This is a genomic window from Streptomyces sp. NPDC048142 (genome assembly GCF_043202835.1).
Taxonomy (GTDB): Bacteria; Actinomycetota; Actinomycetes; order Streptomycetales; family Streptomycetaceae; genus Streptomyces.
Map to the genome: position 1 here is coordinate 167,304 of NZ_JBIDBC010000009.1, position 52,418 is coordinate 219,721.

Consider the following 52,418-nt stretch of genomic DNA (forward strand, 5'->3'; position numbering starts at 1 on the left):
AAGATCTCTGACGTCGCCCCCCTCAATCCTTGGCGTGTGATGTCGAAGTCAGTCACGGCCGTATTCCTTTTCCCTCTCACGCTGGCCTTGGCGCTCTCGATGGCGGGAAACGCGCTGGAGAAATTGGGGGTTTCCCTGTAAGGGAACCAGAGGCGTGCTTTGCCTGCCGCTGAAGGCACAGGGCCGGTCGGCGACCCTGAATTCACGGGTCTGGGCGACGAGGGCGGGTTCAGTCGTCTGATCTCGGCGTGGAACGCATCGGGGGGATCCGGTGAAGGCCGCAAGCGAGGCGTGATACTGAACCATATTCCTTCAGGCTGGGTGCGGCCTCGTCATCTGCCGCGGAACCCCGCTGCCAGTTTTTTTGTCCCGCATTTCACGCCGGGAAGACCTTGTCTCGGGCGAGAGGGATGTGCCTTCCAGGAAGGTGGTGACGGGATTCCTGAAAGCCGTCACGCCGGCGAACTTGACGCCCGACTCGTCGATGGTGAGAAGACTGGGGTCCCAGTCATTCGTCGATGGCAGCGTCGAGATCTTCTTGTGTGAGGCAGTCCTCTTCTTTCCCAGGTTCGACCGGGTGACCCACGCAGAACACCTTCCTTTCGGAAGATCTGTTTGACATCATGAGGAGCCATGAAGGCATTCATTGACGTGCTGCTGGCGGTAGTGATCATCGGAGGGGTGGTCGCACTGTTCGTTGCTTCGCTGATGCATCTGGGCCGCTTGGTCTGGTTGAAATGGCGGGGTGCGACAACCCTGGGCACTTGCATCGACATCAGTATGAGGAGAAATGGGAATTATGCGTACATTCGATATCAGGTCGGCGACGGGGCTGAGTATCTGACGAAGGTGCGCGCCTATTCGCTGGCGCGGAACCGCATGGGTTCCTGCCGGGAGGTTCTGTACATCTCCGGCTTCCCGAAGATCTCGGCAGTCGCACCCATCACTTTCGGGAACGTCTGCGGAGCGCTGGTGATCTGTGCGCAGACGACAGCGCTCACGGTTTTCGTGCTGTCCCTCTTCCTGTGACGGCGCGGGTGGTTCAGCTGAAGAACCGCATCAGCTCCGCCCGGTCCGGGCCTTCCGGAACTTCGCGTTCCGTCACCGACGGTGTGTCCTCCGAGAGCGGGGAATCCCCCGGCCTCGGCACCGGCACCGGTGCCTCCGGTGGTTCGGCGTCCTCGTCGGTGTTGACCGAGGCGAACGTCCAGTTGTCGGCGGCGAGGTGGTCCACCGCCGCGACCGGCAGGCAGTCGGTCACGCTCCACTCCGCGCCGTCCCCGTCGAGTTCGCGGGAGACGGCGCTGTCGTGCGGCATGTGCTTGACCAGCAATCGATAGGAGTCCGCGGTGTTGAATTCTTCGTCTGTGCCCTTCGGGCTTCTTCAGATATCTGACGTCGCCCTCTCAATCCCTGGCGTGTGCTGTCGAAGTCGGTCACGGCCGTAGTCCTTTTTCCTCTCACGCTGGCCTTGGCGCTCCCCATGGCGGGAAGCACGCTGGAGAAAATGGGGGTGGCGCTGTGAGAAGTGCCGGTGGCGTGCCTTGCTTCTCGGATCGGCGTCGCCTGGTGTCGGCCTCGGACTCACCGGCCTGGGCGACGATGGCGTGGACACCGCTGCTACGCGGCGCCACGCCGTCGGCCGCCAGCCACGGGACCCCGGCAGGCCGATGCAGTAGGTGCGCCCGCCCCGATGCGGGGCCCCGGGGACCGCCGTCGAGGGAACCACCGGTGCGCCGCAGGGGCCGCACAAGAAATGGGGTGGGCTTCTGCTTTCTCGCAGTTCCCGACGACACCGGAAGACATGTCCACGGGCCCGGGCGCGCAAAGCGCTTCGGCTGGGTCTGTGTTCGCCGTTCGCGCCCTCAGCTCAGCGCGCGGACGAGGCCGTTGACCCGCGCCTCCAACTGCCGGATCTGTTCCCCGGCCTCCCGGAGCCTGCGCGGGTCTTGGCCGCTCACCTGTGAGGCGCCCACGGCCGCGACATTCGCCCGTTGGTTCCGGCGACCGGTATCAGCGCCGTCGAGCCGCCGATGAGCGGAGTTCGCCCGGGCGAGCGCTTGGTCGGAAATCTGTCGCGCCCGGCCGAGGTCACCACGCAGGGCGCCTACCTGCCGGCCCATGGCGGTGCTGGTGCGCTCGACCTTGGTCACAGCGCTTTCGGCGAGACGCCGGGTCTGGCCCACTGTGTTCCGCAGTGTCTCGGACGTGCGGTCGAGTGTCCGAAGGGCCGTCGTGTGTTCCCCGATGCGGACGTCATGTCGTCGGGTCTCATCCTTGAGCTTGTTGATGTCAAGCTGCTGCCTCTCGGAGTCCGGTGCGAAGGACCTCACGAACGGCCCCAGAAAGCGCCGCCCGTCGACAGCCTTGAGGCCCCGCTGCCAGAGGGCGCCGGCAGCGCTGTCGACGATCGAAGCGAGCGGACTCCGCACCAGCTCAGCGCCCAGAAGACTGAGCCCGGCGGTGGTGAGGGCCAAGGCCTCCACGTCTACCTTGACGCCCTGGATGCTCCAGTAGAGCGCCTGGTGGGAGGAAGTGAGGTCCTTCCAGTTCTTGAAGGGGTGGATGGACTCCGGCAGGTTGGAGAATTCGAGGGTGGCCGTGGCGGACTTGAGCGCCGCGATCTCCTCCGTGTGCTGGTTGACGAGTGCCGTCATACTGGTGGCGGACAGAGGGCTCTCCGACGCCCCGGACGGTTCCGGTGCAATAGCCATGACGTCCCCTTTCTTGTGAGCGATGAGTTCTGGAGGGATAAAGCGTGATAGGCCACTCCTATTACGAATCGCACCCGTTGCCGTATCTCTTGATCGTGGTGCTCTGCTTGCCGATTGCCCTCGTGGCGCTCTGGATGGCGTTCCGTTGGGTTGTGCTCTCCCTGCGGGGTGTGGCCGTCGTCGGGGACGAGCCGGGGCAGCGTTTCGGTGCGACCTTCACCGTGGACGGGAAGACGTACCCGTGCCATGCGGACCTCGGACCGGAGGACCCGCGAGGGGACGGCGGCGGGGCGGGGCTGATCGTCTACGACCCCCGCAAGCCCCGGAGGAACGACGCTCGGTACAGCCTCCGGCCCTCACGGCTCAGCGGCTGCGCCTTCTTGGTCGTGCTGCTCGTCACCGCGATCGTGTGGGCCGGTATCCGGCTCATCGGCTTCTACTGAGAAGGGGCCCGGTCCGCCCGCTTCCGGTGGCGTCTGCAGTGCCGGGGACGCCCGGGCGTCCCGCTGCGCGGAAGGCGGGACGAACGAGGAGATCGCCGCCGAACTCGGTGTATCGCATGGAACGGTGAATCGCTGGCGGTCGAGGTTCATCCGGTTGCGGCTGGACGGGCTGACCGATGAGCCGCGTCCCGGCAGGCCGCGGTACTGCCGATGATGCCGGGCATGCCCGAGCGGCGCACCCACGACTACTACCGGCACGGCATCACCAGCCTGTTCGCCGCCTTCAACATCGCCGACGGCACCGTCATATCTCAACTCCACCGCCGCCACCGGGCCATCGAGTTCAAGAAGTTCCTGGTCACGATCGACAAGGCCGTGCCCGCCGGCCTCGACGTCCACCTGGTCTGTGACAACTACGCCACCCACAACACCGCCGAGATCAAGACGTGGCTGGGCAAGCACCCCCGCTTCCACGTCCACTTCACCCCCACCGGCTCCTCCTGGATGAACCAGGCCGAGCGGTGGTTCGGCCTGCTGACCGACAGACTCATCCGCCGCGCAGTCCACACCTCCGTGAAGGCCCTGGAGCAGGACATCACCGCGTGGATCGACACCTGGAACGAGAATCCCAGGCCCTTCACCTGGACCAAGACCGCCGAGGAGATCCTCAGCTCCCTCACCGACCACCTCACCAAAATCAACCCGCCGACCACCGAAACCTGAAACAGGCTTGGTCTCGTCATTTCCGGCGCATCACACTAGGTACTCGACTGCCCCGGTGGATATAGGCGACCCGGTGGAAGTGATTTACCGTCCCAGTGAGCCTTTTCATCCTGAATAGTTGCAGGTCAGCAGAGTGTGGACGGCTTGAACGATGGTGCCGATGCGGCGGGTGGAGTATCTGGCTCGCCGGAGCGGCCGCCAGGACTTCAGCTGCGCGAAGGCGCGTTCCCCGGGGGCTCTCAGCCGGGCATGGTCGCGGTTGAACTGCTGGTAGTGGTCGGGCTGTTCGCGGTGGTTCTTGTACGGGGGTGCGGACCGTGGCGCCGGCACCCTGGTAGGCACGGTCGGCGAGGACGAGGATCTGCCGGGTCAGGCAGGCCTGGACAATGCCGTGGGCCCGGGCCGCGGTCAAATCATGGGTACGACCTGGCGTCGCGCGGGAGAACCACAGCGGTGTGCCGTCGGGGCGGGCAATGACCTGCACGTTCATGCCGTGCTTCTTGTGCTTCTGCGAGTAGTACGGTTCGTCCGCGGCAGTGCGGTCGGTAGCGATCAGGGTGCCGTCCACGATCACGTGGTCGCCCTCGCCCAGCCCGGTCAGAGCCTCGTGCAGACCCGGAGCCCAGGCCGCTAGGACGTCCAGGGTCTCGTCGACGTAGCGCCAGGCCGTCGCGGTCGAGACGCCGAACCCGGCCGCGAGCTGGGCGAACGTCTCATTCTTCCTCAGGTGGGCCGGCGCGAGGAGGGACTGCTTGAAGCAACCGAGCCGTCTCCACGGCGAGTTCAGTTCACGCCTTCGGGCGTAGATCAGCCAGGAGACATGCTCGACCAGCTCATACGAGACGTCGAGCATGGAAGGATACGGAACCAACAGAGCCCCCGGGCTGTCGGCAGTGTCGAGTGGAGTCAACACCGCCAACGACCGGGGGCTCTGCCACGTCACCACCCCAGCTGACCAGGCCTTATAGCCCCTCGGAGATGGGATGAAAAAGGCTCAGTGATCCGGGGCGCTCGATGCTTGCGTTCGAGGTGCAGAGCCGTGTGGGGTTCGACGTGGCTCTGTCCTCGGTCATGGGCGTGTTGTGGGTGGGGGCGCTCGTGGGGCTTCTCCTCACCTTCTGACCTGGTCCGCGCGGCCCCCCATCAGGAGAAGAAGCGGGCCAGATCGCTCGGGCTGGGCGCCTCCGGCGGCTCCGGGGGCTCGTCGGGGGCGGCCTCGTCCCCCGGCCTCGGCACCGGCACGGGCGGCTCCGGGGGGTCGGAGTCCTCGTCGGTGTTGACCGAGGCGAACATCCAGTTGGCGGCCGCGAGATGGTCTACGGCCGCAGCGAGCAGATAGTCGGTGACGCTCCATTCGGCGCTCTCGCCGTGAAGTTGCTGGGTGGTGGCGCTGTCGCGTGGCATGTGCTTGACCAGCACCGCGAGCCGGCGGGAGGAGAGCCGGCCGCGGTGCCAGTCGAGCAGGTCCACGCCGTAGTGCCGCAGCAGGTCGGCTTCCAGGGCCTCGGCGTGTTCTTCGGCGAACGCGTCGAGGCTCAGCCTTCCCCCAGGCCGAGCCCGGTCTCCTTGCCGTACGCCTCCAGAATCGCGGCGATGTCCTGCATCGTGATGTCGTGGCGCTCGAAGCGCGCGAACTGCTCCTCGCCCAGCAGGAGCTTCAGCAGGCCGTCGACGTCGTTGTCGTCGAGGCCGCGGAGCGCCTTGGCGGTGGTGCGGCCCAGCTCGGTGGGCAGTTCGAAGGTGTCGTCGTCCAGGTCGAAGGACCAGGAGCGGCCGAGCGCTTCCAGGCGCTGGGCGCGTGCTGCGTTGACGTCGAACGAAGCCATGGGTGGTGGGTCTCCTTACGCGGAACAGGAACAGGACAGAGCAGGGCTGGGCGGCGTGGGCCCCGGAGGTGCCGGGCGGGACCGGAGCGATCCGGTCCCGCCCGGCGGGCATCAGACGCCGGCCGGCACCGTGTAGGCGGCGTCCTTCATGACGAAGGTGGCGAGCGCCTGGCCGTCGCCCGGGGAGAGCGCGGTGAAGGTGACGCCGAGCATCGCGGCGGCCTTGCGGGCGAGCTTGATGTCGTCGGTGGCGGTCACCTGGCCGCGCGGGATGACGAAGCGGTAGGTGACCGCCGTGCCGTCGGTGAACTCCAGGCCGAGCGCGCGCTCGTCGAAGGTCGGGCCGTCCGGGACGTCGAACTGGACGATGTCCGGCTTGGTGGCGTCCCGGCGGATGTCCGCCGCCGCGCCGCCCAGGAAGAAGGGCAGCGTGTCCTCGTTGAACTGCAGCATGGAGAACTTCAGCGTCAGGTCACGGTCCGCGTAGACGAACCGGGCCGGGCTGATCGACTGCCACGTCTCGACCGGGTCCAGCTTGTCCTTCTTGGAGAAGGTCACCCCGTCCGTCGCGGTGTAGCCGAGGTCCGTCCACTCGGTGCCCCAGTCCGCCGACGGGTCCTCGGAGAAGGTGGCCGGGAGGGGGGCGTTGACGTCCGCGATGAGGATGCGGCCGGTTCCGGCCACGCGGATCTCGGACGAGTTGTTGCCTGCCATGGATGGCTCCTTGGGTGGTTTTCCGTGGGTGGTGCCTGCCGCGGATACGGCGAAGGCCCCGCCGGTGACGGGGCCTTGTCTGTGGGGGCGCCCGGAGGCGCCGGGGCCGTTGCCGGCGGTGGAGGGCTGTTGCGGCGATGCCGCCGGTCAGCCGATGCGCAGGGAGACGATCAGGACGCAGAGGTAGCGGTTGGCCGCCGGATACAGGTACTCGGGCAGCCAGCGCGGGCCGTCGGCCTCGACCACATCAGTGATCACGAGGTTGGTGCCGTACGTCCGGCCGGCCGCCGACAGCAGCTCGGCGCGGGCGGCATTGGCCAGCCGGTGCGCCGTCGCCTTGTCCGGTCCGTATGCCTCCAGCTCGATGAGCGGCCGGTCGAGGTGGAGGTCGTCGACCCACGCGCCGCCGCGCCGGGACACGATCACCGCCTGCTGGGTGCCGTCGAAGCCCGCCGGCGGAGTCTCGGCCACGACCGCGTCCGCGAGATCCGGACGGTTGGAGAGGAGCTCCACGACGATGGCCTCCACGTCGGGGAAGGTGCTCGGAGGTGAAGTCATGACAGGGCGATCACTCCTGTTCGCGAGGTGGGGGAAGGGACGGGAACGCGGACGGCGGAGCCGCGCCCGGAGGGTGGGCGCAGCTCCGCCGCTGCACTTATTGTGACTCAGATCGTGCGAGCACGCAACTACTTGGCGCGGAGGCGCAATCTTTCGGGTGTGCGTCGGCAGTGGGCTCCGGGTCGCCGGGCGTGCGGGTGGGCCTGTTCTCATCTCCCGCACGGTCGCCCCGGGTGCGTTAGTCTGCGGGTATCGAACAGGCATTCGAGTACGGGTGGTTCCACAGGCCGAAGCACCCTGACGAGGCGTGTGGATCGAGGAAACGAGGGCGCGGGTGGACGGGGGTGAGCCGGTGATCACCGCTCAGGAGCGGCTGGCCGACGTCGTGGCCGCCGCGGTCGAAGTGGCCGCGGAGTCGGGGGAGGCGGGTACGTACACCGCGGAGGTCGCCCGCACGCTCACCGCTGTCGTCGGCAAGGTCGGCGCGAGAGTCGCCGTCGAGGCGGAGACGCGAGGGTTCCGCAGCGGCTGGGGCGAGGCGATCGCGCTGGCGTCCGGGGGCGCGGAGAGCGGGGCCCGGGTGTCGCGCAGGCCGGCGGCGTCCGAGGCGCCCGAGGAGTAACCGGCGGGAAGGAAAGGAAGGAGGGGCGGACCGAACGGTCCGCCCCTCCTTCCTTTCCTTCCCGCCCCTCAAGGCGCTCCGGGAGCCTTCCGCCGGGCCGCCCGTTCCGCCGCGAAGACGTCTTCCAGCCGGAACACGTGCGCCCGGCCCCGCCGGCCCGCGGGGCTGAGGTGGCCCAGCTGCACCCACTTGCGGATCGTCGCGGGTTTCACGCCCGCCTCGTGCGCGGCGAGTTCGCCGGTCAGCAGCGTCGCGGCCGTCACCGCCTCCCCTCCCGCCGCGCGGTGTCCTCGGCCGAGGCGGTGAGCTCGGCGAGGTCGCCGCCGGACTCGGCCGCGAGCCGCATCCACGCACCCTCGCTCCACGCGTGCCGGTGCGCCGGGTCCGTGCGGCAGTCGCAGGCCCGGTCCGTGCAGCGGCAGGCCGGGTTGACGCAGAGCACGGCCCGGCGGGCGGGGAAGGCCCGCAGCGAGACCGAGTCGCACCACGGGCAGCGCCCGCTCACCCGCACCACCGGTTCGGCGCCGCCCAGCGCCCGGGTGCAGCGACGGGCCATCCGGCGGGCCTCGTCCCGGACGTGTTCGAGGAGTACGTCGTCGCCGGCGGCCCGGTCGAGCAGTCCCGCGACGCGCAGCAGCCGCCCGGCGACCTGCTCCCGGCGGGGGCGGGGAAGCCGGAGCCGGTCGTGCACGGCCTCGTCGAGCTCGACCACGCCATCGGTGATGTCGCGTACGGCGTCGGAGATGTGCAGCCGTACGGGGGAGGTGCGCGAGCCGGACGGGGTGAGCCCGTGCGCCTGCTCGATGCGCAGGGCCTCCTCGCGCTCGGCGCGGGTCGGGCCGGCCGGGGCGGAGGAGGAGGGGGACGGGACCGCCGGCGGAGCCGAGGGGGAGCGGTAGGAGGGGGCGAGCTCGACGAGCAGCTCCGGGAACTGACGCAGCAGCAGCTCGATCCAGAGCATGGCGTCCGCGGCTGTGGTGCGCCCGGCGGAGGCGTCCGCGACGGTGGCGCCATCAGCGGAGGCGTCCGTGACCGTGGCGTTCATGGCGGAAGCATCCGCGACCGTGGCGCCCGCGACCGCGGCGTTCCCGGCGGAGGCGCCGGCGGCGGAAAGCCCCGTAGTGGAAGCCCCCCCGGCAGATGTCCCCGTGGCACGAGCCCCCGTGGCCGTCCGGCTCTCGCGGCCGGGCTTCCGGGCGGTGGCGTGCGCCTCGGCCGGCTGCCGTGTGGCCGGCGTGGATGTGTTCGGTGTGGTCATGGCGATCCCTTCTCCCCGCACAAGGTGTTGCGAGTCCGCACCCTGACACGTTGCGCGCTCGCACGCAAGGTGGTTTGAAAGGCTCCCGGGCTCTTATCTCCACAGATTCAGCTCAAACGGTATGGGTGACGGGGTAATTCCTTGCGCGCAAGCGCGATAGTCTGATGCTTGCTTCGGAGGGAGGCGAGTGCCCCATGACCACGGGCGAACTCGACAGCTTCGCGACCTGGATCGAGGAACTGATCCGTCGGCGCGGCTTCGACATCGACAGTCCACGCGGCGGCGGCAAGTCCCGCCTCGCCGACGAGGCCGGGGTCCACCGGGCCGCCATCACCCGCCTCCTCCAGCGCCAGAGCATGCCCGACCTGGAGACCACCCGGCGTCTCGCCCAGGTGCTCCAGGTCCCGGTGCGCGACATGCTCATCCGCTCCGGCCGCCTCACCGAGGAGGACCTGCCGCTCCCGTCCGCGCCGACGGTCGCGCCCTCGGTGGACGGCCGCCCGCTCACCCTGGAGGAAGCCGCCGTCGCCCTGGGCGTACCGGAGGACCAGCGTGAGATGTTCGTCCGGGTCGCGGGCCAGTTCCTGCCCGCTCCGACGGTCGCGGCGGCGCGGCGGCGGGCCCCCCTCGCCTCCGACTGACGGGCGAAGGACGCCTACGGCTGGCCGGAGGGCGACAGGTCGCCGCCTCCCCGCTCTGCTGACGGGCGTGGCCTCCTCCGGTCTTCTCCGGCCGGCGCGCCCGGCCCCGCCGATGCCCCGCAGGGCTCCGGGCGCCGGTGATCCACGGGCGGAGTCGATCTTGTGCCGGGCCGGGAAAGCGGCCTCCGGGCCCGCCCCGTAAGCTGTTCCGGCCTGTCCCCCCGCCCCAGCGCAGGTGCGAACGACGCCGCAAGTTCATGAACGACAGTGCGTGGACGCGCCCCGCCAGGCGCCCCGCGCGGAGCAAGAGCGCCCGACCGGCGGGAACGGCCGGGCGCTCGCCCGGTGCGGGCGATCCGCGCGGGCGGTAGGCAGGGGGGTGCATGGTCGAGCGGGAAGGATGCTCCCGGACTGCGGGCGACGCCCCCGAACCCCCCGCCGGGCCCAGTGCCCCACGGGCAGGGACGCCGTCGCCGGAGACGTATACGGCGCTCCTCGCCGAGCTGGGGGCCCTCCTCGACAGTCACGAACCCCACGAGGTCGTCGTCCTGCTGCGGGCGGAACTGGAGCGACGCGAACTGCGGGCGTACTCCCACGGCTGGCGCGACGCCGCCGCCCACTACGAGCCGGCCGTCGAGGCGGCGCGCGCCGCGAGCCGGCGGACCCTGCGGCTGGTGGGGGCAGCGCGTACGCCGGGGCGGGCCGCGGTGATCCCGTTTCGGCAGGAGGGGCGCGGCGGCGACTTCCGGGAGCCGGAGGGCGGGGCCGGGGAGGAGGGGGCGGCTCGTGGCGGCGCCACCCGGGTCGCCGGACCGCGGGAGCGTGGCCGTTCCGCCGATGGGGAGCCCCGCCGGGACCGCACCGGGACCGGCGAACGGGCGGATCCGCCGCCCCGGCCGCCACGCCCCGGTGCCGGGCCCGAACCCGCGCTCGTACGCAAGAGCCGCAGCTCCCGCGTTCCGACCATTCCCACGCTCCCGACGCCGAGGCTCCGGCGACGGGAGGAGGGCGGGAAGGCCGGCGCCCCGGAGGACGAGACCCACTGAGGAGAACCCCGGACCCGCTGCCCCGGTGTGTCGGCCGTGGCCGGACCTGCTGCCCCGGTGCTTCGGTCGTGGCCGGACCCGTCCACGACGGCGGTGGACAGCATTTGTTTTGACCCAGCTCCGTGAGGTAGGTACGCTCAAGCCTTGTGCCTGGGGTGTGCCTGGGCTCGTGTGCGTGTCCTCAGCCGCATCGCGAGTCCGTCAGTAGCCACCGCAATCTGCGCCCCTTCCGTCCCTAGGGCGGAAGTCCGCAGTATTCGACACACCCGACCGCGTGGGTCGGCGATGTTCCAGGTTAGTTTCACGAACGGCACACAGAAACCGGAGAAGTAGTGCCTACGATCCAGCAGCTGGTCCGGAAGGGCCGGCAGGACAAGGTCGAGAAGAACAAGACGCCCGCGCTCGAGGGTTCGCCCCAGCGTCGTGGTGTCTGCACGCGTGTGTTCACGACCACCCCGAAGAAGCCGAACTCGGCGCTCCGTAAGGTCGCGCGTGTGCGTCTGACCTCCGGCATCGAGGTCACGGCCTACATCCCGGGTGAGGGACACAACCTGCAGGAGCACTCCATCGTGCTCGTGCGTGGTGGCCGTGTGAAGGACCTGCCGGGTGTTCGTTACAAGATCATCCGCGGCTCCCTTGACACCCAGGGTGTCAAGAACCGCAAGCAGGCCCGCAGCCGCTACGGCGCCAAGAAGGAGAAGTAAGAATGCCTCGTAAGGGCCCCGCCCCGAAGCGCCCGGTCATCATCGACCCGGTCTACAGCTCTCCTCTTGTCACCTCGCTGATCAACAAGATCCTCCTCGACGGCAAGCGTTCCACCGCCGAGCGGATCGTGTACGGCGCCATGGAAGGCCTCCGCGAGAAGACCGGCAACGACCCGGTCATCACGCTGAAGCGCGCGCTTGAGAACGTCAAGCCCTCGCTCGAGGTCAAGTCCCGCCGTGTCGGTGGCGCCACCTACCAGGTGCCGATCGAGGTCAAGCCCGGTCGTGCCTCCACCCTCGCTCTGCGCTGGCTCGTCGGTTACTCCCGCGCCCGTCGCGAGAAGACCATGACCGAACGCCTCATGAACGAGCTGCTCGACGCCTCCAACGGCCTCGGCGCTGCGGTCAAGAAGCGTGAGGACACCCACAAGATGGCCGAGTCCAACAAGGCCTTCGCGCACTACCGCTGGTAGTCGCTTACCCCATCGAGACCGAGAGAAGATTGAGCCTTATGGCCACCACTTCGCTTGACCTGGCCAAGGTCCGCAACATTGGGATCATGGCCCACATCGACGCGGGCAAGACGACCACCACTGAGCGGATCCTCTTCTACACCGGTGTGAGCTACAAGATCGGTGAAGTCCACGACGGCGCTGCCACGATGGACTGGATGGAGCAGGAGCAGGAGCGCGGCATCACGATCACGTCTGCCGCGACGACCTGCCACTGGCCGCTCAATGATGTTGACCACACGATCAACATCATCGACACCCCGGGTCACGTCGACTTCACCGTCGAGGTGGAGCGTTCGCTCCGCGTCCTCGACGGCGCTGTCACCGTGTTCGACGGTGTGGCCGGCGTCGAGCCGCAGTCCGAGACCGTGTGGCGTCAGGCGGACCGCTACGGCGTGCCGCGTATCTGCTTCGTCAACAAGCTCGACCGCACCGGCGCCGAGTTCCACCGCTGTGTCGACATGATCGTCGACCGCCTGGGCGCGGTCCCGCTCGTCATGCAGCTCCCCATCGGCGCCGAGGCCGACTTCAAGGGCATCGTCGACCTCGTGTCGATGAAGGCCTTCGTGTGGCCCGAAGAGGCCGCCAAGGGCGAGATGTACGACACCGTCGAGATCCCGGACACCCACAAGGAGGCCGCCGAGGAATGGCGCGGCAAGCTCCTTGAGGCCGTGGCCGAGAACGACGACGCCATGATGGAGCTGTACCTGGAGGGCAACGAGCCCACCGAGGAGCAGCTGCACGAGGCGATCCGTCGTATCACGCTGGCGTCGAAGGGCAGTGCCGACTCGGTCACCGTCACCCCGGTGTTCTGTGGCACCGCGTTCAAGAACAAGGGCGTCCAGCCCCTGCTCGACGCGGTCGTGCGCTACCTGCCTTCCCCCCTGGACGTCGAGGCCATCGAGGGCCACGACGTGAAGGACCCGGAGAAGGTCATCCAGCGCAAGCCCTCGGACGACGAGCCGTTCTCCGGCCTGGCGTTCAAGATCGCGAGCGACCCGCACCTGGGCAAGCTCACCTTCGTCCGGATCTACTCCGGTCGCCTGGAGGCCGGCACCGCGGTGCTGAACTCCGTCAAGGGCAAGAAGGAGCGCATCGGCAAGATCTACCGCATGCACGCGAACAAGCGTGAGGAGATCGCATCGGTGGGCGCCGGCGACATCATCGCCGTCATGGGTCTCAAGCAGACCACCACCGGTGAGACGCTCTGCGACGACAAGAACCCGGTCATCCTGGAGTCCATGGACTTCCCGGCGCCGGTCATTCAGGTCGCCATCGAGCCGAAGTCCAAGGGTGACCAGGAGAAGCTGGGTGTCGCCATCCAGCGCCTCTCGGAGGAGGACCCCTCCTTCCAGGTGCACTCCGACGAGGAGACCGGCCAGACCATCATCGGTGGTATGGGCGAGCTTCACCTCGAGGTGCTCGTCGACCGCATGAAGCGCGAGTTCCGCGTCGAGGCGAACGTCGGCAAGCCCCAGGTCGCGTACCGCGAGACGATCCGCAAGGCCGTCGAGCGCATCGACTACACGCACAAGAAGCAGACTGGTGGTACCGGCCAGTTCGCGAAGGTGCAGATCGCCCTCGAGCCCATCGAGGGTGGCGACGCCTCCTACGAGTTCGTCAACAAGGTCACCGGTGGCCGCATCCCCCGTGAGTACATTCCCTCGGTGGACGCGGGTGCTCAGGAAGCCATGCAGTTCGGCATCCTGGCCGGTTACGAGATGGTCGGCGTCCGCGTCACCCTTCTCGACGGTGGTTACCACGAGGTCGACTCCTCGGAGCTCGCCTTCAAGATCGCCGGTTCGCAGGCGTTCAAGGAGGGTGCCCGCAAGGCCTCTCCCGTGCTCCTCGAGCCGATGATGGCCGTCGAGGTCACCACGCCCGAGGACTACATGGGCGATGTCATCGGCGACCTCAACTCCCGCCGTGGCCAGATTCAGGCCATGGAGGAGCGCAGCGGCGCTCGCGTCGTGAAGGGCCTCGTGCCCCTCTCGGAGATGTTCGGCTACGTCGGAGACCTCCGCAGCAAGACCTCGGGTCGCGCAAGCTACTCGATGCAGTTCGACTCCTACGCCGAGGTTCCGCGGAACGTCGCCGAGGAGATCATCGCGAAGGCCAAGGGCGAGTAACTCTCCCGAGCTCACGCTTTAGGCTTGTCACCGGAGCCGGGCGGGCATTTCGCACAGCGCGCGAGCACTGTGCGGAATGCCCCCGGCGCCGGCACCCCAGCAAAGATCACCTGGCGCCGATGAAGCAAGGCGTACAGAACCACTCAGGAGGACCCCAGTGGCGAAGGCAAAGTTCGAGCGGACTAAGCCGCACGTCAACATCGGCACCATCGGTCACATCGACCACGGTAAGACGACCCTCACGGCCGCCATTACCAAGGTGCTGCACGACGCGTACCCGGACCTGAACGAGGCCTCGGCCTTCGACCAGATCGACAAGGCTCCCGAAGAGCGCCAGCGCGGTATCACCATCTCCATCGCGCACGTCGAGTACCAGACGGAGTCGCGTCACTACGCGCACGTCGACTGCCCCGGTCACGCGGACTACATCAAGAACATGATCACGGGTGCCGCGCAGATGGACGGCGCCATCCTCGTGGTCGCCGCCACCGACGGCCCGATGCCGCAGACCAAGGAGCACGTGCTCCTGGCCCGCCAGGTCGGCGTTCCGTACATCGTCGTCGCCCTGAACAAGGCCGACATGGTGGACGACGAGGAGATCCTGGAGCTCGTCGAGCTCGAGGTCCGTGAGCTGCTCTCCGAGTACGAGTTCCCGGGCGACGACCTTCCGGTCGTCAAGGTCTCGGCGCTCAAGGCGCTCGAGGGCGACAAGGAGTGGGGCCAGACCGTCCTCGACCTGATGAAGGCCGTCGACGAGTCCATCCCGCAGCCCGAGCGTGACGTCGAGAAGCCGTTCCTCATGCCGATCGAGGACGTCTTCACGATCACCGGTCGCGGTACGGTCGTCACCGGCCGCATCGAGCGTGGTGTCCTGAAGGTCAACGAGACCGTCGACATCGTCGGTATCAAGACCGAGAAGACCACCACCACGGTCACCGGCATCGAGATGTTCCGCAAGCTGCTCGACGAGGGCCAGGCCGGTGAGAACGTCGGTCTGCTCCTCCGTGGCATCAAGCGCGAGGACGTCGAGCGCGGCCAGGTCATCATCAAGCCCGGCTCGGTCACGCCGCACACCGAGTTCCAGGCGCAGTCCTACATCCTGTCGAAGGACGAGGGTGGCCGTCACACCCCGTTCTTCAACAACTACCGCCCGCAGTTCTACTTCCGTACCACGGACGTGACGGGCGTTGTGACCCTTCCCGAGGGCACCGAGATGGTCATGCCGGGTGACAACACCCTCATGGACGTCTCGCTGATCCAGCCCGTCGCCATGGAAGAGGGCCTGAAGTTCGCCATCCGTGAGGGTGGCCGGACCGTGGGCGCCGGCCAGGTCACCAAGATCATCAAGTAGTTTCTGCTTGGTCCTTGGACCTGGTGGCTCACTGAGTCGCACAGAAGGGCCCCGCACCTCGAAAGAGGTGCGGGGCCCTTCGCGTACGTCCGGCGCACCGGAGATGGTTGTAGGGCCCCGGTACCTCAGGGCGGAGAGGTACGGGGGCCCTACGGCTGGGTGGGGCGTCCGGTCAGACGCCCGCGACCGACTGGATCCAGGACCGGTACGCGGTGACGTTCGTGTACGCGGTCGTGGTCTGCCGGTCGCTGGTGGAGGCCACGCCGACCTGGATGCCGTTCAACGTCATCGGGCCGCCCGAGTCGCCGCCGGCGGTGATGCCGTTGCCGCGGCGGGCACAGATCGCCGAGCCGCCGTACGCGTCACCGCAGCCGTGGGTCACCGTCACATCGGCGACCTTCAGGTAGCGGGACTGGCAGTTGGCCTCGGAGCCGCACCGGGAGGTGGCGCCCCAGCCCCAGACCTGCACGTTCTGTCCGACGCGGACCGTACCGGGCTGGCCGAGGCGGGAGTAGGCGGTCTGCACCGAACGGTCCAGCCGGACGAGGGCCAGGTCCGAGCCGTGGGTGTAGGTCTGGACGCCGTTCGCGACCACACCGCCGCTGTGCTGGTCGAGGCTGCCGATGCGGAACGACAGACCGCCGCCGGTGACGCAGTGCCTGGCGGTGAGGATCCAGGTCGGCGCGATGATCGTCGCCGAACAGGTCTCCCTGCCGTTCGAGAAGAGGCGGGCGGCCCACGGGGCGTTCTGCGCGTAGCCGCCGCCGATGATCTGGGCGGTCGGGGGCGGGGCGTCCTGGAGCGGGGCCTCCGGAGCGGCCGAGGCGGATGGTGCGAAGAGTGCGAGGACACAGGCCGCTGCTGCGGCGGCAGCGGGCACGAGCCGGGATATACGCATGCTTCCTCGTTTCGCGCGACACGCATGGGTGGGCGTGTCTGTGGGGGGTGGTGGGCAACAGGGTGCCGGAGCGCGACGAGGCCGGGGTACTAACGTTTGGCCATAACGCGGTGTTATGGGGCGGCAGTTGACGGGCCGTCGGTCCTGCGGCCGCACACGCGCCGCCTGAGCGGAGGGCGGCGCCGTCCAGAGTGGCGGGGCGCCGGGACCGTACAGCGGTGCCCTCGGCGGTACGCGACTGGATCCGGCCGTCCGCGGACCGGTCGAACGTCCGTGCCGGGCCGGGTGCTCGCGGGGGCGCGGGAGTGGTGCGGCCGCCCCTGGCGTCATGCGCCCTGCTGCTCCCGTCGGGCGGTCGGTCCGGTTGCCCGGTGGCCCGCGCTGTCCCCGCTGCCTCGCAGCAGGGCGGCGCCGAGCGGGGTGAGCGTGTGCAGGACGGAGGCGGCGTGGCGGTGGCTGACGATCAGGCCGTTGTCCCGGAGCGTGGTGGCGTGCTGGCTGGCGGACGACGCGGAGACCCCGGCGAAGCGGGCCAGCTCGCCCGTGGTCGCGCCGTGGGCGGTGGCCCGCAGGACGGCGGCGCGGGTGCGTCCGAGCAGCGTCGCCAGGGGGACGCCGGAGCCGAGGTCCCCGGGGAGCGTGGTGTGGTGCGGCTCGTGGCTGAGCGAGTAGATCAGGACCGGTTCGAGGGTCGGCTCGGCGAAGGCCAACGGGTTGCCCCAGGAGAAGTACGACGGGATGAGCAGGAGGCCGCGGCCGTTCAGATGCATATCACGGTCCTCGGGATAGAGGGCGTGCAGGACGGGGCGCTGCCACCGCAGGCAGGGCCCCAGGCCCCGCAGGATCCCCTCGGTCCCGTGGTCGAGCACGGAGCGGGCGCGGGCGGTCCGCTCCGCCTCGATCCGGGCCAGGGCGTGATCGCCGTGCGGCGCGATGACGGTGTCGTAATAGGTCCGTATCGCCTGGACCAGTTCCTTCCGCATGCCCGGCTCGGCCAGCCGCGGTGCCCACGCGGGGGCTCCGCTGGTGCGCGCGAGGATGTCCACCTCGGCCAGGACCCGGGCCGGCGGGGCGGCCAGGATGGCTTCCAGCCCGCTGTCGAGCCCGTCGGCGGCCTCGCGCGGGGTCAGGAAGTCGGGGAAGTAGGTGGCCCGGGGGACCAGCGGCAGCAGGAGGGTGCGCAGGGTGCGGGTGAAGTTCTGGGCGTGCAGCCGGTCACGGGCTGTGCGGTACCAGTCGGCGTAGGCCCAGCGGCCCTGGCGGGTCTGGAACCGGTGCAGGCTCGCACAGATCTCCCACAGCGGGTCGGACCCGGTGGCCACGCGGGTTCTGGCCAGGTCGGCGTCGGTGAAGTGGATACGGAGCATGTATTCCCCCCGATTGCCTGGGCTTCGCCGGTTCAGTACGGCAAGCCTTGCCTTGCCATGCTGGCGGCGGAGGGGTGCGCGAGGCAAAGCGGCGCGAGGGGACCGCGCTCTCTTTTACGGGCACTCGGGAACGCGGCCGCCCGGCCCGCGGGGTGCTGCGGGCCGGGCGGACGTGTGCTGTGGGGCAGGTCAGGGAATCAGGCAGTTGTTGGGGCAGTACCCGGACATCCGCTTGAAGGCCGCCTTGGTATTCGGTCCGGCGACTCCGTCGATGCTGTCCCTGTAGCCGTAGAACTCCTTGAGGAAGCGCTGGAGGGCCTTCACCGTGTTGGGCCCGACGATCCCGTCGATGCTGTCCCTGTATCCGTGATTGCTCCTGAGGAAGCGCTGCATCGCCTTCCAGCTGTTGGTGCCGAGCTGCCCGTCGATCGAGCCGCTGTACTGCCAGCGGGACTTGAGCGAGCGCTGGACGTTCTGGGCCTGCGCCTTGCTCAGGCCCAGGTTGACCACCGCGAGCGCCCCCACATCGGCGCTCACCGCCGACGGGGCCTTCTGTACGGGAGCCGCGAAGGCGGTGCCCGCGCCGGCGAGGCCTCCGGCGGCGATGCCGACGGCTGCGGTGAGACTGACGAGTGTCCTTGCCATGGTCTTCTGTCGCATGCGTTCCCCAAGCGTCGCGGTGCGGCCGGGCGCGTGTTCCCCGGCCGCCTCGGTCTCCAGCATCGCGAAGGCGGGGAGGGGCCGGACAGACATTTCGGCTCGGCCCGAAAAGCCCAGGACACCAGGGGGAAGATGATGTTCCGGTTATCGCCGCCGCCGGATGCGCGCCCGCGTTTGAGTCCGCGCCGGCTCGGGGTAGGATTTCCGACTCGATTGGCCAGGCCCGCGCCCCGTATGGCACACTGACCAGGTTGCTCGGTTGAGTGTCAATGCTGCGCGCCTCCCGCCGGGAGGACCGGAAGCGAGTCCCACAGTACTCGTCGGCCCCCAGGGCCGGACGTACGGGAATCTTCCGGGAAGCAATGCAGGGCGCCGGCCAGGCACCCGGTGGGTGTTCCGCCCCCGGTTCCGCGGTCTCAGGGCCCGCACCCCCTTGGTTGGGATCTCCTTCGGGAGATTTTCGTAGAGGGGATGCGACACGCCCGACCGCGTGGGTCGGAGGAGGAGTCCAGAGAACCCCCGGGTTCCAGAGCGTTACGAGAGACAGGACTACTAGTAGCCATGGCGGGACAGAAGATCCGCATCCGGCTCAAGGCCTACGACCACGAGGTCATCGACTCCTCGGCGAAGAAGATCGTCGAGACGGTGACCCGCACTGGTGCGTCGGTCGCGGGCCCGGTGCCGCTGCCCACTGAGAAGAACGTGTACTGCGTCATCAAGTCGCCGCACAAGTACAAGGACTCTCGCGAGCACTTCGAGATGCGCACGCACAAGCGCCTCATCGACATCCTCGACCCCACGCCGAAGACGGTTGACTCGCTGATGCGCCTCGACCTGCCGGCGGGCGTCGACATCGAGATCAAGCTCTGAGGGGACGGGCCGAGATGAGCAAGAACATCAAGGGCGTCCTGGGCGAGAAGCTCGGCATGACCCAGGTCTGGGACGAGAACAACCGGGTTGTCCCGGTGACCGTCGTCAAGGCCGGTCCGTGCGTCGTGACGCAGGTCCGTACGAACGACAGCGACGGCTACGAAGCGGTCCAGATCGCCTTCGGCGAGATCGACCCGCGCAAGGTGAACAAGCCCCTCAAGGGTCACTTCGCCAAGGCCGACGTCACCCCGCGCCGCCACCTGGTGGAGCTCCGCACCCCTGACGCCAGCGAGTACACGCTGGGCCAGGAGGTCACTGCCGAGGTGTTCGAGTCCGGCGTCAAGGTCGACGTCACGGGCAAGAGCAAGGGCAAGGGCTTCGCCGGTGTCATGAAGCGTCACAACTTCAAGGGCCTCGGCGCCGGGCACGGCACCCAGCGCAAGCACCGTTCCCCCGGTTCCATCGGTGGCTGCGCCACCCCTGGGCGTGTCTTCAAGGGCATGCGCATGGCGGGCCGTATGGGTAACGAGCGCGTCACCACCCAGAACCTGACCATCCACGCGGTTGACGCGGAGAAGGGTCTGCTCCTCATCAAGGGCGCGGTCCCCGGTCCGAACGGCGGCCTCGTCCTGGTCCGTACCGCGGCCAAGGGGGCTTGAGGTAATGAGCACCATTGACATCCTTTCGCCGGCAGGCGACAAGGCCGGTACCGTCGACCTCCCCGCGGAGATCTTCGACGCCAAGACCAGCGTTCCGCTGATCCACCAGGTCGTTGTCGCTCAGCTGGCGGCTGCCCGTCAGGGCACGCACAAGACCAAGCGCCGCGGCGAAGTCCGCGGTGGTGGCAAGAAGCCTTACCGCCAGAAGGGCACCGGCCGCGCCCGTCAGGGTTCGACCCGCGCCCCGCAGTTCGCCGGTGGTGGCGTCGTTCACGGCCCGCAGCCGCGTGACTACTCGCAGCGGACCCCGAAGAAGATGAAGGCCGCCGCCCTGCGCGGTGCCCTCTCGGACCGGGCCCGTCACTCCCGTATCCACGTCGTCACCGGCGTGGTCGAGGGTGCCGCCTCCACGAAGGCCGCCAAGACGCTGCTCGGCAAGATCTCGGAGCGCCAGAACCTGCTCCTGGTCGTCGACCGCGCCGACGAGGCCGCGTGGCTGTCCGCGCGCAACCTGCCCCAGGTGCACATCCTGGAGCCGGGCCAGCTCAACACGTACGACGTGATCGTCTCTGACGACGTGGTCTTCACCCAGGCCGCTTTCGAGTCCTTCGTGTCTGGCCCCCAGACCGCTGAGACCGAAGGGAGCGACGCCTGATGAGCGAGGCGACCGTTACCAGCAAGACGTACTCGGACCCGCGTGACGTTCTCGTCAAGCCCGTGGTCTCCGAGAAGAGCTACGCGCTGCTCGACGAGAACAAGTACACGTTCATCGTCGCGCCCGGCTCCAACAAGACCCAGATCAAGCAGGCCGTGGAAGCGGTCTTCTCGGTCAAGGTCACCGGGGTCAACACGATCAACCGGCAGGGCAAGCGCAAGCGCACCAAGACCGGCTTCGGCAAGCGCTCCGACACGAAGCGCGCCATCGTGACCCTCGCCGAGGGCGACCGTATCGACATCTTCGGCGGCCCGACCTCTTAAGTGAGGTCGAGTCGTCCGGAATCGGACGAGGACTGAGAAATGGGTATCCGCAAGTACAAGCCGACGACCCCGGGCCGTCGTGGCTCCAGCGTCGCCGACTTTGTCGAGATCACGCGGTCCACGCCGGAGAAGTCGCTGGTCCGCCCTCTGCACAGCAAGGGCGGCCGTAACAACGCCGGTCGTGTGACCGTTCGCCACCAGGGTGGTGGCCACAAGCGCGCCTACCGAGTGATCGACTTCCGTCGTCACGACAAGGACGGCGTGCCGGCCAAGGTCGCGCACATCGAGTACGACCCGAACCGCACCGCGCGCATCGCGCTGCTGCACTACGCGGACGGCGAGAAGCGTTACATCGTCGCTCCCCGTGGCCTGTCGCAGGGTGACCGTGTCGAGAACGGTCCGGGCGCCGACATCAAGCCCGGCAACAACCTGGCGCTGCGCAACATCCCGGTCGGTACGACCATCCACGCCATCGAGCTGCGGCCCGGCGGCGGCGCGAAGTTCGCCCGTTCCGCGGGTGCCTCCGTGCAGCTGCTGGCGAAGGAGGGCACCATGGCCCACCTTCGTATGCCGTCGGGTGAGATCCGCCTGGTCGACGCGCGCTGCCGCGCGACGATCGGCGAGGTCGGCAACGCCGAGCAGTCGAACATCAACTGGGGCAAGGCCGGCCGTATGCGCTGGAAGGGCGTCCGCCCGACCGTCCGCGGTGTCGCGATGAACCCGGTTGACCACCCGCACGGTGGTGGTGAAGGCAAGACCTCCGGTGGTCGTCACCCGGTCTCGCCGTGGGGTCAGAAGGAGGGTCGTACTCGTTCTCCCAAGAAGGCGAGCAACAAGTACATCGTCCGCCGCCGCAAGACGAACAAGAAGCGCTAGGAGCGGGTTTAGATGCCGCGCAGTCTCAAGAAGGGGCCCTTCGTCGACGGCCACCTCATCAAGAAGGTGGACGTACAGAACGACGCGGGGACCAAGAACGTCATCAAGACCTGGTCCCGTCGCTCGATGATCGTCCCGGCCATGCTGGGTCACACCATCGCGGTGCACAACGGCAAGATCCATGTCCCGGTGTTCGTCACCGAGTCGATGGTCGGCCACAAGCTCGGCGAGTTCTCGCCGACTCGCACCTTCCGCGGCCACGTCAAGGACGACCGGAAGTCGAAGCGCCGCTAGCGCGGGGTGGAAACGACTATGACTTACACCGAAGGGACAACCATGGAAGCCAGGGCCCAGGCGCGGTACATCCGCGTCACGCCCATGAAGGCCCGCCGAGTGGTGGACCTCATCCGTGGCATGGATGCCACGGAGGCTCAGGCGGTCCTGCGTTTCGCCCCGCAGGCCGCGAGCGTGCCGGTTGGCAAGGTGCTGGACAGCGCCATTGCCAACGCTGCACACAACTACGACCACACCGACGCCTCTTCGCTGGTCATCAGCGAGGCGTACGTGGACGAGGGTCCGACCCTGAAGCGGTTCCGTCCGCGTGCACAGGGCCGGGCCTACCGGATCCGTAAGCGGACCAGCCACATCACCGTGGTCGTCAGCAGCAAGGAAGGAACCCGGTAATGGGCCAGAAGGTAAACCCGCACGGGTTCCGGCTCGGCATCACCACGGACTTCAAGTCCCGCTGGTACGCCGACAAGCTGTACAAGGACTACGTCAAGGAAGACGTCGCCATTCGTCGCATGATGACGAAGGGCATGGAGCGGGCCGGCATCTCGAAGGTCGAGATCGAGCGCACCCGCGACCGCGTCCGCGTTGACATCCACACCGCCCGTCCGGGCATCGTCATCGGTCGCCGTGGCGCCGAAGCCGATCGCATCCGCGGCGAGCTGGAGAAGCTGACCGGCAAGCAGGTCCAGCTGAACATCCTCGAGGTCAAGAACCCCGAGGTGGACGCTCAGCTGGTGGCCCAGGCCGTCGCCGAGCAGCTCTCCTCCCGCGTCTCCTTCCGTCGTGCCATGCGTAAGAGCATGCAGAGCTCGATGAAGGCCGGCGCCAAGGGCATCAAGATCCAGTGCGGCGGTCGCCTCGGCGGCGCCGAGATGTCCCGCTCGGAGTTCTACCGCGAGGGCCGCGTGCCCCTGCACACCCTCCGTGCGAACGTCGACTACGGCTTCTTCGAGGCCAAGACGACCTTCGGCCGCATCGGCGTGAAGGTCTGGATCTACAAGGGCGACGTCAAGAACATCGCCGAGGTTCGCGCCGAGAACGCCGCGGCCCGTGCCGGCAACCGTCCGGCTCGTGGCGGCACCGACCGCCCGGCCGGCCGTGGTGGCGGCCGTGGTGGCGAGCGTGGCGGTCGCGGCCGTAAGCCGCAGCAGTCGCCGGCAGCCGAGGCCCCCAAGGCCGACGCCCCCGCCGCCGCTGCTCCGGCTGCTGAGAGCACCGGAACGGAGGCCTGACCGAAATGCTGATCCCCCGTAGGGTCAAGCACCGCAAGCAGCACCACCCGAAGCGCAGCGGTATGTCCAAGGGTGGCACGCAGGTTGCGTTCGGCGAGTACGGCATCCAGGCGCTGACCCCGGCGTACGTGACGAACCGTCAGATCGAGTCCGCTCGTATCGCGATGACCCGTCACATCAAGCGTGGCGGCAAGGTCTGGATCAACATCTACCCGGACCGTCCCCTGACGAAGAAGCCTGCCGAGACCCGCATGGGTTCCGGTAAGGGTTCTCCCGAGTGGTGGATCGCGAACGTCAAGCCGGGTCGGGTGATGTTCGAGCTGTCCTACCCGAACGAGAAGATTGCTCGTGAGGCGCTCACCCGCGCTGCTCACAAGCTTCCGATGAAGTGCCGGATCGTTCGGCGCGAGGCAGGTGAGTCGTGATGTCGGCCGGTACCAAGGCGTCCGAGCTGCGCGAGCTGGGCGACGAGGAGCTCCTCAACAAGCTCCGCGAAGCCAAGGAAGAGCTGTTCAACCTCCGCTTCCAGGCGGCGACGGGCCAGCTCGAGAACCACGGCCGGCTCAAGTCCGTCCGTAAGGACATCGCCCGGATCTACACCCTGATGCGTGAGCGCGAGCTGGGCATCGAGACGGTGGAGAGCGTCTGATGAGCGAGAAGACTGTGACTGAGACCAACACCGACCGCGGTTTCCGTAAGACCCGTGAGGGTCTGGTCGTCAGCGACAAGATGGACAAGACCGTCGTCGTCGCTGTCGAGGACCGCGTCAAGCACGCGCTGTACGGCAAGGTCATCCGCCGTACGAACAAGCTCAAGGCCCACGACGAGCAGAACGCTGCAGGCGTCGGCGACCGCGTCATCATCATGGAGACGCGTCCGCTGTCGGCCTCGAAGCGCTGGCGCATCGTCGAGATCCTCGAGAAGGCCAAGTAATTCCTGAGGGATTCTCCCCTCAGGTCAGTTCCGCCAGGCTCGGTGGGGTGCCTCCCCGGTAACGGAGAGGCACCCGCCGGGAACCGGCAGACGATCAGGAGATAGACGTGATCCAGCAGGAGTCGCGACTGCGCGTCGCCGACAACACGGGTGCGAAGGAAATTCTCACCATTCGTGTTCTCGGTGGCTCGGGTCGCCGCTACGCGGGTATCGGTGACGTCATCGTCGCCACCGTCAAGGACGCGATCCCCGGTGGCAACGTGAAGAAGGGTGACGTCGTCAAGGCCGTCATCGTTCGCACCGTCAAGGAGCGTCGTCGTCAGGATGGCTCGTACATCCGCTTCGACGAGAACGCCGCCGTCATTCTGAAGAACGACGGCGACCCCCGCGGCACCCGCATCTTCGGCCCGGTGGGCCGGGAGCTGCGCGAGAAGAAGTTCATGAAGATCATCTCGCTCGCGCCGGAGGTGCTGTAAGCATGAAGATCAAGAAGGGCGACCTGGTTCAGGTCATCACCGGTAAGGACAAGGGCAAGCAGGGCAAGGTCATCGTGGCCTATCCCACGCAGGACCGCGTCCTCGTCGAGGGTGTCAACCGGGTCAAGAAGCACACCAAGGCCGGTCAGACGGCTCGCGGTTCGCAGACGGGTGGCATTGTGACCACCGAGGCCCCGATCCACATCAGCAACGTTCAGCTGGTCGTGGAGAAGGACGGCAACAAGGTTGTCACCCGCGTCGGCTACCGCTTTGACGACGAGGGCAACAAGATCCGCGTTGCCAAGCGGACCGGTGAGGACATCTGATGACTGCCACCACTGCGCCGCGTCTCAAGACGCGCTACCGCGAGGAAATCGCCGGCAAGCTGCGTGAGGAGTTCTCGTACGAGAACGTCATGCAGGTTCCCGGTCTGGTCAAGATCGTGGTCAACATGGGTGTGGGCGACGCCGCCCGCGACTCCAAGCTGATCGACGGTGCCGTCAAGGACCTCACCACGATCACCGGCCAGAAGCCGGCCGTCACGAAGGCCCGCAAGTCCATCGCGCAGTTCAAGCTGCGCGAGGGCCAGCCGATCGGCTGCCACGTCACCCTTCGTGGTGACCGGATGTGGGAGTTCCTGGACCGTACGCTGTCGCTCGCGCTTCCGCGTATCCGTGACTTCCGTGGCCTGTCGCCGAAGCAGTTCGACGGCCGTGGCAACTACACCTTCGGTCTCACGGAGCAGGTCATGTTCCACGAGATCGACCAGGACAAGATCGACCGGGTCCGGGGCATGGACATCACCGTGGTCACCACGGCGACCAACGACGACGAGGGTCGTGCCCTCCTTCGTCACCTCGGCTTCCCGTTCAAGGAGAACTGACCGTGGCGAAGAAGGCTCTGATCGCTAAGGCCGCCCGTAAGCCGAAGTTCGGCGTTCGCGGGTACACCCGCTGCCAGCGCTGCGGCCGGCCCCACTCCGTCTACCGCAAGTTCGGCCTGTGCCGCGTGTGCCTTCGTGAGATGGCTCACCGTGGCGAGCTGCCGGGCGTGACCAAGAGCTCCTGGTAACTCCCCTCTGCCCTCGGGCACAGGGAAGTTCCGGAGACTCTCGGTAAGCATCTGGGTCGGCAGGAGCCCCTCTTTTCATGCCGTAGGCTTGAAGGGTTGGGCGCCTGCCGCCCAAGACCGACTTACTACGCCGTAGGTCCCCGCACCGCACCCGTCCCGCCACTGAGTGGGGAGAGGGATGGCGCATACAGGAAACCCCGGCGAGAGAGGCCGAAGGCCAACTCATGACCATGACTGATCCCATCGCAGACATGCTCACGCGTCTGCGTAACGCGAACTCGGCATATCACGACGATGTCTCGATGCCGCACAGCAAGATCAAGTCGCACATCGCGGAGATCCTCCAGCAGGAGGGCTTCATCACCGGCTGGAAGGTCGAGGACGCCGAGGTCGGCAAGAACCTCGTCCTCGAGCTGAAGTTCGGCCCGAACCGCGAGCGCTCGATCGCCGGCATCAAGCGGATTTCGAAGCCGGGTCTGCGTGTATACGCAAAGTCCACCAACCTGCCGAAGGTTCTCGGCGGTCTGGGCGTGGCGATCATCTCCACGTCCCACGGCCTCCTGACCGGCCAGCAGGCAGGCAAGAAGGGCGTAGGTGGGGAAGTCCTCGCCTACGTCTGGTAGTCGGGAAAGGAAGGAAAGCTCATGTCGCGAATCGGCAAGCTCCCCATCCAGGTTCCCGCCGGTGTGGACGTCACCATCGATGGCCGTACGGTCGCCGTGAAGGGCCCCAAGGGTTCCCTCACGCACACCGTTGCCGCGCCGATCGAGGTCTCCAAGGGTGAGGACGGCGTGCTCAACGTCTCCCGCCCGAACGACGAGCGTCAGAACAAGGCCCTCCACGGCCTGTCCCGCACGCTGGTGGCGAACATGATCACCGGCGTGACCACGGGTTACACCAAGGCGCTCGAGATCAGCGGTGTCGGTTACCGCGTCCAGGCGAAGGGCTCCAACCTGGAGTTCGCTCTGGGCTACAGCCACCCGATCCTCATCGAGGCTCCGGAAGGCATCACCTTCAAGGTCGAGTCGCCCACGAAGCTCAGCGTCGAGGGCATCGACAAGCAGAAGGTCGGCGAGGTAGCCGCCAACATCCGCAAGCTGCGGAAGCCCGACCCGTACAAGGCCAAGGGCGTCAAGTACGCGGGCGAGGTCATCCGCCGCAAGGTCGGAAAGGCTGGTAAGTAGCCATGGCATACGGTGTGAAGATCGCCAAGGGCGACGCATACAAGCGTGCCGCCCTCAAGCGCCGCCACATCCGCGTCCGCAAGCACATCTCCGGTTCGCCGGAGCGTCCTCGCTTGGTCGTGACGCGTTCCAACCGCCACATCGTGGCCCAGGTCATCGACGACATCGCGGGCCACACGCTCGCGTCGGCGTCGACCCTGGACACCTCGATCCGTGGTGGCGAGGGTGACAAGAGCGCCCAGGCCCAGCAGGTCGGCGCCCTGGTCGCCGAGCGTGCCAAGGCCGCAGGCGTCGAGGCCGTCGTGTTTGACCGCGGTGGTAACCAGTACGCCGGGCGGATTGCCGCTCTGGCTGACGCCGCCCGTGAAGCCGGACTGAAGTTCTAAGCCCCGGTTCCTACGCACAGCGGACGTAACAGAGAGAGGTAAATCCAATGGCTGGACCCCAGCGCCGCGGAAGCGGTGCCGGTGGCGGCGAGCGGCGGGACCGGAAGGGCCGTGACGGTGGCGCTGCCGCCGAGAAGACCGCGTACGTCGAGCGTGTCGTCGCGATCAACCGCGTCGCCAAGGTTGTGAAGGGTGGTCGTCGCTTCAGCTTCACCGCGCTGGTCGTGGTGGGCGATGGTGACGGCACCGTCGGTGTCGGATACGGCAAGGCCAAGGAAGTTCCCGCGGCCATCGCCAAGGGTGTCGAAGAGGCCAAGAAGAACTTCTTCAAGGTCCCCCGCATCCAGGGCACCATCCCTCACCCGATCACGGGCGAGAAGGCTGCGGGCGTCGTCCTGCTCAAGCCGGCTTCCCCCGGTACCGGTGTTATCGCCGGTGGCCCGGTGCGCGCCGTGCTCGAGTGCGCCGGCGTTCACGACATCCTGTCGAAGTCGCTTGGCTCGTCCAACGCGATCAACATCGTGCACGCGACCGTGGCGGCCCTCCAGGGCCTGCAGCGTCCCGAGGAGATCGCGGCCCGCCGCGGTCTGCCCCTCGAGGACGTCGCCCCCGCGGCTCTGCTTCGTGCACGTGCGGGAGCGGGTGCGTAATGGCTCGCCTCAAGATCACGCAGACGAAGTCGTACATCGGCAGCAAGCAGAACCACCGCGACACCCTGCGTTCGCTCGGGCTCAAGCGCCTGAACGACTCGGTTGTCAAGGAGGACCGCCCCGAGTTCCGCGGAATGGTGCACACCGTCCGCCACCTCGTGACGGTTGAGGAGGTTGACTGACATGGCGGAGAACAGCCCGCTGAAGGCCCACAACCTCCGGCCTGCCCCGGGCGCCAAGACCGCCAAGACCCGTGTGGGTCGTGGTGAGGCGTCCAAGGGTAAGACCGCAGGCCGTGGTACCAAGGGTACGAAGGCTCGTTACCAGGTTCCGGAGCGCTTCGAGGGTGGCCAGATGCCCCTCCACATGCGTCTCCCGAAGCTCAAGGGCTTCAAGAACCCGTTCCGCACGGAGTACCAGGTCGTGAACCTGGACAAGCTCGCGACGCTCTACCCCGAGGGTGGAGAGGTCACGGTGGCCGACCTGGTCGCCAAGGGCGCTGTGCGCAACAACCACCTCGTCAAGGTCCTCGGACAGGGCGAGATCTCCGTGGCACTGCAGGTTTCGGTTGACGCCGTCTCCGGCTCCGCCAAGGAGAAGATCACCGCCGCCGGCGGTACGGTCACCGAGCTCGTCTGAGCCGCGGGACAGAACTGGGCCCGGCCGGCTGCCTCTTCGGAGGTGGCCGGCCGGGCTTTTTTCGTGTTTACGGCGCTGTACGGGAACCGTAAAGGCTCGGGAAAGGTTGAACGGGTGTCCACCGCACCGGCGGTGGGGGAGCGGAGGGGCGTTCACGTCCCAAATGGTGTGGCTTGGCCGGTCTTTCGCGGCGTGGGCCGGGAGGCGGGCCGTGCACCGGTGTGCGGCGCGTGTTTCCTGCTCAGTCCCGGGCCGGGTAGGGTGGCGCCGTTAATCTTTTGTGGCCTCCTTACGATGTAGGGCTGCCTTGTATCCGATCCCGTCCAGTCCCATCCAGACCCGTCGCCTCTGACGCACAGCGCGGGGGTCGCAGGAGGCACCGTGTTCACCGCGTTCGCCCGAGCGTTCAAGACGCCCGACCTGCGCAAGAAGCTGCTCTTCACGCTCGGCATCATCGTGATCTACCGGCTCGGGGCGCACGTCCCGGCCCCCGGCGTCGACTACGCGAAGGTGCAGCAGTGCATCGACCAGGCCGACTCGGGTGGCCTCCTCGGTCTGATGCAGATGTTCAGCGGTGGCGCCCTGTTGCAGATCACCATCTTCGCGCTCGGCATCATGCCGTACATCACGGCGAGCATCATTCTCCAGCTGCTGACCGTCGTGATTCCGCGCCTGGAAGCCCTGAAGAAGGAGGGGCAGTCCGGCACGGCCAAGATCACGCAGTACACGCGTTATCTGACCGTCGCGCTGGCCGTCCTCCAGGGCACCGGCCTCGTCGCCACCGCCCGCAGCGGTGCGCTCTTCCAGAACTGCTCCGTGGCCGACCAGATCGTCGCGAACAAGTCGGTCTTCACCACGATCATCATGGTCCTCACGATGACCGCCGGCACGGCCGCCGTCATGTGGCTCGGTGAGCTCATCACCGACCGCGGCATCGGCAACGGCATGTCGATCCTCATGTTCATCTCGATCGCCGCCACGTTCCCCGGCGCCCTGTGGGCCATCAAGGAGAGCGGCAAGCTGGCCGACGGCTGGATCGAGTTCGGCACGGTCATCCTCATCGGCTTCGTGATGGTCGGCCTCGTCGTCTTCGTCGAGCAGGCCCAGCGCCGCATCCCGGTGCAGTACGCGAAGCGCATGATCGGACGCCGGTCCTACGGCGGTACGTCCACGTACATCCCGCTGAAGGTGAACCAGGCGGGTGTGATCCCGGTCATCTTCGCCTCGTCGCTGCTCTACATCCCCGCGCTGATCGTCCAGTTCTCCAGCTCCACCGCGGGCTGGGCGACCTGGATCACGGACAACTTCGTGACGGGTGACCACCCGTACTACATCGCGACGTACTTCGTACTCATCGTGTTCTTCGCCTTCTTCTACGTGGCCATCTCGTTCAACCCCGACGAAGTCGCCGACAACATGAAGAAGTATGGTGGCTTCATCCCGGGTATCCGGGCAGGTCGACCTACTGCCGAGTATCTGAGCTACGTGCTCAACAGGATCACTTGGCCGGGCTCGCTGTACCTGGGTCTGATCGCTCTGGTGCCGACAATGGCGTTGGCAGGCTTCGGCGGTGCGAACGCGAACTTCCCGTTCGGCGGGACGAGCATCCTCATCATCGTGGGTGTCGGTCTGGAAACCGTGAAGCAGATCGAGAGTCAGCTCCAGCAGCGCAATTACGAAGGGTTCCTCCGCTGATGCGAATCGTCCTCGTCGGGCCTCCGGGTGCCGGCAAGGGAACGCAGGCTGCGTACCTTGCCCAAAACCTGTCGATTCCGCACATCTCCACGGGCGACCTTTTCCGCGCCAACATCAGCCAGGGCACCGACCTTGGCAAGCAGGCCCGCGCCTACATGGACGCAGGCCAGCTGGTGCCGGACGAGGTCACCATCGGGATGGCCAAGGACCGCATGTCCCAGCCGGACGCCGTGAACGGCTTCCTGCTGGACGGCTTCCCGCGGAACGTGGGCCAGGCCGAAGCCCTTGACGTGATGCTCAAGGACGAGGGCGTGAAGCTGGACGCGGTCCTCGATCTGGAGGTCCCCGAGGACGAGGTCGTGAAGCGGATCGCGGGGCGCCGCATCTGCCGCAGCGACAGCGCGCACGTCTTCCACGTCACGTACAACCCGCCGAAGACCGAGGGCGTCTGCGACGCCTGCGGCGGCGAGCTGTACCAGCGGGACGACGACAGCGAGGAGACGGTCCGTACCCGGCTGGAGGTCTACCACACGCAGACCGAGCCGATCATCGACTACTACCGGGTCCAGGGCCTGGTGGTGACCATCTCCGCGCTGGGCAAGGTCGCGGACGTGACCGCCCGCGCCATGGAGGCGCTGAAGCCCTCCGACGAGGGCTGAGCGTCCACCCCGTCCCCACCCCGTTGTGCAAGCCGGCCGCGGCGCCCCAGGGCGCCGCGGCCGGCTGTTTGCACCCGTATCGTTGAACACACCGAGCCGTACCCGTCCCCGTCGATGCAGAGAGGCGCCGAGCAATGGTGCAGATCAAGACCCCCGAGCAGATCGCGAAGATGCGCGAGGCGGGCCTGGTGGTCGCTGCCATTCACGCCGCCACCCGTGAGGCGGCCGTCCCCGGGGCCACCACGCACGACCTGGACCAGGTCGCCCGCAAGGTGATCGCCGACCACGGCGCGAAGTCGAACTTCCTCGGGTACGGCGGGTTCCCCGCGACCATCTGCACCTCGGTCAACGAGGTCGTCGTCCACGGCATCCCGGACGACCGGACGGTCCTCAAGGACGGCGACATCATCTCGATCGACGCCGGCGCGATCGTGGACGGCTGGCACGGTGACGCGGCCTACACCGCCTTCGTGGGGACGAGGCACGCTCCGGAGCTGGTCGAGCTCTCCCGGGTGACCGAGGAGTCGATGTGGGCCGGGATCGCGGCGATGAAGGTGAACAACCGCCTCGTCGACATCTCCAGGGCGATCGAGACCTACATCCGCCGCCAGCCCCGCCCGGCGACCGGGAAGTACGGGATCATCGAGGACTTCGGCGGCCACGGCATCGGCACCGAGATGCACATGGACCCGCACCTGCTGAACTACGTCTCCCGCAAGCGCGGCAAGGGCATCAAGCTGGTCCCGGGCGTCTGCCTGGCGATCGAGCCCATGGTCTCCCTCGGCACGGCGCGGACGGAGACCCTCGGCGACGACTGGACGGTCATCACGACGGACGGCACCTGGTCCTCGCACTGGGAGCACTCCATCGCGCTGACCGAGCAGGGGCCGCTGGTCCTGACCGCCCCGGACTGCGGCCGGGCGAAGCTCGCGGAGTACGGGATCGAGGCGGCTCCCGACCCTCTCGGGTGACACGCCCCCTCGGGGAGGTCTAAGGATCACCCCGACTGGGCAAACTTGACGGATTCGTCTTTTGGAGTCCGCTGGCGTAGACTGACTCGTCGGCTCTCGTGCATCAGTGTGCCCACATATCAGCACACCGAGAAACAAGAGTCGATCAAGGTAGCCGATTCGAAAGGCGAAGCGTGGCCAAGAAGCAAGGTGCCATCGAGATTGAGGGCACCGTGATCGAGTCCCTCCCGAACGCTATGTTCAAGGTGGAGCTCCAGAACGGTCACAAGGTCCTGGCGCACATCAGCGGCAAGATGCGGATGCACTACATCCGCATCCTCCCGGATGACCGGGTCGTGGTGGAGCTCTCTCCGTACGACCTGACGCGTGGCCGGATCGTCTACCGCTACAAGTAGATCTTGCCGGCACCCCGTTTCGGCGGGTGATGGCACTGACCCGGAGAACCTGACATCCCATGAAGGTCAAGCCGAGCGTCAAGAAGATCTGCGACAAGTGCAAGGTGATCCGCCGTCACGGTCGGGTCATGGTCATCTGCGACAACCTGCGCCACAAGCAGCGCCAGGGCTGACGCACGACCGCCTGCATCTCGCAGTTCTTCGCGCGACGCACGTAAATACGTACATACGCAGAGCCCGTCCAAGCCACGGCTGACGACACCTCCGGCGGGGGCCGGGGACCCGGACGTACCACTGCTCCTCATGAGCGGTCGGCGGCCGGGAGTGGCACTGCGGAAGACCCCCGATCTAACAACTGGAGCCATTGAATGGCACGCGTTTCAGGTGTTGACATCCCGCGCGAAAAGCGCGTGGAGGTTGCCCTCACCTACGTCTTCGGCATCGGGCGCACCCGGTCCAAGGAGATCCTCGCCAGCACCGGCGTGAACCCGGACGCCCGCGTCCGCGACCTTGCCGAGGAAGACCTCGTCAAGATCCGCGAGTACGTGGACGCCAACCTCCGCACTGAGGGTGACCTCCGCCGCGAGGTCCAGGGCGACATTCGCCGCAAGATCGAGATCGGCTGCTACCAGGGCATTCGTCACCGCCGTGGTCTGCCGGTCCACGGTCAGCGCACCAGCACGAACGCGCGTACCCGCAAGGGCCCGCGTCGCGCCATCGCCGGTAAGAAGAAGCCGGGCAAGAAGTAGTCCTCAGCGGACGCACTGCGGACCTCCGGTTCTCCGGAACCCGCAGCAACCAGCGGTCTTCGCTGTAGGACCGATCACCTCCCCTCTCCATCTGGAGTCAAGACATGCCCCCCAAGGGTCGTCAGGGCGCAGCCAAGAAGGTGCGTCGCAAGGAAAAGAAGAACGTCGCTCACGGCCACGCGCACATCAAGAGCACGTTCAACAACACCATCGTCTCGATCACAGATCCCTCGGGCAACGTGATCTCCTGGGCCTCCGCCGGCCACGTCGGCTTCAAGGGCTCGCGCAAGTCCACCCCCTTCGCCGCGCAGATGGCCGCCGAGTCGGCCGCCCGCCGCGCGCAGGAGCACGGCATGCGCAAGGTCGACGTCTTCGTCAAGGGTCCCGGCTCCGGCCGTGAGACCGCGATCCGCTCGCTCCAGGCCACCGGCCTGGAGGTCGGCTCGATCCAGGACGTCACCCCGACGCCGCACAACGGCTGCCGTCCGCCGAAGCGTCGCCGCGTCTGACCCGTCACGGCCGGTGACGGCCGTGCGTCAGTAGCGTCGGGTCCGGGCGGTACACCTCTTCGGAGGCGTACCGCCCGTACCCTTGTTACATCTGTCGGGCATCAAATAGTGGGTGCCCACGACTGAAGGATCACCGCATGCTTATCGCTCAGCGTCCGTCGCTGACCGAAGAGGTCGTCGACGAGTTCCGCTCCCGGTTCGTGATCGAGCCGCTGGAGCCGGGCTTCGGTTACACCCTCGGCAACTCCCTCCGCCGCACCCTTCTCTCCTCGATCCCCGGTGCCGCTGTCACCAGCATCCGGATCGACGGCGTCCTGCACGAGTTCACCACCGTGCCGGGCGTCAAGGAAGACGTCACCGACCTCATCCTCAACATCAAGCAGCTGGTCGTCTCCTCGGAGCACGACGAGCCCGTCGTGATGTACCTGCGCAAGCAGGGCCCGGGTCTGGTCACCGCCGCCGACATCGCGCCCCCGGCCGGTGTCGAGGTGCACAACCCCGACCTCGTTCTCGCCACGCTCAACGGCAAGGGCAAGCTGGAGATGGAGCTGACCGTCGAGCGCGGTCGCGGCTACGTCTCCGCCGTCCAGAACAAGCAGGTCGGCCAGGAGATCGGCCGGATCCCGGTCGACTCCATCTACTCGCCGGTGCTCAAGGTCACGTACAAGGTCGAGGCGACCCGTGTCGAGCAGCGCACCGACTTCGACAAGCTGATCGTCGACGTCGAGACCAAGCAGGCCATGCGTCCCCGTGACGCCATGGCGTCGGCCGGTAAGACCCTGGTCGAGCTGTTCGGTCTGGCGCGCGAGCTCAACATCGACGCCGAGGGCATCGACATGGGCCCGTCCCCGACGGACGCCGCGCTCGCCGCCGATCTCGCCCTGCCGATCGAGGAGCTGGAGCTCACCGTTCGGTCGTACAACTGCCTCAAGCGCGAGGGCATCCACTCCGTGGGTGAGCTCGTGGCCCGTTCCGAGGCGGACCTGCTCGACATCCGCAACTTCGGCGCCAAGTCGATCGACGAGGTCAAGGCGAAGCTGGCCGGTATGGGCCTCGCGCTCAAGGACTCGCCTCCCGGCTTCGACCCGACCGCCGCCGCCGACGCCTTCGGCGCCGACGACGACGCGGACGCCGGTTTCGTGGAGACCGAGCAGTACTGATCGCCTCCGGCGGGGGTGCCCGGTTCTCTGGGTGCCCCGTGCCGGTGCGAGGCTTTGTCCTCAATCGCCGGACGGGCTGGATTCGGCTGATGCCGGATTCCGCGCACGACTGGCACATATGACTTCCGGGAGGCGTCCGCCTCACGGGAACTGACACCGGTACCTGATACGGCCGGTGCAGCACACAAGGAGAATCACCATGCCGCGTCCCGCAAAGGGTGCCCGTCTGGGCGGCAGCGCCGCGCACGAGCGTCTGCTCCTCGCCAACCTGGCGAAGTCGCTGTTCGAGCACGGCCGCATCACGACGACCGAGGCCAAGGCCCGTCGCCTGCGTCCGGTCGCCGAGCGCCTCGTCACCAAGGCGAAGAAGGGCGACATCCACAACCGTCGCCTGGTGCTCCAGACGATCACGGACAAGAGCATCGTCCACACGCTCTTCACCGAGATCGCTCCCCGGTACGAGAACCGCCCCGGTGGTTACACCCGTATCACCAAGATCGGCAACCGTCGTGGCGACAACGCCCCGATGGCGGTCATCGAGCTGGTCGAGGCGCTGACCGTGGCCCAGCAGGCCACCGGTGAGGCCGAGGCCGCGACGAAGCGTGCGGTCAAGGAAGACGCCCTCAAGAAGGACGAGGCCCCCGCGGCCGAGTCCGTCGAGGACGCCAAGCCGGCCGACGACGCGGAGTCGAAGGACGCCTGAGCGTCTTAGCGACCACGGGACGGGCCCGCATCACCCTTCGGGGCGGTGCGGGCCCGTTCTGCTGAGCAGGGGAGTTGAGAGGATGACGCGGTGAGTGACGAGGCGGAGCCCGGTTTCGTACGGGTGCGGCTGGACCTGTCCTACGACGGCAAGGACTTCTCCGGCTGGGCGAAGCAGACCAGCCGGCGCACGGTGCAGGGGGAGATCGAGGACGCGCTGCGGACCGTGACCCGCTCTGCGGTGACGTACGACCTGACGGTGGCCGGGCGGACGGACGCCGGGGTGCACGCGCGCGGCCAGGTGGCCCACGTGGACCTGCCGGAGGCGGTGTGGGCCGAGCACGAGGAGAAGCTGCTGCGACGGCTGGCGGGCCGGCTGCCGCTGGACGTACGGATCTGGCGGGCGGCTCCCGCCCCGGCCGGGTTCAACGCCCGGTTCTCCGCGCTGTGGCGGCGGTACGCCTACCGCGTCGGGGACCGGCCCGGTGGGGTCGATCCGCTGACCCGGGGTCATGTGCTGTGGCACGACCGGCCGTTGGACGTGGACGCGATGAACGAGGCGGCCGCGCCGATGGTGGGGGAGCACGACTTCGCCGCGTACTGCAAGAAGCGCGAGGGGGCGACGACCATCCGTACGCTCCAGAAGCTGAGCTGGGTACGGGATCCGGCCTCCGGGGTCCTCACCGCGACCGTGCAGGCGGACGCCTTCTGCCACAACATGGTGCGGGCGCTGATCGGGGCGGCGTTGTTCGTCGGCGACGGGCGGCGGCCGGCGGGCTGGCCCGCCGAGGTGCTGGCCGCGAAGGTGCGCGACCCCGGGGTGCACGTGGTGCGCCCGCACGGGCTGACGCTGGAGGAAGTGGCGTACCCGGCGGACGACTTGCTGGCGGCCCGTGCCGTAGAGGCCCGGAACGTACGGACGTTGCCGGGGGCGGGCTGCTGCTGAGCGGGAACTCCCGGGATCGCGCCGGGAGTTCGGCGTCCGTCAGCTGCTGGGTTCCGCGACGGACTGGGAGGCCTGGAGCTGGCCCCGGCGGTGGATCTGGCGGAAGGCGAAGTTCGTCAGGTCCTTGTTGACCGCGTAGACGTCCTTGTCGGCGGTGGTGACCCGCCTGCCGTCCAGGAAGCCGCCCACGGTGAAGTAGGCGTAGCGGCCGTAGGAGTTGGCGGTGCGCAGGCAGACCGTGCCGCCCCGGCAGAAGGTGTCGACGCCCCCGCCGCTGAGGGAGGCGAGGCCGCCCGAGGACTGGTCGACGGCCTTCTTCGCGCGGGCCTCCGTCGCGAAGACGGCGATGCCGACCGTGACGGACACGCCGTCCTTGCGGTAGGTGGCCCGGATGAGCTGCGCGCAGCCGTTGTTCGCGAGGACCGAGCCGAGGGCCCCCTGGGTGCCCGTCGCGCACTTCGTGGTGTTGCCCGTCGCGCCCTTGAGGTGGACGCGGTCGCCCATCGTGAGCTTCTTGCCGGGGAAGAACCCGTCGACGGTGATCGGCGCCTTGTCCTTCTCGGCGCTGGATATGTAGTCCTTGGGGTCCGGCGGGGGCGGCGGCGCGACCGAGGAGAAGGAGGGCTCGGGAGCCGAGGTGTCCTCGGGGAGGTCGACGGGGGCGGGCAGTTGGCTCGCGTTCTTGTCCGCCTTGCCGGTGCCGCCGCCGTTCGACGTGACCACGGCCGCGGTCACGATCGCGCCGATCGCCACGGTGGCCAGCGCGCCGCCGCCGATCATCAGCAGTTTCTTACGGCGGGCCCGTGCCGCGGATTCCTCCGCCAGCGCCGCCCAGTCCGGAGTCCCGTCGCCCCCGGGCCCCCAGGAGGGCCCCCCTTGCCCAAAGCTCATGCGCGCAGTTTAGACCGACCGGCAATTGGGGGGTGGGAGAAGGAGCGGGGCTGGGTGCGTGCAGCTGCAAGGCGGAGGATTGAGGCATGGCGGAGCCATGGTGATTGACGACAACGCCGGAGGGGGCCCCTCCCTGCTCGAGCGAAGCCGAGAGCTTGGGGGAGTGCGTGCACAGCCCCGCGACGCCGCCCCCCAATTGCCGGTCGGTCTGAGGGCTATCGGTAATCCGGTTGGGCCAGGGCATCGCGGACCGTGACAATGCTCTGCATGGGACATCTCGAAGCAGGCCACCTGGAGTACTACCTACCGGACGGGCGGGTGCTGCTCGGCGATGCCTCGTTCCGGGTGGCCGACGGGGCCGTCGTCGCGCTCGTCGGGGCGAACGGGGCGGGCAAGACGACGCTGCTGCGGCTGCTGGCCGGTGAGCTCCAGCCGCACGGCGGCACGGTCTCGGTGAGCGGCGGGCTCGGCGTGATGCCGCAGTTCGTGGGCTCGGTGCGGGACGAGCGGACGGTGCGGGACCTCCTGGTCTCCGTCTCCCAGCCCCGTATCCGGGGCGCGGCGAGGGCGGTCGACGCGGCGGAGGAGAAGATCCTCACCGTCGACGACGAGGCCGCGCAGATGGCGTACGCGCAGGCCCTGAGCGACTGGGCGGAGGCGCGCGGCTACGAGGCCGAGACGGTCTGGGACATGTGCACGATGGCCGCGCTGGGCGTCCCGTACGAGAAGGCGCAGTGGCGCGAGGTGCGCACGCTCAGCGGCGGCGAGCAGAAGCGGCTGGTGCTGGAGGCGCTGCTGCGCGGGCCGGACGAGGTGCTGCTGCTCGACGAGCCGGACAACTATCTGGACGTGCCGGGCAAGCGGTGGCTGGAGGGGAAGCTGAAGGAGACCCGTAAGACGGTCCTCTTCGTCTCCCACGACCGGGAGCTGCTCTCCCGGGCCGCCGAGAAGATCGTCAGCGTCGAGCCGAGCCCGGCGGGCAGCGACGTATGGGTGCACGGCGGCGGCTTCGCCACGTACCACGACGCGCGCAAGGAGCGTTTCGCGCGGTTCGAGGAGCTGCTGCGGCGCTGGCAGGAGGAGCACGCCCGGCTGAAGGCGCTCGTCCTGCGGATGCGGCAGCAGGCGGCGAACAGCCCCGACATGGCGAACCGCTACCACGCGATGCAGACCCGCTTCAAGAAGTTCGAGGAGGCGGGCCCGCCGCCGGAGCCGCCGCGCGAGCAGGACATCAGGATGCGGCTGCGCGGCGGGCGGACCGGGGTGCGGGCGGTCACCTGCGAGAACCTGGAGCTGACCGGGCTGATGAAACCGTTCGACCTGGAGATCTACTACGGCGAGCGGGTCGCGGTCCTCGGCTCCAACGGGTCGGGCAAGTCGCACTTCCTGCGGCTGCTGGCGGGGGAGCCGGTGGCGCACACGGGACAGTGGAAGCTCGGGGCGCGGGTCGTGCCAGGGCACTTCGCCCAGACGCACGCGCATCCGGAGCTGCTCGGCAAGACGCTGGTGGAGATCCTGTGGTCCGAGCATGCCAAGGACCGGGGCGGGGCGATGTCGGTCCTGCGGCGGTACGAGCTGGAGCGGCAGGGGGACCAGCCGTTCGAGAAGCTGTCCGGCGGGCAGCAGGCGCGGTTCCAGATCCTGCTCCTGGAGCTGGCCGGCACCACGGCGCTGCTCCTGGACGAGCCCACGGACAACCTGGACCTGGAGTCGGCGGAGGCGCTTCAGGACGGGCTTGAGGTGTACGACGGCACGGTGATGGCCGTCACGCACGACCGGTGGTTCGCGAAGAGCTTCGACCGGTATCTGGTCTTCGGCTCGGACGGGGTCGTACGGGAGACGGCGGAGCCGGTGTGGGACGAGCGGAGGGTGGAGCGGGCGCGGTGACCTTGGCGGTCGGCGGGCGGGGGTGAGTCGGGTGGGGGCCGGGTGCGGATGCCGGGTGCCGGCGGGGTGCGGGGTGCCGTGCGGCGCCGTTGCGGGGGCGCTGCCCCCGGGCCCCCGCGCCTCAAACGCCGGCGGGGCTGGAAAGGATCGCCTCAAGCGCCGGCGGGGCTGGGTGGGTGCGGCGGGGCTGGAAAGCATCGCCTCAAGCGCCGGCGGGGCTGGGTGGGTGCGGCGGGGCTGAGGGTGGGTGTGGTGGGGTCGGAAGGGGCGCCCTGACGTCGGCTGGCTGGAAGGGTGTGGCGGGGGTCGTTTTGACCCGTCCGGGGCGTGGCGGGTACTGTCGAGGATTGTTATACGTATTGGCTTCGTCGTTCTCACGCGAAGGGCCTTACGTAGGTTCTCTGGAGCAGTTACCAGTGGCTCGCATACGGGCAGCGTCCCCGGCATTGTGAGCCCCAGCTGCATGATCGCTTCAGAGGTGCCGTGTGTCTGGATCCCATCCACTGAAGAAGCGAAGGCTGCGAAGTGCGTACGTACAGCCCCAAGCCCGGCGATGTCACTCGCCAGTGGCACATCATTGACGCTCAGGACATCGTCCTGGGCCGTCTGGCCACCACGGCTGCGAACCTCCTCCGAGGCAAGCACAAGGCGATCTACGCCCCCCACATGGACATGGGCGACTTCGTCATCATCATCAACGCCGACAAGGTTCACCTGTCCGGCAACAAGAAGACCCAGAAGATGGCGTACCGCCACTCGGGCTTCCCGGGCGGTCTCCGTTCGGTGCGCTACGACGAGCTGCTCTCGAAGAACCCCGAGAAGGCCGTCGAGAAGGCCATCAAGGGCATGATCCCCAAGAACACCCTGGGCCGTCAGATGATCTCGAAGCTCAAGGTCTACGCGGGCGACCAGCACCCGCACGCTGCTCAGCAGCCGGTCCCGTTCGAGATCACCCAGGTCGCGCAGTAGTTCCGGCCACCCCCTAAGACATACAGAAAGATCTGAGGAGCATCGTGGCCGAGACCACTGTTGAGACCCCCGTCGAGGGCACCGAGGGCGAGGAGACCTTCGCCGAGGTGACCACCTTCGAGTCGGAGGTCCCCGTCGAGGGTGAGTACACCTCCGAGTCGCTCGCGGGCCGCTTCGGCGACCCGCAGCCCGCGGCCGGCCTTGGCCGTCGCAAGAACGCCATCGCCCGCGTCCGGATCATCCCGGGCACCGGCAAGTGGAAGATCAACGGTCGCACCCTTGAGGACTACTTCCCCAACAAGGTGCACCAGCAGGAAGTCAACGAGCCCTTCAAGGTTCTCGAGCTCGACGGTCGCTACGACGTCGTGGCCCGCATCTCGGGTGGCGGTGTCTCCGGTCAGGCCGGCGCGCTGCGCCTCGGTGTGGCCCGCTCGCTGAACGAGGCCGACGTGGACAACAACCGCGCCGCGCTGAAGAAGGCCGGCTTCCTCTCCCGCGACGACCGTGCGGTCGAGCGCAAGAAGGCCGGTCTCAAGAAGGCCCGTAAGGCCCCGCAGTACAGCAAGCGCTAAATATCGCCTGCTCGACTGTCACGTTCGCCCCGGCGGCACACTCTGTGCTGCTGGGGCGTTCGTTTATCGGCCCTCACGGGCGTATAACGGCATAAGACGTTCATCGGCCCGCTCGGACCGCGGCCCGGTGAGCGCCGTCGCGCATGTCGCAGGTCGGGCGTAGGTCGGGCGTGCCATGCCACCCGGCGTGCCTTTTTTACGTTTTTCTCGCCGCTTTCGTTGTTTGGTTGCTCAGTTCGTTTGCTGTGCAGTGGTTTGTGGTTTGTGGTTTGTGGTTTCGGAGCACTTCGGAGGACACCAGTGGGACGACTCTTCGGTACGGACGGAGTACGGGGTGTCGCCAACGCCGATCTGACGGCCGAGCTCGCGCTCGGTCTCTCGGTCGCGGCGGCGCACGTACTCGCCGAGGCGGGCACCTTCGCGGGCCATCGCCCGACCGCCGTGGTCGGACGTGATCCGCGGGCCTCCGGAGAGTTCCTGGAGGCCGCCGTCGTGGCGGGCCTGGCCAGCGCCGGTGTGGACGTGCTGCGCGTCGGCGTGCTGCCGACGCCCGCCGTGGCGCACCTCACCGGCTCGCTCGGCGCGGACATCGGCGTGATGCTCTCCGCCAGCCACAACGCGATGCCCGACAACGGCGTCAAGTTCTTCGCGCGCGGCGGCCACAAGCTCGCCGACGAGCTGGAGGACCGGATCGAGACGGTCTACGAGCAGCACCGCTCCGGTGAGCCGTGGAGCCGCCCGACCGGTGCCGGCGTGGGCCGGGTCACCGACTACACCGAAGGCTTCGACCGGTACGTCGCCCACCTCATCGGCGTCCTCCCGAACCGGCTCGACGGCCTCAAGGTCGTCCTGGACGAGGCGCACGGCGCCGCCGCCCGGGTCTCGCCCGAGGCGTTCGCGCGGGCCGGCGCCGAGGTCGTCACCATCGGGGCCGACCCGGACGGCCTGAACATCAACGACGGCTGCGGCTCCACCCACCTGGAGCTGCTGCGCGCCGCCGTCGTCGAGCACGGGGCCGACCTCGGCATCGCGCACGACGGCGACGCCGACCGCTGTCTCGCCGTGGACGCGGCGGGCGAGGAGGTCGACGGCGATCAGATTCTCGCCGTGCTGGCCCTCGCGATGCGGGACGCCGGCTCGCTGCGCCAGGACACCGTCGTCGGCACCGTGATGTCGAACCTCGGCTTCAAGCTGGCCATGGAGCGCGAGGGCATCCGGCTCGTCCAGACGGCGGTCGGCGACCGGTACGTCCTGGAGTCGATGAAGGCCGAGGGTTTCGCGCTCGGCGGCGAGCAGTCCGGGCACGTCATCGTCCTGGACCACGCCACCACCGGCGACGGCACACTGACCGGCCTGATGCTGGCGGCCCGGGTCGCCGCCACCGGCCGGAGCCTCGCCGAGCTGGCCGGGGTCATGCAACGCCTGCCGCAGGTCCTCATCAACGTCCCCGACGTCGACAAGACCCGGGTGACCACCTCGTCCGAGCTGGCCACCGCGGTCGTCGAGGCGGAGCGCGAGCTCGGCGAGACCGGGCGTGTACTGCTGCGCCAGTCGGGTACGGAGCCGCTGGTGCGGGTCATGGTCGAGGCCGCCGACATCGAGCAGGCGCGGGCCGTCGCGGGCCGGCTGGCCGATGTGGTGAAGTCGGCGCTCGGCTGAGCTCCCGAGCCGGCGCCCACTGGCCGGCGCAGGACGGGTCGGCCGACGGGGCGGGCACGCATGGCCGACGGCGGCCTCGGCTGTGCGCGTGCCGACTGCTCCCGTGTCTGAAGGCGTGCGGGGACGAGGGCCCTCGGCGGTCCGTGTCGTCCCGGGCGCTGGGGGTGTTCCGGGCGGCTTCCGGCGGATGAGCGGGTCGCCCCGCGTGGAGCCGCCCGTGTGTGGATGAGCGGGTCGCCCGCGTGGGGTCGCCCGCGTCCCGCGTAGGGCGATGCCCCGCACACACGGGCACCCGCGGGGCGGATCGGTACGGCAGAGCGTTGACGCCACCGGACGGAGCCGCGGGAACCGCGTTCCGCCCTCAACGCGTGCTTCTCGGTGGGACGATGGCGAAGCGGGCAGAGCGTCTGCCTCAGTTGCGCATCGGGAGGAGCGACGGTGGCTCGTCGACGGGGGGGCCCGCTGCGCCGGTGCAGCCATGGCCGTGATCACGCTGGTGGTGGGGTGTTCGTCCGGTGGGGCGGACAGCCCGGACGGCGGGGGAGCGGCGGCACCTTCCGCCGGGGCGGGGGGCGACTCGCGGACGTCTGTGCCGTTACCCGGGAGCAAGGGTCCGCGACCGTCGGGGTCGGCGGAGCCGCCCGCCCCTGAAACCCTGCCGGGCACGTTCGAGGAGGCCCTGGCGCTCGCTCGTGCCGTCGCCGCCGAACCCGACGTGCTCGGTGCCGACTTCGTCCGGCAGAGCCCCTACGAGAGCGCACCGCGGACCGTGCCGGTGCTGGACCGGTCCTGCCGCTGGCAGCGCGAGGCCCTACCGCACGAGGTGCTGGCCGGGCTGTCGCGGTCGAGTGAAGTGCCGGGCGAGGTCTCCGGCGGGGGGCCGCTGCGGGTGACCGCCCATGTCACCGTCTACCGGACCACCGCGCACGCCGACGCGGCGATGGCGAGGTTCCTGGAGGACGCGCTGCGCTGCCCCGACCAGCGGCCCCGCCGGGGCGAACGCGTCACCTCGCTCGTGTCGCTGGGGGAGAAACCGGTCTTCCACGACGCCGAGGACTCCGTCTTCGAGGTCGGCCAGTACACGGATGACGTGCACGGCGGCCCGCACCCCTACCTCTGGGCGGCGAACCGCGTCGGCTCCGTGGTGTTCGCGGTATCGGTCAAGGGTGCCGACGGCTACGACGCGAAGACCGTCAGCGCCACCGGCTCCGGGGCGCTGGGCAGCATGCTCACCGACGTCCGGAGGGAACTGCGATGACCGCGCGGGCGACGACGGCCTTACGGGCGGGGGCGGCCCGGCCGGGTGCCACGCCCGCGCAGGTGGACGCTTCGGCGGCCGTGGGGGCAGGCGGGGCAGGGACAGCCGGGACGATGACGACGGGGAGTCTGTGATGGAGCCGTTGGGTGTGGGTGATCCGGCGTGGGTGGGGGGTTATCGGTTGTTGGGGCGGTTGGGTGCGGGTGGGATGGGGGTGGTGTATTTGGGGCGTTCTGTTGGTGGTGGTTTGGTTGCGTTGAAGCTTGTGCAGGCGGAGTTTGCGGGTGATGTGGGGTTTCGTGAGCGTTTTTGTGCGGGAGGTGGGGGCGGCTCGTCGGGTGGTGAGTCGGTGGGCTGTGGCGGTGACGGATGCGGATGTGGGGGCGGTGCGGCCGTGGTTGGTGACGCCGTTCGTGGCGGGTCCGTCGTTGCAGGAGGCGGTGGTGGGGTGTGGGGCGCTGCCTGCGCGCGCGGTGTCGGCGTTGGGGGGGATGGTCGCGGAGGCGTTGGTGGCGGTGCATGGTGCGGGGTTGGTGCATCGTGATGTGAAGCCGGCGAACATCCTGTTGGCGTTGGACGGGCCGCGGCTGATCGATTTCGGTATCGCCCGTGCGCTCGACGACACCGCGCTCACCTCGACCGATGTGGTGGTGGGGTCGCCGGGCTTTCTCTCCCCCGAGCAGGCGCGGGCGGACGCCGACGCGATCGGTCCGCCCAGTGACGTCTTCTCGCTGGGCTGCGTCCTGGCCTACGCGGCGACCGGGCGACCCCCGTTCGGCAGCGGAGCCCCCGAGGCCATGCTGTACCGCACGGTGCATGACGCGCCGGACCTCGACGGGGTGCCGCAGGAGCTGCGCCCCCTACTGGAGGAGTGCCTGGCCAAGGACCCCGAGCGGCGCCCCGACGCTGCCGGGCTGCGGAGTCGTCTCCTCCCGGGCGAGCCGTCGGCTCCGGGCCCCGGATGGCTCCCGGAGCCGGTTCTCCGGCTGGTCACCGCCCGTGCGGCGGCGATGCTCGACCTTCCGGCAATCCCGCCGACGGAGATATCCCGGCCGAAGAAGGACGACCCCACTGCCACCGGGACGCCGCAGCCGGGAGACCCCCCGCCCGGCCCGGCCGCCACCCCCGAACATCCCGCCCCGCCGGAGCGGCCCGACCCCGCCACCCCGACCCGCCGGCGCTTCCTGACCGTCGCCTCGGCGGGCGGCGCGGTGCTGGCGGCCGGGGGATTCGCCCTCTGGCGCGGCCTCGTGGACCAGCGCGAGACCGGCCCTGGGCCGTCGCGGGTCCCGCGCCACACGATCGCCGTGCACGCCGATCTCTCCGGGCCGGACGCCGCCACCGGCAAGGCTCAGGAACGGGGCGCCCGGCTCGCCGTCGAGCAGTTCAACGCGGGCCCCGACCGCCCCTTCACTCTGGCGCTGACCGTCCGTGACGATGCCGGAGACCCCGCGCGGGCCGTGGAGGTGGCCGAGGAACTGACCGCCGCCCGCTCGGTCCTCGCCGTGGTCGGCCCGACCACCGGCACCACCTGCAAAGCGGCCGTCGGCACCTACAGCGCCGCCCAGCTCCCCCTGGTATCCGTCTCGGTGGGCACCACAGAGGTGTCGTCCGCCGAGCACACCGCCTATCTGCGGACCCGCGCCACGGACGCGGAGGCGGCACTGGTGCTGATCGCCCACCTGGTCGGCGAGGTCGGTGCCCGGCGGACCGCACTGGTTCACGACGAGGCCGAGGGTGACCACTCCTGGGACGTCCTCCAGGGCATCCACCGCGGTATGGAGTCCGGCGGACACGGACTGGTGCGGCACACCGCCGAGACGAGCACCGAGGACTTCGGCCCCCTTGCCGGGAAGCTCCTCGACGACGAGGTCGACGCACTGGTGTTCGGCGGCCGTCGTGCCAGGGGTGCCCGGTTCGCCCGCGCGCTGCGGCAGCGGGGATTCACCGGGGCCAGGCTCGGCACGCAGGCGTTGCTCGACCCCGGGTTCCCCGAGCAGGCCGGGGCGGCCGCCGAGGGATGGGTGCTGAGCTCGGCCGTCGTCGACGCGACCGGCAAGCCCGAGGCCAGGGCCTTCACCGCGGCTCACCAGGAGCGTTACGGTGACCCGCCCGCCCTCTACGCCGCCGAGGCGTTCGACACGGTCCACCTGATCGCTGAGGCCGTGCGCGCGCTCGGCGAGGAGAGCGTCGAGCGCCGCGCCCTGGCCCGCCGGCTGCCCCGGACCTCCCACCGTGGCGTGTCGAAGACGTTCACCTTCCGGGAAGGCTCCGCGGCGCCGGTGCAGGAGGACAACGCTTTCCTCATCCGGGTGGAGGACGGCCGCTTCCGCTACCTCGGAGGACTCGGGGACAGCTGAGCACGTCCGGTGCTCCGCTGCGGCGCGTCCGGCCGCGACCCGGTCGGTGTACGTGACCCGGTCGGTGTACGCGAGCCGGTCAGAGCTTGCGCAGGGACAGCTTCTGGACCTTGTGGTCCGGTCCCTTGCGGAGCACCAGGGTGGCTCGGCCGCGCGTCGGAGCCACGTTCTCCAGCAGGTTCGGCTTGTTGATGGTCCGCCACATGGTGCGCGCGTACTCCAGCGCCTCCTCCTCGGAGACCTGGGTGTACTTGCGGAAGTACGAGGACGGGTCCTGGAACGCCGTGGCGCGCAGCTTGCGGAAACGGTTCAGATACCAGGTCTCGATGTCCTCGGCGCGCGCGTCCACGTACACGCTGAAGTCGAAGTAGTCGGCGAGCCCGACCCTCGTTCGGCCGTCGCTGCCGGGCAGCGCGGGCTGGAGGACGTTGAGGCCCTCGACGATGAGGATGTCGGGGCGGCGCACGGTGAGCCGCTCGTCGGGGACGATGTCGTAGATCAGGTGCGAGTAGACGGGCGCGGTCACCTCGTCCTTGCCCGCCTTGATGTCGGCGACGAACCGGGTCAGGGCGCGCCGGTCGTAGGACTCCGGGAACCCTTTGCGGGAGGTCAGCCCGCGCGCCCGGAGCTCCTTCATCGGCAGCAGGAACCCGTCCGTGGTCACCAGCTCGACGCGCGGGTGCTCCGGCCAGCGGGCCAGCAGCGCCTGGAGGATACGGGCGCTGGTGGACTTGCCGACGGCGACACTGCCCGCGACCCCTATGACGAAGGGGGTGCCGCGCTGCGCCCCGTGCCCGTTCCCGGCGTCCCCGAGGAAGGTGTTCAGCGCGCCGCGCAGCCCGGAGGTGGCCTGGACGTACAGGTTGAGCAGCCGGGAGAGCGGCAGGTAGACGTCCCGTACCTCGTCCAGGTCGATGACGTCCCCGAGACCCCGCAGCCGCTCCACCTCGTCGGCGGTCAGCGGCAGCGGGGTCTTGTCCCGCAGCGCGCTCCACTCGTCGCGCGAGAGGTCGACGTAGGGGGTCGGCGCGTGCTCGGTGCGACGGTGGGGGCTCCGTGCGGGTGAAGTGATCACACGTTCATTGTTGCGGGAGTTTGAACGGAGCGGGGGGTGGGGTCGGTCACGTGGGTGTCGGGGCGGTGCCCCTGGCAGCGGACGTCCACGGCCAGGGGCCTCGCCGGAGGCCCACGGTCGCGGGCCCGGTGTCCGCTCCCCTGTGCCGGACACCGGGCCCGCGCCCGGGTGTGTGCGAGCCGTACGGTCAGGGCTTCTGGCCCTTGGCGTCGACGACGGCCGCTCTGGTCCTCGCGACGTTGATCAGGATGTCGCCGCGTTCCTGGACCGTGGGCTCGATGCCGTCGGGTCGGGAGACCTCGTGTGTCCTGGTGACGACGTCGCGTTCTCCCGCGTAGCTGTAGTCCACCGGGTCGATGAGGATCTCGCGCCGGGTGTCCCCCTGGTCGTAGTCGCGGGTCACGGCGATGACCTGGCGGCCGGAGGCGTCCCTGATCAGGTGGTCGGTCACCTCTACGCCGCCGACCGTGGCCATCGCCCGGTAGATCCTGGCCATCGCGTCGGGCGGGAGCGGGTACGACCCCAGCAGGACCGACAGGGCGCGGAAGCTGTGCTCGTCCTTGGCCTCGGGCGGGCCGTCGGGGCCGCTGCCGGTAGGGAACACCTTCCGCAGTTTCGCGAGCAGCGCCTCGGGGTCCTCCGGCAGGTCAGCGGCGATGCGGTAGGACTCGCGGGCGGTCCGGTAGTCGGTGTCGGACTCGTCGTTCTCCGCGGCTTTGTCGTCGTACGGGACCCAGGAGTCCGGGCTGTAGGACCACTGCATGTCCTCCCGGATCTCGGCGGGCAGCTCCGCCCACTGCTCCGCCTGCTCGGGATTTTCCTCCCGGAGGTAGATCCACTGGTCCGGCCGGGGCTCCGGAGGCACCTCCTGCCGGTCCAGGAAGTCCGCAGCCCGGCCCAGGGCGGCGGACGGGCTGGACAGGTCGAGGTCGCCCGTCACGGTCGCCGGTCCCGACTGCCGGGGGTCCGAGGTGTCGACGACCTGGGTGACGAAGAGCGCCGCCGCGGTGATCGCCACCACCGCGCCGAGCGAGGCGATCCGCCAGTCGGCCCGCGCCCGGAAGGTGCGGCGGCCCCTGCCCGCGATGGTGCCGGTGAGCCGCTCGCGGCCCGGGGCGAGGGCTGCACGGTCGGGTACGGGGGCATCGGCGCGCAGCTCCCGCAGCTGGGTCATTTCGTCCATGATGGGGTCAGCTCCTGTTCGGCCGAGACGAACGTGGGATCGGTGCTCAGGGCCTCGCGCACCTTGCGGCGGGCCCGGTTCAGTCGGGATCTGACCGTGCCCAGCGGTATCCGCAGTGCGTCGGCCACCTCCTGGTAGCCGAGGTCCGCCCAGGCGACGAGCAGCAGGACGTGCCGGTCGCCGGGCGAGAGCGCGGCCAGCGCGCCCGCGAGGGGGGCCTGGACGGCGATCCGGTCGTCGGAGCGGTCGCTCCAGGACGCGGCCACCGGGTCGTGGCCCGTCCGGGCCAGCGCCTTCAGCGCGCGGACCTCGCTGCGGCGGTGCTTGCCGATCAGGTTGGCCGCGATGCCGTACAGCCAGGGCCTGGCCAGCCGGTGGGACGTGTCGTAGCGGTCCCGGGTGCGGAACGCGATGAGGAACGTCTCCGCCGTGATGTCGTCCGCCGGGCCCTCCCCGAGCCGGCGGGCGGCGTAGCGGTGGATGTCCGAGGCGTGCCGGTCGTACAGCCCGGCGAACAGCTCGGGCTCGTCGAGAGACTGCGTGATGACGACGGCGTCGTCGCGTTCGGTGCCTGGGCGGGCCGGAGGTGGTCCGGTCACTGCGCCTCCAGAGGGCGTCGGTCGGTGTGTCTGTCACCCCTGTTGTCCGCAGTGGCCGGAAAGGTTCACGGGCGGAACGGTTCACGGGCGGCGGGGCGTCCCGCGAGACGCTCCACCGCCCGTCCGCCCGTCCGCCCGTCCGGTTCCGTGCGCGGTTCCGCCCGCCCTACGCGTCCTGCGGATACCAGCGCAGCTCGACCGTGTTGCCGTCCGGGTCGAGCACGTAGACCGAGGTGGCCGAGCCCCGGGCCCCGAAGCGGGGGACCGGGCCCTCCTTCACCGTGAACACCCCGGAGTCGATGACCTCCTGCCAGTCGAGCGGGTCGACGACGAGGCAGATGTGGTCCACGTTCGACTCGCCGCGCGGGCGGTCGAGCAGGTCGATGATGGTGGTCGGGCTGACCCGGACCGAGGGGAACGCCACCTTGCCCGCCCGCCACTCCTCGACCCGTACGGGCTCCAGGCCGAGCGGCCCGCAGTAGAACGCGATGGCCCGCTCGACGTCCCCGACGTTGAGGACGAGGTGGTCGAAGTCCTTGACGCGCACGGCCGGCGGTACGGACATGGCTCAGGCCTCCGATGCGTAGGTGACGAAGTCCGCCCAGGCGCCCGGGGTGAAGCCGAGGTGGGGGCCGCCGGTGGGGAGTTGCTTGGTGTCGCGTATGTGGATGGTGGTGGGGGCGGTGGCGACCTCGACGCAGGAGGGGCCGTCGTTGGTGCTGTAGCTGCTCTTGAACCAGGTCAGTTCGGTGGTGGTCATGTTCGCTCCCTGTGGGCTCAGCTCTGTGCCGCGTAGGCGATGAAGTCGTTCCAGGCGCCCGGGGTGAAGCCGAGGTGGGGGCCGCCGGTGGGGAGTTGCTTGGTGTCGCGTACGTGGATGGTGGCGGCGGCGGCGGCGACCTCGACGCACTCGGGGCCGTCGTTGGTGCTGTAGCTGCTCTTGAACCAGTTCAGCTCGGTGGCGCTCATGTCTCTCCCAGCAGTTTCTCGATGAATTCCCGCGACAGCCGGGACGTGAGGGCCTGCGACCGGAGCAGGTTGTAGCGCATCTCCAGGATCTGCACCTGCCTCGGATCGGTGATCAGCCCGCTGATGAGCTGAACCTCGTTGTGCCCGACGGTCTTTCCGTCCCTGAGCTTAAGGACTTGGTGCGAACCGCCGAGACCCGCGTGCTCCTCCGCCTCCATCGGCATGACTTGGATCTCGACATGCCGCAACTGGCTCAAGTCAAGCAGGTGTTCGAGCTGGCGTCGCAGAACCATTCTGCCCCCGGTCTGCCTCCGGAGCGTCGACTCCTCCTGGACAAAGGTGAGCAGGGGGGCGGGCCGTCGGTCGAAGACCACTTGCCGGGCCATGCGGGCGGCCACCAGGCGCTCGATGTCGTCCTCGCTGTACGCGGGCCGCCGCTGTCCGTAGAGCGCGCGTGCGTACTCCTCGGTCTGGAGCAGCCCGTGGATTACGACCCCCGCGTACGCGCCGAGCTCGACCGCCTCCGCCTCCAGCTTCGCCAGGTCGCGGACCTTCCTCGGATACCGGGCCTCCTCCACGTCCTTCTTCATCGCCGCGATCTTGCCGCCCGCGCCCACGACGTCGTCCGTCCGGTCCAGGAACTCCGGCTTCGGGATGCGCCGGCCGCCCTCGACCTTGAAGACGAGGTTCTCGCTGTACCCGATGGCCGTGCCCAGTTCGGCGGCGCGCAGGCCGGCCGCCTCGCGCCAGAGCTTGACCTGCCGGCCGACCGCCGCGATGACCGCGCCCGAGTCGTCCTCCAGGCCGAATTCCTGGTCCTCTTCGTTTCCGTCAGCCATCTGTCGACCCGCTTCCAGCCGTGTGTCCGCGCGCGGACACCGTACGAACGGGACAGGGCTGTACACACCAGGGACAGTGACAGTCCGTACCCGTGCCAATACTTCTCAGAGTAGATACGCGCGGCCACGCTGAGTGACATGAACCAAAAAATCACCCAACCGAGGGCGCGCACCGGACAGTTCGCCGTCCAGCTCTCCGCCACCCGCCGGGGCGCCCGGCTCGCCCGTCTGCTGGCGACCGAGCAGCTGCGCTCATGGGGCCTGCCGCTGGAGGACGCGAGCCTTGTCATCGGGGAGCTGGCGACCAACGCGGCGCTGCACGGATACGTCCCCGGGCGGGACTTCCGCATCCTGCTGAGCGTGTACGGCGACGTGCTGCGGATCGAGGTCGCCGACACCCGGGGTGACCGGGACCCGGTGAAGCGGGATCCGTCCGGCGATTCCGAGGGCGGGCGTGGGCTGTTGCTCGTGGAGGCGCTGTCGGTGCGGTGGGGTACGGAGCACGGGCCGTTCCCGCGCAAGACGGTCTGGGCGGAGGTGGCGCTCACCGGATCGTGACAGCCGCGACCCGGTGGGGCGGGGTGGGGGAGCCGGGGCGAAGGTGACCGGGACGCGGTGGACCGCGTCCCGGTGGCCCGCGATGTAAAAGCTTTTAATTACTTGTCCTTGAGTACGGGAGAAATAACCCGACCCAACCCTGTGTGGGCCCGCGTCAGCACGTGCGAGGCGTCGTCACTCACACGGGTGAAGTGTGCCAACCGGGCTGGATTTTCGCCCTGTTGGCGGGCATATGCTCACGCTGACCACCACCAGACATGAGACGGCCCCCGGCCGGGACTGGCATCCCGACCGAAGGCCTGACCACCGAGGAAGTAGGAGCTTCCCGATGGGTACCCAGCAGATTAGCGCGCCCTCGCGCGCCCCGTACTCCGGCGTCGTCCACGTCAACATCCGGCTCACCGACGGCTACACGATCGTCTCCAACCGGCTCTCCCAGCACCGGGGCCTGTCCCTGCTGGCCATCGGCCTCGGCACCCACATCCAGTCGCTGCCCGACGGGAGGCGGGTCGCCATCAAGGTGCTCGCCGCGATCTTCCCGGAGAGCGAGACCCGCATCGCCGCCGCGCTGCACGAGCTGGAGCAGCACGGATTCCTCAGCCGCGTCCTGGAACGCGTCAAGGGCGGCAAGCTGGCCACGCGCACGGTGTTCTACAACCACCCGGACGCGGCGGCCCGGCGGGGAGGGGCCGCGTCGGTCGCGGCTTCAGCCCCTGCCGCTGCCTCCGATGCCGCCCCTGGCTCAGCCCCTGCCTCTGCCGCCGCCTCAGCCCCTGCCCGCGCTTCTGAGCCGGGGGAGGCTGTACGGGAGGCGGTGCGCGCGCCCGCTCCCGTACCCGTACCCGTACCCGTACCCGTACCCGTACCGGAGCGTGAGCCCGTCGTGGTGCCGGTGCCCCGGCTCGTGCCGCCGCCCACCGCGCCCAAGCCGCCGCCCCCGCCGCTGCCGTTCCCGTGCGGGCCCAGTACCGCGTTGTTCGCCGAGGCCACACGCCTGCTCGCCGGGCTCCGGGCCGCCGCGCCGCAGTTCGTCCTCACCGAGGCGGACGTGGCGCGGCTCGCCCCCGGGGTCGCCGCCTGGCTGGAGCGGGGCATGCGGCCGGACGCGGTGCGGGCCGCGCTGACCGATGATCCGCCCGTGCCCCTCCGGCACCCGGCGAAGCTGGTGCGGCACCGGCTCATCGCGCTCCTTCCGCCGCCGCTGCCCGTCGCCCCGCCCGTCGTGCCCCTCCAGACCTGCGACGCCTGCGACCGGGCGTTCCGGTCGCAGGCGCCGGGGTGCTGCGGGGAATGCCGGGAGGCCCGTGCGTACGCCTCCGAAAGGTCTCTCATCAGCGCATGACGGCTATGACGGCCATGACGGCAGGGCCGCCTCCCGGCGCGCCCGCTCAGTCGATCTGCG

General features: G+C 68.8%; 69 protein-coding genes and 1 pseudogene. 50 read left to right on the top strand and 20 right to left on the bottom strand.

Annotated features, from left to right (window positions below):
• Positions 1-633: 633 nt before the first annotated feature.
• A complete protein-coding gene (locus tag ACGF2Y_RS14760) occupies positions 634-1,029 on the top strand; it encodes a hypothetical protein (protein ID WP_392946575.1) in 396 nt (131 codons plus the stop codon).
• Between the two features lie 13 nt (positions 1,030-1,042).
• On the opposite strand, the gene ACGF2Y_RS14765 is transcribed toward ACGF2Y_RS14760, so the two are convergent.
• Entirely contained in the window at positions 1,043-1,318 is a 276-nt protein-coding gene (locus ACGF2Y_RS14765; protein WP_392946577.1) for a hypothetical protein, read from the bottom strand.
• Between the two features lie 547 nt (positions 1,319-1,865).
• The gene (locus tag ACGF2Y_RS14770; RefSeq protein ID WP_392946579.1) at positions 1,866-2,714 is read right to left on the bottom strand and encodes a hypothetical protein; all 849 of its coding nucleotides are present in this window, start codon (positions 2,712-2,714) and stop codon (positions 1,866-1,868) included.
• A 107-nt stretch (positions 2,715-2,821) separates the two neighbouring features.
• Between ACGF2Y_RS14770 and ACGF2Y_RS14775 the strand changes: the two genes are divergently transcribed.
• The 3 genes from ACGF2Y_RS14775 to ACGF2Y_RS14785 all read left to right on the top strand — a co-directional run bounded on the left by ACGF2Y_RS14775 (position 2,822) and on the right by ACGF2Y_RS14785 (position 3,880).
• A complete protein-coding gene (locus ACGF2Y_RS14775) occupies positions 2,822-3,157 on the top strand; it encodes a hypothetical protein (protein ID WP_392946581.1) in 336 nt (111 codons plus the stop codon).
• A gap of 91 nt (positions 3,158-3,248) precedes the next feature.
• Complete coding sequence (locus ACGF2Y_RS14780; RefSeq protein WP_392946787.1) at positions 3,249-3,371, top strand: helix-turn-helix domain-containing protein; 123 nt, start codon at positions 3,249-3,251, stop codon at positions 3,369-3,371.
• Between the two features lie 8 nt (positions 3,372-3,379).
• A complete protein-coding gene (locus ACGF2Y_RS14785) occupies positions 3,380-3,880 on the top strand; it encodes an IS630 family transposase (protein WP_392946584.1) in 501 nt (166 codons plus the stop codon).
• A 105-nt stretch (positions 3,881-3,985) separates the two neighbouring features.
• Here the strand turns inward: ACGF2Y_RS14785 and ACGF2Y_RS14790 are convergent.
• The 5 genes and pseudogenes from ACGF2Y_RS14790 to ACGF2Y_RS14810 all read right to left on the bottom strand — a co-directional run bounded on the left by ACGF2Y_RS14790 (position 3,986) and on the right by ACGF2Y_RS14810 (position 6,978).
• Positions 3,986-4,751, bottom strand: a pseudogene (locus ACGF2Y_RS14790) (transposase family protein).
• 272 nt (positions 4,752-5,023) lie between these two features.
• Complete coding sequence (locus tag ACGF2Y_RS14795; RefSeq protein ID WP_392946587.1) at positions 5,024-5,350, bottom strand: hypothetical protein; 327 nt, start codon at positions 5,348-5,350, stop codon at positions 5,024-5,026.
• Between the two features lie 65 nt (positions 5,351-5,415).
• Complete coding sequence (locus tag ACGF2Y_RS14800; RefSeq protein WP_392946590.1) at positions 5,416-5,706, bottom strand: hypothetical protein; 291 nt, start codon at positions 5,704-5,706, stop codon at positions 5,416-5,418.
• 111 nt (positions 5,707-5,817) lie between these two features.
• The gene (locus tag ACGF2Y_RS14805; RefSeq protein WP_392946592.1) at positions 5,818-6,420 is read right to left on the bottom strand and encodes a phage tail protein; all 603 of its coding nucleotides are present in this window, start codon (positions 6,418-6,420) and stop codon (positions 5,818-5,820) included.
• Positions 6,421-6,567: 147 nt separating this feature from the next.
• Positions 6,568-6,978, bottom strand: a complete 411-nt coding sequence (locus ACGF2Y_RS14810) for a hypothetical protein (protein ID WP_392946594.1) — start codon at positions 6,976-6,978, stop codon at positions 6,568-6,570.
• A gap of 307 nt (positions 6,979-7,285) precedes the next feature.
• On the opposite strand from ACGF2Y_RS14810, the gene ACGF2Y_RS14815 reads away from it, so the two are divergent.
• Positions 7,286-7,600 (top strand): hypothetical protein, encoded by a 315-nt coding sequence (locus ACGF2Y_RS14815; RefSeq protein ID WP_392946597.1) that lies wholly within the window; start codon positions 7,286-7,288, stop codon positions 7,598-7,600.
• Between the two features lie 68 nt (positions 7,601-7,668).
• Here the strand turns inward: ACGF2Y_RS14815 and ACGF2Y_RS14820 are convergent, their stop codons facing one another.
• Positions 7,669-7,863: a hypothetical protein gene (locus tag ACGF2Y_RS14820; RefSeq protein WP_392946599.1), complete on the bottom strand. Its 195-nt coding sequence runs from the start codon at positions 7,861-7,863 to the stop codon at positions 7,669-7,671.
• Entirely contained in the window at positions 7,860-8,645 is a 786-nt protein-coding gene (locus tag ACGF2Y_RS14825) for a hypothetical protein (protein WP_392946601.1), read from the bottom strand. The genes ACGF2Y_RS14820 and ACGF2Y_RS14825 overlap by 4 nt, the downstream gene beginning before the upstream one ends.
• 407 nt (positions 8,646-9,052) lie before the next feature.
• Here ACGF2Y_RS14825 and ACGF2Y_RS14830 point away from each other — a divergent pair, with 407 nt between their 5' ends.
• The 6 genes from ACGF2Y_RS14830 (at position 9,053) to tuf (ending at position 15,241) form a co-directional block, all read left to right on the top strand.
• Entirely contained in the window at positions 9,053-9,499 is a 447-nt protein-coding gene (locus ACGF2Y_RS14830) for a helix-turn-helix domain-containing protein (RefSeq protein ID WP_392946603.1), read from the top strand.
• 383 nt (positions 9,500-9,882) lie between these two features.
• Complete coding sequence (locus ACGF2Y_RS14835; RefSeq protein WP_392946605.1) at positions 9,883-10,545, top strand: hypothetical protein; 663 nt, start codon at positions 9,883-9,885, stop codon at positions 10,543-10,545.
• 332 nt (positions 10,546-10,877) lie between these two features.
• On the top strand, positions 10,878-11,249 hold the full coding sequence (gene rpsL, locus ACGF2Y_RS14840; protein WP_003948652.1) for a 30S ribosomal protein S12: 372 nt from the start codon (positions 10,878-10,880) through the stop codon (positions 11,247-11,249).
• Positions 11,250-11,251: 2 nt separating this feature from the next.
• The gene (gene rpsG / locus ACGF2Y_RS14845) at positions 11,252-11,722 is read left to right on the top strand and encodes a 30S ribosomal protein S7 (RefSeq protein WP_007445917.1); all 471 of its coding nucleotides are present in this window, start codon (positions 11,252-11,254) and stop codon (positions 11,720-11,722) included.
• Between the two features lie 38 nt (positions 11,723-11,760).
• Positions 11,761-13,890 (top strand): elongation factor G, encoded by a 2,130-nt coding sequence (gene fusA, locus ACGF2Y_RS14850; RefSeq protein ID WP_392946607.1) that lies wholly within the window; start codon positions 11,761-11,763, stop codon positions 13,888-13,890.
• Between the two features lie 157 nt (positions 13,891-14,047).
• On the top strand, positions 14,048-15,241 hold the full coding sequence (gene tuf, locus ACGF2Y_RS14855; RefSeq protein ID WP_007445914.1) for an elongation factor Tu: 1,194 nt from the start codon (positions 14,048-14,050) through the stop codon (positions 15,239-15,241).
• 172 nt (positions 15,242-15,413) lie between these two features.
• Here tuf and ACGF2Y_RS14860 read toward each other — a convergent pair whose 3' ends face one another.
• The 3 genes from ACGF2Y_RS14860 to ACGF2Y_RS14870 form a co-directional block, all read right to left on the bottom strand.
• On the bottom strand, positions 15,414-16,139 hold the full coding sequence (locus ACGF2Y_RS14860) for a S1 family peptidase (protein WP_392946609.1): 726 nt from the start codon (positions 16,137-16,139) through the stop codon (positions 15,414-15,416).
• Positions 16,140-16,465: 326 nt separating this feature from the next.
• Positions 16,466-17,506 carry an ArsR/SmtB family transcription factor gene (locus tag ACGF2Y_RS14865; protein ID WP_392946612.1) on the bottom strand — a complete coding sequence of 347 codons (1,041 nt, stop codon included), beginning with the start codon at positions 17,504-17,506 and terminating at the stop codon, positions 16,466-16,468.
• A gap of 189 nt (positions 17,507-17,695) precedes the next feature.
• Positions 17,696-18,166 (bottom strand): peptidoglycan-binding protein, encoded by a 471-nt coding sequence (locus tag ACGF2Y_RS14870; RefSeq protein ID WP_392946615.1) that lies wholly within the window; start codon positions 18,164-18,166, stop codon positions 17,696-17,698.
• Positions 18,167-18,727: 561 nt separating this feature from the next.
• On the opposite strand from ACGF2Y_RS14870, the gene rpsJ reads away from it, so the two are divergent.
• The 31 genes from rpsJ (at position 18,728) to truA (ending at position 36,197) form a co-directional block, all read left to right on the top strand.
• Complete coding sequence (gene rpsJ / locus ACGF2Y_RS14875) at positions 18,728-19,036, top strand: 30S ribosomal protein S10 (protein WP_003948644.1); 309 nt, start codon at positions 18,728-18,730, stop codon at positions 19,034-19,036.
• A gap of 14 nt (positions 19,037-19,050) precedes the next feature.
• Positions 19,051-19,695 carry a 50S ribosomal protein L3 gene (gene rplC, locus ACGF2Y_RS14880; RefSeq protein ID WP_003966960.1) on the top strand — a complete coding sequence of 215 codons (645 nt, stop codon included), beginning with the start codon at positions 19,051-19,053 and terminating at the stop codon, positions 19,693-19,695.
• Positions 19,696-19,699: 4 nt separating this feature from the next.
• Positions 19,700-20,350 carry a 50S ribosomal protein L4 gene (gene rplD / locus ACGF2Y_RS14885; RefSeq protein WP_003966959.1) on the top strand — a complete coding sequence of 217 codons (651 nt, stop codon included), beginning with the start codon at positions 19,700-19,702 and terminating at the stop codon, positions 20,348-20,350.
• Entirely contained in the window at positions 20,350-20,673 is a 324-nt protein-coding gene (rplW, locus tag ACGF2Y_RS14890) for a 50S ribosomal protein L23 (protein WP_007446738.1), read from the top strand. Before rplD ends, rplW begins: the two co-directional genes overlap by 1 nt.
• A 39-nt stretch (positions 20,674-20,712) precedes the next feature.
• Positions 20,713-21,549, top strand: a complete 837-nt coding sequence (rplB, locus tag ACGF2Y_RS14895) for a 50S ribosomal protein L2 (protein ID WP_018510594.1) — start codon at positions 20,713-20,715, stop codon at positions 21,547-21,549.
• A 12-nt stretch (positions 21,550-21,561) separates the two neighbouring features.
• A complete protein-coding gene (gene rpsS / locus ACGF2Y_RS14900; protein ID WP_103509564.1) occupies positions 21,562-21,843 on the top strand; it encodes a 30S ribosomal protein S19 in 282 nt (93 codons plus the stop codon).
• 42 nt (positions 21,844-21,885) lie between these two features.
• Positions 21,886-22,233: a 50S ribosomal protein L22 gene (gene rplV, locus ACGF2Y_RS14905; RefSeq protein WP_004571827.1), complete on the top strand. Its 348-nt coding sequence runs from the start codon at positions 21,886-21,888 to the stop codon at positions 22,231-22,233.
• A complete protein-coding gene (rpsC, locus tag ACGF2Y_RS14910) occupies positions 22,233-23,072 on the top strand; it encodes a 30S ribosomal protein S3 (RefSeq protein ID WP_018510593.1) in 840 nt (279 codons plus the stop codon). The genes rplV and rpsC overlap by 1 nt, the downstream gene beginning before the upstream one ends.
• A 5-nt stretch (positions 23,073-23,077) precedes the next feature.
• On the top strand, positions 23,078-23,497 hold the full coding sequence (gene rplP, locus ACGF2Y_RS14915; RefSeq protein ID WP_003966953.1) for a 50S ribosomal protein L16: 420 nt from the start codon (positions 23,078-23,080) through the stop codon (positions 23,495-23,497).
• Positions 23,497-23,721, top strand: coding sequence for a 50S ribosomal protein L29 (rpmC, locus tag ACGF2Y_RS14920; protein ID WP_015610729.1), 225 nt, complete (start codon positions 23,497-23,499; stop codon positions 23,719-23,721). The genes rplP and rpmC overlap by 1 nt, the downstream gene beginning before the upstream one ends.
• Positions 23,721-24,005 (top strand): 30S ribosomal protein S17, encoded by a 285-nt coding sequence (rpsQ, locus tag ACGF2Y_RS14925; RefSeq protein WP_073718385.1) that lies wholly within the window; start codon positions 23,721-23,723, stop codon positions 24,003-24,005. The genes rpmC and rpsQ overlap by 1 nt, the downstream gene beginning before the upstream one ends.
• 107 nt (positions 24,006-24,112) lie before the next feature.
• Positions 24,113-24,481 (top strand): 50S ribosomal protein L14, encoded by a 369-nt coding sequence (gene rplN, locus ACGF2Y_RS14930; RefSeq protein ID WP_003966950.1) that lies wholly within the window; start codon positions 24,113-24,115, stop codon positions 24,479-24,481.
• 2 nt (positions 24,482-24,483) lie between these two features.
• Positions 24,484-24,807, top strand: coding sequence for a 50S ribosomal protein L24 (rplX, locus tag ACGF2Y_RS14935; protein WP_018960205.1), 324 nt, complete (start codon positions 24,484-24,486; stop codon positions 24,805-24,807).
• A complete protein-coding gene (rplE, locus tag ACGF2Y_RS14940; RefSeq protein ID WP_003966948.1) occupies positions 24,807-25,364 on the top strand; it encodes a 50S ribosomal protein L5 in 558 nt (185 codons plus the stop codon). Before rplX ends, rplE begins: the two co-directional genes overlap by 1 nt.
• 2 nt (positions 25,365-25,366) lie before the next feature.
• Positions 25,367-25,552, top strand: a complete 186-nt coding sequence (locus ACGF2Y_RS14945) for a type Z 30S ribosomal protein S14 (protein WP_003948630.1) — start codon at positions 25,367-25,369, stop codon at positions 25,550-25,552.
• A 224-nt stretch (positions 25,553-25,776) separates the two neighbouring features.
• The gene (rpsH, locus tag ACGF2Y_RS14950; RefSeq protein ID WP_007446728.1) at positions 25,777-26,175 is read left to right on the top strand and encodes a 30S ribosomal protein S8; all 399 of its coding nucleotides are present in this window, start codon (positions 25,777-25,779) and stop codon (positions 26,173-26,175) included.
• Positions 26,176-26,196: 21 nt separating this feature from the next.
• On the top strand, positions 26,197-26,736 hold the full coding sequence (gene rplF / locus ACGF2Y_RS14955) for a 50S ribosomal protein L6 (protein ID WP_030579867.1): 540 nt from the start codon (positions 26,197-26,199) through the stop codon (positions 26,734-26,736).
• A gap of 2 nt (positions 26,737-26,738) precedes the next feature.
• Positions 26,739-27,122: a 50S ribosomal protein L18 gene (gene rplR / locus ACGF2Y_RS14960; RefSeq protein ID WP_015610732.1), complete on the top strand. Its 384-nt coding sequence runs from the start codon at positions 26,739-26,741 to the stop codon at positions 27,120-27,122.
• A 47-nt stretch (positions 27,123-27,169) separates the two neighbouring features.
• Positions 27,170-27,772 (top strand): 30S ribosomal protein S5, encoded by a 603-nt coding sequence (rpsE, locus tag ACGF2Y_RS14965; RefSeq protein WP_030084329.1) that lies wholly within the window; start codon positions 27,170-27,172, stop codon positions 27,770-27,772.
• The gene (gene rpmD, locus ACGF2Y_RS14970) at positions 27,772-27,954 is read left to right on the top strand and encodes a 50S ribosomal protein L30 (protein ID WP_003966943.1); all 183 of its coding nucleotides are present in this window, start codon (positions 27,772-27,774) and stop codon (positions 27,952-27,954) included. Before rpsE ends, rpmD begins: the two co-directional genes overlap by 1 nt.
• Before the next feature lies 1 nt (position 27,955).
• On the top strand, positions 27,956-28,411 hold the full coding sequence (gene rplO / locus ACGF2Y_RS14975) for a 50S ribosomal protein L15 (RefSeq protein ID WP_003966942.1): 456 nt from the start codon (positions 27,956-27,958) through the stop codon (positions 28,409-28,411).
• Between the two features lie 381 nt (positions 28,412-28,792).
• Positions 28,793-30,106 (top strand): preprotein translocase subunit SecY, encoded by a 1,314-nt coding sequence (gene secY / locus ACGF2Y_RS14980; RefSeq protein WP_392946625.1) that lies wholly within the window; start codon positions 28,793-28,795, stop codon positions 30,104-30,106.
• Entirely contained in the window at positions 30,106-30,765 is a 660-nt protein-coding gene (locus ACGF2Y_RS14985; protein WP_392946628.1) for an adenylate kinase, read from the top strand. The genes secY and ACGF2Y_RS14985 overlap by 1 nt, the downstream gene beginning before the upstream one ends.
• Before the next feature lie 134 nt (positions 30,766-30,899).
• Positions 30,900-31,736, top strand: a complete 837-nt coding sequence (gene map, locus ACGF2Y_RS14990; RefSeq protein WP_392946631.1) for a type I methionyl aminopeptidase — start codon at positions 30,900-30,902, stop codon at positions 31,734-31,736.
• Between the two features lie 173 nt (positions 31,737-31,909).
• On the top strand, positions 31,910-32,131 hold the full coding sequence (infA, locus tag ACGF2Y_RS14995) for a translation initiation factor IF-1 (RefSeq protein ID WP_003956442.1): 222 nt from the start codon (positions 31,910-31,912) through the stop codon (positions 32,129-32,131).
• A gap of 59 nt (positions 32,132-32,190) precedes the next feature.
• On the top strand, positions 32,191-32,304 hold the full coding sequence (gene rpmJ / locus ACGF2Y_RS15000) for a 50S ribosomal protein L36 (protein WP_003956441.1): 114 nt from the start codon (positions 32,191-32,193) through the stop codon (positions 32,302-32,304).
• A gap of 195 nt (positions 32,305-32,499) precedes the next feature.
• Complete coding sequence (gene rpsM, locus ACGF2Y_RS15005; protein ID WP_007446719.1) at positions 32,500-32,880, top strand: 30S ribosomal protein S13; 381 nt, start codon at positions 32,500-32,502, stop codon at positions 32,878-32,880.
• A 104-nt stretch (positions 32,881-32,984) separates the two neighbouring features.
• Complete coding sequence (gene rpsK, locus ACGF2Y_RS15010) at positions 32,985-33,389, top strand: 30S ribosomal protein S11 (protein ID WP_003956432.1); 405 nt, start codon at positions 32,985-32,987, stop codon at positions 33,387-33,389.
• A gap of 137 nt (positions 33,390-33,526) precedes the next feature.
• Positions 33,527-34,549, top strand: coding sequence for a DNA-directed RNA polymerase subunit alpha (locus ACGF2Y_RS15015; protein ID WP_003966937.1), 1,023 nt, complete (start codon positions 33,527-33,529; stop codon positions 34,547-34,549).
• A 199-nt stretch (positions 34,550-34,748) separates the two neighbouring features.
• Positions 34,749-35,252, top strand: a complete 504-nt coding sequence (gene rplQ, locus ACGF2Y_RS15020; protein ID WP_018960210.1) for a 50S ribosomal protein L17 — start codon at positions 34,749-34,751, stop codon at positions 35,250-35,252.
• Between the two features lie 90 nt (positions 35,253-35,342).
• Positions 35,343-36,197 (top strand): tRNA pseudouridine(38-40) synthase TruA, encoded by an 855-nt coding sequence (truA, locus tag ACGF2Y_RS15025; RefSeq protein ID WP_392946634.1) that lies wholly within the window; start codon positions 35,343-35,345, stop codon positions 36,195-36,197.
• Positions 36,198-36,236: 39 nt separating this feature from the next.
• Here the strand turns inward: truA and ACGF2Y_RS15030 are convergent, their stop codons facing one another.
• On the bottom strand, positions 36,237-37,088 hold the full coding sequence (locus ACGF2Y_RS15030; protein WP_392946637.1) for a hypothetical protein: 852 nt from the start codon (positions 37,086-37,088) through the stop codon (positions 36,237-36,239).
• A 267-nt stretch (positions 37,089-37,355) separates the two neighbouring features.
• Between ACGF2Y_RS15030 and ACGF2Y_RS15035 the strand changes: the two genes are divergently transcribed.
• The 6 genes from ACGF2Y_RS15035 to ACGF2Y_RS15060 all read left to right on the top strand — a co-directional run bounded on the left by ACGF2Y_RS15035 (position 37,356) and on the right by ACGF2Y_RS15060 (position 45,793).
• Positions 37,356-38,975, top strand: coding sequence for an ABC-F family ATP-binding cassette domain-containing protein (locus ACGF2Y_RS15035; RefSeq protein WP_392946639.1), 1,620 nt, complete (start codon positions 37,356-37,358; stop codon positions 38,973-38,975).
• Between the two features lie 525 nt (positions 38,976-39,500).
• Positions 39,501-39,944 (top strand): 50S ribosomal protein L13, encoded by a 444-nt coding sequence (gene rplM, locus ACGF2Y_RS15040; RefSeq protein WP_352240245.1) that lies wholly within the window; start codon positions 39,501-39,503, stop codon positions 39,942-39,944.
• Positions 39,945-39,988: 44 nt separating this feature from the next.
• A complete protein-coding gene (gene rpsI, locus ACGF2Y_RS15045) occupies positions 39,989-40,516 on the top strand; it encodes a 30S ribosomal protein S9 (protein WP_392946641.1) in 528 nt (175 codons plus the stop codon).
• Between the two features lie 300 nt (positions 40,517-40,816).
• Positions 40,817-42,175: a phosphoglucosamine mutase gene (gene glmM / locus ACGF2Y_RS15050; RefSeq protein WP_392946643.1), complete on the top strand. Its 1,359-nt coding sequence runs from the start codon at positions 40,817-40,819 to the stop codon at positions 42,173-42,175.
• 589 nt (positions 42,176-42,764) lie between these two features.
• On the top strand, positions 42,765-43,433 hold the full coding sequence (locus ACGF2Y_RS15055; protein ID WP_392946646.1) for a hypothetical protein: 669 nt from the start codon (positions 42,765-42,767) through the stop codon (positions 43,431-43,433).
• A 287-nt stretch (positions 43,434-43,720) separates the two neighbouring features.
• Complete coding sequence (locus tag ACGF2Y_RS15060; RefSeq protein WP_392946649.1) at positions 43,721-45,793, top strand: bifunctional serine/threonine-protein kinase/ABC transporter substrate-binding protein; 2,073 nt, start codon at positions 43,721-43,723, stop codon at positions 45,791-45,793.
• Positions 45,794-45,872: 79 nt separating this feature from the next.
• On the opposite strand, the gene coaA is transcribed toward ACGF2Y_RS15060, so the two are convergent.
• From coaA to ACGF2Y_RS15095, 7 genes are all read right to left on the bottom strand, one after another.
• Complete coding sequence (gene coaA / locus ACGF2Y_RS15065; protein WP_392946652.1) at positions 45,873-46,868, bottom strand: type I pantothenate kinase; 996 nt, start codon at positions 46,866-46,868, stop codon at positions 45,873-45,875.
• A gap of 187 nt (positions 46,869-47,055) precedes the next feature.
• Complete coding sequence (locus tag ACGF2Y_RS15070; protein ID WP_392946654.1) at positions 47,056-48,051, bottom strand: CU044_5270 family protein; 996 nt, start codon at positions 48,049-48,051, stop codon at positions 47,056-47,058.
• On the bottom strand, positions 48,039-48,650 hold the full coding sequence (locus tag ACGF2Y_RS15075) for an RNA polymerase sigma factor (protein WP_392946657.1): 612 nt from the start codon (positions 48,648-48,650) through the stop codon (positions 48,039-48,041). Before ACGF2Y_RS15075 ends, ACGF2Y_RS15070 begins: the two co-directional genes overlap by 13 nt.
• A gap of 166 nt (positions 48,651-48,816) precedes the next feature.
• Positions 48,817-49,215 carry a VOC family protein gene (locus ACGF2Y_RS15080; RefSeq protein WP_392946660.1) on the bottom strand — a complete coding sequence of 133 codons (399 nt, stop codon included), beginning with the start codon at positions 49,213-49,215 and terminating at the stop codon, positions 48,817-48,819.
• Between the two features lie 3 nt (positions 49,216-49,218).
• Positions 49,219-49,410 (bottom strand): DUF397 domain-containing protein, encoded by a 192-nt coding sequence (locus ACGF2Y_RS15085; RefSeq protein ID WP_392946663.1) that lies wholly within the window; start codon positions 49,408-49,410, stop codon positions 49,219-49,221.
• Positions 49,411-49,427: 17 nt separating this feature from the next.
• A complete protein-coding gene (locus ACGF2Y_RS15090; protein WP_392946666.1) occupies positions 49,428-49,619 on the bottom strand; it encodes a DUF397 domain-containing protein in 192 nt (63 codons plus the stop codon).
• Positions 49,616-50,458 (bottom strand): helix-turn-helix domain-containing protein, encoded by an 843-nt coding sequence (locus tag ACGF2Y_RS15095; protein WP_392946669.1) that lies wholly within the window; start codon positions 50,456-50,458, stop codon positions 49,616-49,618. Before ACGF2Y_RS15095 ends, ACGF2Y_RS15090 begins: the two co-directional genes overlap by 4 nt.
• 138 nt (positions 50,459-50,596) lie before the next feature.
• Here ACGF2Y_RS15095 and ACGF2Y_RS15100 point away from each other — a divergent pair, with 138 nt between their 5' ends.
• Both ACGF2Y_RS15100 and ACGF2Y_RS15105 read left to right on the top strand, forming a co-directional pair.
• Positions 50,597-51,016: an ATP-binding protein gene (locus tag ACGF2Y_RS15100; RefSeq protein ID WP_392946672.1), complete on the top strand. Its 420-nt coding sequence runs from the start codon at positions 50,597-50,599 to the stop codon at positions 51,014-51,016.
• 328 nt (positions 51,017-51,344) lie between these two features.
• Complete coding sequence (locus ACGF2Y_RS15105; protein ID WP_392946673.1) at positions 51,345-52,358, top strand: hypothetical protein; 1,014 nt, start codon at positions 51,345-51,347, stop codon at positions 52,356-52,358.
• Positions 52,359-52,418 lie beyond the last annotated feature (60 nt).

Coding starts and splice junctions, on each gene's coding strand:
- rpmD (WP_003966943.1), top strand. CDS start 27,772: ATGGCTCGCCTCAAGATCACGCAGACGAAGTCGTACATCGGCAGCAAG.
- rpsM (WP_007446719.1), top strand. CDS start 32,500: ATGGCACGCGTTTCAGGTGTTGACATCCCGCGCGAAAAGCGCGTGGAG.
- ACGF2Y_RS14785 (WP_392946584.1), top strand. CDS start 3,380: ATGCCCGAGCGGCGCACCCACGACTACTACCGGCACGGCATCACCAGC.
- ACGF2Y_RS14830 (WP_392946603.1), top strand. CDS start 9,053: ATGACCACGGGCGAACTCGACAGCTTCGCGACCTGGATCGAGGAACTG.
- rpsK (WP_003956432.1), top strand. CDS start 32,985: ATGCCCCCCAAGGGTCGTCAGGGCGCAGCCAAGAAGGTGCGTCGCAAG.
- ACGF2Y_RS15015 (WP_003966937.1), top strand. CDS start 33,527: ATGCTTATCGCTCAGCGTCCGTCGCTGACCGAAGAGGTCGTCGACGAG.
- rplV (WP_004571827.1), top strand. CDS start 21,886: ATGGAAGCCAGGGCCCAGGCGCGGTACATCCGCGTCACGCCCATGAAG.
- ACGF2Y_RS15080 (WP_392946660.1), bottom strand. CDS start 49,215: ATGTCCGTACCGCCGGCCGTGCGCGTCAAGGACTTCGACCACCTCGTC.
- ACGF2Y_RS15030 (WP_392946637.1), bottom strand. CDS start 37,088: ATGAGCTTTGGGCAAGGGGGGCCCTCCTGGGGGCCCGGGGGCGACGGG.
- ACGF2Y_RS14860 (WP_392946609.1), bottom strand. CDS start 16,139: ATGCGTATATCCCGGCTCGTGCCCGCTGCCGCCGCAGCAGCGGCCTGT.
- ACGF2Y_RS14770 (WP_392946579.1), bottom strand. CDS start 2,714: ATGGCTATTGCACCGGAACCGTCCGGGGCGTCGGAGAGCCCTCTGTCC.
- rplE (WP_003966948.1), top strand. CDS start 24,807: ATGACTGCCACCACTGCGCCGCGTCTCAAGACGCGCTACCGCGAGGAA.
- rplB (WP_018510594.1), top strand. CDS start 20,713: ATGGGTATCCGCAAGTACAAGCCGACGACCCCGGGCCGTCGTGGCTCC.
- rpmJ (WP_003956441.1), top strand. CDS start 32,191: ATGAAGGTCAAGCCGAGCGTCAAGAAGATCTGCGACAAGTGCAAGGTG.
- rplP (WP_003966953.1), top strand. CDS start 23,078: ATGCTGATCCCCCGTAGGGTCAAGCACCGCAAGCAGCACCACCCGAAG.
- ACGF2Y_RS14835 (WP_392946605.1), top strand. CDS start 9,883: ATGGTCGAGCGGGAAGGATGCTCCCGGACTGCGGGCGACGCCCCCGAA.
- rpsE (WP_030084329.1), top strand. CDS start 27,170: ATGGCTGGACCCCAGCGCCGCGGAAGCGGTGCCGGTGGCGGCGAGCGG.
- ACGF2Y_RS15035 (WP_392946639.1), top strand. CDS start 37,356: ATGGGACATCTCGAAGCAGGCCACCTGGAGTACTACCTACCGGACGGG.
- rplR (WP_015610732.1), top strand. CDS start 26,739: ATGGCATACGGTGTGAAGATCGCCAAGGGCGACGCATACAAGCGTGCC.
- ACGF2Y_RS15100 (WP_392946672.1), top strand. CDS start 50,597: ATGAACCAAAAAATCACCCAACCGAGGGCGCGCACCGGACAGTTCGCC.
- ACGF2Y_RS15060 (WP_392946649.1), top strand. CDS start 43,721: ATGTGGGGTTTCGTGAGCGTTTTTGTGCGGGAGGTGGGGGCGGCTCGT.
- rpsJ (WP_003948644.1), top strand. CDS start 18,728: ATGGCGGGACAGAAGATCCGCATCCGGCTCAAGGCCTACGACCACGAG.
- rplW (WP_007446738.1), top strand. CDS start 20,350: ATGAGCGAGGCGACCGTTACCAGCAAGACGTACTCGGACCCGCGTGAC.
- ACGF2Y_RS15105 (WP_392946673.1), top strand. CDS start 51,345: ATGGGTACCCAGCAGATTAGCGCGCCCTCGCGCGCCCCGTACTCCGGC.
- ACGF2Y_RS14760 (WP_392946575.1), top strand. CDS start 634: ATGAAGGCATTCATTGACGTGCTGCTGGCGGTAGTGATCATCGGAGGG.
- ACGF2Y_RS14805 (WP_392946592.1), bottom strand. CDS start 6,420: ATGGCAGGCAACAACTCGTCCGAGATCCGCGTGGCCGGAACCGGCCGC.
- rpmC (WP_015610729.1), top strand. CDS start 23,497: ATGTCGGCCGGTACCAAGGCGTCCGAGCTGCGCGAGCTGGGCGACGAG.
- ACGF2Y_RS15090 (WP_392946666.1), bottom strand. CDS start 49,619: ATGAGCGCCACCGAGCTGAACTGGTTCAAGAGCAGCTACAGCACCAAC.
- ACGF2Y_RS14865 (WP_392946612.1), bottom strand. CDS start 17,506: ATGCTCCGTATCCACTTCACCGACGCCGACCTGGCCAGAACCCGCGTG.
- ACGF2Y_RS14800 (WP_392946590.1), bottom strand. CDS start 5,706: ATGGCTTCGTTCGACGTCAACGCAGCACGCGCCCAGCGCCTGGAAGCG.
- ACGF2Y_RS15095 (WP_392946669.1), bottom strand. CDS start 50,458: ATGGCTGACGGAAACGAAGAGGACCAGGAATTCGGCCTGGAGGACGAC.
- rpsH (WP_007446728.1), top strand. CDS start 25,777: ATGACCATGACTGATCCCATCGCAGACATGCTCACGCGTCTGCGTAAC.
- ACGF2Y_RS14825 (WP_392946601.1), bottom strand. CDS start 8,645: ATGAACGCCACGGTCACGGACGCCTCCGCTGATGGCGCCACCGTCGCG.
- rpsS (WP_103509564.1), top strand. CDS start 21,562: ATGCCGCGCAGTCTCAAGAAGGGGCCCTTCGTCGACGGCCACCTCATC.
- rpsC (WP_018510593.1), top strand. CDS start 22,233: ATGGGCCAGAAGGTAAACCCGCACGGGTTCCGGCTCGGCATCACCACG.
- rplQ (WP_018960210.1), top strand. CDS start 34,749: ATGCCGCGTCCCGCAAAGGGTGCCCGTCTGGGCGGCAGCGCCGCGCAC.
- rplD (WP_003966959.1), top strand. CDS start 19,700: ATGAGCACCATTGACATCCTTTCGCCGGCAGGCGACAAGGCCGGTACC.
- rplF (WP_030579867.1), top strand. CDS start 26,197: ATGTCGCGAATCGGCAAGCTCCCCATCCAGGTTCCCGCCGGTGTGGAC.
- ACGF2Y_RS14870 (WP_392946615.1), bottom strand. CDS start 18,166: ATGCGACAGAAGACCATGGCAAGGACACTCGTCAGTCTCACCGCAGCC.
- map (WP_392946631.1), top strand. CDS start 30,900: ATGGTGCAGATCAAGACCCCCGAGCAGATCGCGAAGATGCGCGAGGCG.
- ACGF2Y_RS15085 (WP_392946663.1), bottom strand. CDS start 49,410: ATGACCACCACCGAACTGACCTGGTTCAAGAGCAGCTACAGCACCAAC.
- rpsG (WP_007445917.1), top strand. CDS start 11,252: ATGCCTCGTAAGGGCCCCGCCCCGAAGCGCCCGGTCATCATCGACCCG.
- rpsQ (WP_073718385.1), top strand. CDS start 23,721: ATGAGCGAGAAGACTGTGACTGAGACCAACACCGACCGCGGTTTCCGT.
- rplO (WP_003966942.1), top strand. CDS start 27,956: ATGGCGGAGAACAGCCCGCTGAAGGCCCACAACCTCCGGCCTGCCCCG.
- rplC (WP_003966960.1), top strand. CDS start 19,051: ATGAGCAAGAACATCAAGGGCGTCCTGGGCGAGAAGCTCGGCATGACC.
- rplX (WP_018960205.1), top strand. CDS start 24,484: ATGAAGATCAAGAAGGGCGACCTGGTTCAGGTCATCACCGGTAAGGAC.
- ACGF2Y_RS15070 (WP_392946654.1), bottom strand. CDS start 48,051: ATGGACGAAATGACCCAGCTGCGGGAGCTGCGCGCCGATGCCCCCGTA.
- ACGF2Y_RS14985 (WP_392946628.1), top strand. CDS start 30,106: ATGCGAATCGTCCTCGTCGGGCCTCCGGGTGCCGGCAAGGGAACGCAG.
- ACGF2Y_RS14810 (WP_392946594.1), bottom strand. CDS start 6,978: ATGACTTCACCTCCGAGCACCTTCCCCGACGTGGAGGCCATCGTCGTG.
- ACGF2Y_RS14765 (WP_392946577.1), bottom strand. CDS start 1,318: ATGCCGCACGACAGCGCCGTCTCCCGCGAACTCGACGGGGACGGCGCG.
- fusA (WP_392946607.1), top strand. CDS start 11,761: ATGGCCACCACTTCGCTTGACCTGGCCAAGGTCCGCAACATTGGGATC.